A 57,671-nucleotide genomic window follows, 5' to 3' on the forward strand; every position below is an offset into this window, starting at 1 on the left:
ACTAATCCAATATCTGCACCATATTCACCAGCTATTACTGTTGGCCCTGGATGTGGGGGTAAGAAACTATGAGTTGCCAATAAGGCTGCAGCCATGGGAATACCTAGGTGCAAAATAGAAACTCTTAATTCTTTCGCAATTGAAAATACAATTGGAATTAATAAAACTAACCCTACTTCGAAAAATAGTGCTATCCCCACAATAAACGAAGCAACTACAACAGCCCACTGAATTCTTTTTTCTCCAAATTTATTAATTAAGGTCATTGCAATACGCTGGGCCCCCCCTGCATCAGCAATTAACCTACCAAGCATTGCACCAAGTCCAAATATTAAAGCTATATGACCAAGTGTACCTCCTAATCCACCTTCAATTGATGCAACAACATTTTCAAGCGGCATTCCTAGTGCTAAGGATACAATAAAAGATACAATAATTAGTGAAACAAATGTATTTAATTTGAATCCAGTAATCAAAATTAGCAACAGGATAATCCCAATCGCTACGATAAGTAATGGCATAATAAACCTCCAAAAAAATAATTAAAATATTACTATTTGCTCAACTTACAAAATACCGAACCTATATTTTAATTAGTAAGTAACTCTAGGATGCTTATGCTATTTTTTTACAAGTCATAAAGTGTAGTTATTTGAAAAAACGAAATATGGTAATCGCTTTCATTTTAAACTATTACAAAATTTAGCGTGCACTACTCTTTAATAAAATGGGAGAATAAACGATGAAGTTTAAACAGTAAAGTCTTAAATGTGCTTTAAAGCTGTGCAATTATAGGTTAATTTTGAACTAGTGTTTTTTCTTCACCCAATGCTTTTACTCCCGCATTTAGAACTTCAATAATTCGTTCTGTATCATAGATATTTCCGCGCCAAGTTCCTCCACTTACTGATTGAAGCGCAGCCCATAAACGAGTATCATCTGGAAGACCAGGATCCGGTTTGAGGTCTGGATGAAGGTCACGTTCTTTCAAGACTTTAGTTGCCTTTTCTAAAGAAAGTCTTTCATTCTCAGTTCCAACAAAATTAACGGAACCCACTAACTGATTGCGGTCAACAATGATTTCAATAACGTCTCCATCACGCAATTTCCCAATTGCACCCCCAGCCAATGCCTCAGGTCCAATATGTCCAATACACGCGCCAGTAGAAACACCCGAAAAACGCGCATCTGTAATCAGGGAGACATGTTTGCCAAAAGACAAATGTTTTAATGCCGATGTTAGTTGATATGTTTCCTCCATCCCGGTTCCTGAAGGGCCACCGCCCATAACAACCATTATATCTCCTGCTTCAATGCCTCCTGTTTTAATAGCTTTTATTGCTGTCTTTTCTGAAGTAAAGACTTTAGCTTTTCCTGTATGCCGATACACTCCGTCTTCTCCTACCACAGATGAATCAATGGAGGTTGATTTTATTACTGATCCTTCAGGAGCAATATTTCCTTTCGGGAATGTAACAGTAGAAGTTAGACCTTTTTCTTTTGCTTTGACTGGATCCATGATAATATCTTCAGGATTGATTCCATCAATTTCTAACAATTGTTTTTTCATCATTGCACGTCTTTCTGATTTTTCCCACCAATCAAGGTTTGCACCAAGGGTTTCTCCGGTAACGGTTAGTACATCTTCATGCAGGACACCCAATTTTCTTAGATGAAGCATAACCTCTGGAACCGCACCTGCTAGGAATACCTTAACAGTTGTGTGACCAACAGGACCATTTGGCAGTACATCGACTAAGCGAGGAACTTTCTTATTGATTCTAGTCCAATCTTCAACTGTGGGTATCTTACAATTAGCTGCATGAGCAATTGCTGGGATATGAAGTAATAAATTTGTTGAACCTCCGAAAGCTGCGTGAATCACCATAGCATTTTCTATTGCTTTATCCGTAACAATATCTTTGGTATATATCTTTTTCTTCTCCAATTCTAAAGCTGCACGCGCTGATTGCTTAGCCATCTCCATCCATATTGGCTGACCTGAAGGGGCTAGGGCCGAGTGAGGTATAGCCATTCCAATGGCCTCAGCAACTACTTGGGAGGTGCCTGCTGTACCAAGAAATTGACATCCCCCACCTGGTGTAGCACAAGCACGACATCCGAGATCAGCTGCTTCTTGTAAAGTAATTTCGTTGTTAGCGTATCTTGCCCCAATTGTTTGAATCTTTCCTGCGTCTTCTCCATTTGTAGGTGGAAGAGTAACACCTCCAGGGACAATGATGGTTGGCAAGTTGTGCATGGATGCTAGAGCTACCATCATGGCTGGAAGACCTTTATCACATGTAGCTACCCCAATAACTGCACGACGCGTAGGCAATGATCGAATTAATCTTCGATAAACTATAGCTGCATCGTTTCGAAAAGGAAGTGAATCAAACATACCGGTAGTTCCCTGAGAACGACCATCACATGGATCACTTACGAATCCTGCAAAAGGAACCCCTCCTTGTCTACTAATCTCTTCAGCTGACGCCTTCATTAATAAGCCTATTTCCCAATGGCCAGTATGATAGCCTAATGCAATGGGCGTACCATCATGATTCCTAATTCCACCTTGAGTACCGAGGATTAGAACTTGTTTTCCAAGGAGGTTTGAAGGTGCCCATCCCATTCCAACATTTTGAGATAATCCAAAAAGGTCACCACTTGGTGAATCTAGCAACATTTCTGATGTAAGTGGAAGTGAACCATCTGCCCCTTTTGAATGAGTTTGAACTTTGTAAAAAGATACATCCTCTTCGCCAAATATCGATTGCAATGACATATGTAATCCTCCGTTAATAAGATTTTTTCATTTCAAAAAAAGAAATATTTTTTATGTAGCTGACATAATAATCTGCAAATTTTCATCTTAATTTATAGCATCATGCTTGCATATTGCTATTTCGATTTTTATCATCTGGATTTGAATTTTCATAGGACTGTTATCTGTGAATACTCACTATCCCCCCCCTCCTTTAGTTTTATATTATAAAACTATGTTTATTAATATTAAACTTTGGTTGCCATTTAAAATAATCACATTTTTTCTGAAAAGTCAATCAACTTTCAGGAGCCGATTATAGAGTAAGATTTCATGTTATTTACAAAAAACGTTCTCATTTATACGTAAGGAATCTAATTGTTTTAAAAATAGAAGGTATAATTCTAAAAAAATACTTGTTTTTGTACAATATATTAACTCTTATAAATCTTACGTAGATAAATGTATGACTTAATGACTTCGCCTTATAGAATAATAAATGAATTCTTTAAAATTTTTCTTTTGAAAAAAGATATCCATATATTCATATGTTTCTTGACATTTTAAAAAAACTAGTATTATATTTGAATTGCAAGAATGTTTGTAATAGTAAAAACGAGTTTTATAATTTAAAACAAGTAGGTGAAATTCATGCCTGTTATTCAATCAGTAGATCGTGCTCTTCGTATTCTTGATTTGTTTGACGAACATACAGCAGAATTGAAAATAACAGATATAAGTAATCAGTTAGGACTTCATAAAAGCACGGTTCATTCTTTATTGAAAACGCTTTTAAATCATGGCTATATCAGTCAAAATCCTGAGAATGGGAAGTATGGATTGGGAATGAAGCTCTTTGAAAGAGGAAACTATGTCATTCAGTCTTTAGACGTTAGAGATTTTTCAAAAAAATACTTAATGGATTTATCGGTAAAAACTGGACAGACAGCCCACCTGGTTATACTAGACGGCAAAGAAGGAGTTTATATTGATAAAGTTGAAGGTCCTATGGCTGTTATTCTTTATTCAAAAATAGGGAAACGAATTCCACTTCACTGCTCCGCTGTTGGTAAAGCTTTAATAGCTTTTAAAGATCAGGAAGAAATTAAAAAAATTCTAAATGAATATGTCTATTATAAACAAACTGAATGTACCATTACAGGTGAATCTGAATTTTTGCGTGAGCTCCAACAAGTTCAATCTCAAGGGTACGCAGTTGATAATCAGGAAAACGAGCCAGGTGTTCGCTGTATTGCAGCACCTATTCGTAATCATGAGAATAAAGTTATTGCCGCTATTAGCCTTTCTACACTTATAGCTCGTATAGATGAGGCTCAGCTAGAAATTTTTATTGAACAACTGAAACAGGCAGCTTTCCAATTATCAGAACAAATGGGAAATGGGATACCAATTTCATAGAGGTGGTTCCCTTCTCTTTTGTCTATATATAAAAACTTAGTTTTATAATATAAAACATTAGGAGGCTATTTTTATGCGTATTATCCGATATTTAAATGAGCATTCAAAAGCAACTCTAGCAGCTGTTACAAATGAGGGAAAAGTATACCCTCTTCCTCAAGATGGATTGATTGAATTAATCCAACAGGCAAATGAACAAAATGTTTCTCCACTCTCTTATGTAGAATTTACCATTTCCAAGTCAAAGCCCATTCCATACTCTGTAGAAGATTTATCGTTACTTGTTCCTATCGTAGCTGAAGAAGTATGGGCTTCCGGTGTTACATATGAGCGTAGTCGCGATGCACGTAACTATGAAGCAACAGGTGGAAACCTTGATGCAACTACTTTCTATGACAAGATATATCAGGCTGAACGTCCAGAAATTTTCTTTAAGTCTACGGCTGCCCGTACGGTTGGTCCAGGGCAGGAAGTTTATATACGCAGTGATTCCAATTGGCAAATTCCTGAGCCAGAAGTGGGCATTGTGATTAATCGAGATGGTGAAATCCTTGGATATACGATTGGAAATGATATGAGTTGTCGTGACATTGAAGGAGAGAATCCTCTTTATCTACCACAAGCAAAAATGTGGAAAAATTCTTGTTCCATTGGACCGGCAATTCTCCTTGCAGATTCCGTGGAAGATCCCTACAATTTTGACATCACATGTCGAATCTATCGCAATGACGAGCTTAAAGTAGAGGGAAAAGCGAATACTAGCCAGTTAAAAAGAAAATTTGATGAATTAATATCTTTTCTCATACGCGATAATGAAATTTTTGACGGTACTGTATTATTGACTGGTACATGTATAATTCCACCAAATGACTTTACCTTATTAGATGGCGATGAAATTGAAATTGAAGTCTCTAATATAGGTGTCTTGAAAAATAGTGTAAAGTTACCAAAACACATATTAGTTTGAGTAAATCCGATAACAGACTAATCATGCAGAAAAATACTCATTGAATTCTTAGAATAACACTAGTTTAATGAGAGTTCTCCAAATACTCAATAAACTGAACTACAATAAAGACTTTGGCATTCAATGTTTCAGGATTAAGCAACTATTTCAAGGAATATGGGGGTTATATAAGATGAACGTAAAAACTGACGTAAAAACGTATTTAAACTATATCAATGGTAAATGGGTAACTGCTTCTATTCAAAAGGTTGATACTAGTATCAATCCAGCCAATCGTCATGAAATCATCGGTTATGTACAACAGTCTGAAAAAGAAGATTTAGATTACGCTGTTCTTGCTGCGAAGGAAGCACAAGTTTTCTGGAGGAAGCTATCTGGTGCTGCCCGTGGAGAGTATTTGTATAAGGTCGCGAATGCACTCGAGCAACGTATTGATGAAATTGCGGAAACGATGACTCGTGAAATGGGAAAAACATTTCTGGAAGCAAAAGGGGAAACAGCTAGAGGTGTCGCTATCCTTCGTTATTATGCAGGAGAAGGGATGAGAAAAATAGGTGATGTGATTCCTTCGTCGGATTCAGAAGCACTGATGTTCACTACTCGTACTCCCCTTGGAGTTGTAGGTGTTATCACACCTTGGAATTTCCCAGTGGCAATCCCCATCTGGAAAATAGCGCCGGCCCTCATATATGGAAATACTGTTATTCTTAAACCAGCCCAAGAAGCCGCAGTAACCGCAGCCAAAGTAATAGAATGCTTTGACGAGGCAGGGCTTCCAATGGGGGCTATTAATATGGTAACAGGCCCTGGGTCTGTCATTGGTCAAGCGATTACTAATCACCCGGATATTAATGGAATTACATTCACAGGATCTGATGCGGTTGGTAAATTAATTGGACTAGGAGCTCTAAAGCGTGGTGCTAAATATCAGTTAGAAATGGGTGGGAAGAATCCTGTCATTGTAGCCACTGATGCCGATTTAGAAGAGGCAGTAGAAGCAACTATTAGTGGAGGCCTCCGTTCTACGGGACAGAAATGTACCGCTACAAGTCGTGTAATCGTACAAAGTGAAGTTTACGAGCAGTTCAAAAATAAACTTATTGAAAAGATAAAGGAAATAAAAATTGGGAATGGTTTAAAAGAAGATGTATGGATGGGGCCATGTGCAAGTGAGAACCAGTTGAATACAGTACTTTCTTACGTAAAGAAAGGAATTGAAGAGGGCGCGTCATTGATTTATGGCGGTAAACGTATGGAGGAAGATGAACTAGTCAATGGATTCTTTATGGAACCTACTGTCTTTGAAAATGTAAGTAATAGCATGTCTATTGCCCAAGAGGAAATTTTCGGACCAGTGCTTGCCCTTATCAAAGTTGAGACTTTAGAAGAAGCATTACAAATTGCAAACGACGTGAAATTTGGACTAAGTGCTTCTATTTTCACTAAAAATATTGGTCACATGCTTTCTTTTATTAATGAGATGGATGCTGGTCTCGTACGTATTAATGCTGAATCTGCAGGAGTTGAACTGCAAGCCCCATTCGGGGGAATGAAACAATCCAGCTCCCACTCTCGTGAGCAAGGAGAAGCTGCAATTGAGTTTTTCACTTCTATTAAAACCGTATTTGTAAAGGCATAAATGATTTTTCAGAAGAATATATACCAGATATATTCTAGCTATTTAATATGTTCTCATGAAATAAACCTAATTAAAAAACGAACCCCAAACAACTTATAATTGATACTATAAAAGTGCATAAAAGCTATTTCTCTCTCTTATGCACTTTTTATAGTGGAGAACAGAACAAAGCTTGATAAATCATGGATGTATAATAACCTGCATAAATAAAAAAATAACGCGCATAAGCTTTCATAGACTCATCCTCATCGCACTCATCATCTTCCAATATTGTTGAATTATAGGATAAAAGGGTGGGATTTCAGAAAAAGAATATCCCTCTTCTTAGGAAGCGAGATTCGGGTATGCAGGATTTCATCTCGCTGAGGCAAGCTCTGGAAAGTGGAAAGGCCAAATTGTTCTTTCCAAACGTGGAAGATCATGAGTCTGGTGATGAATCACCCCGAGTTTAAAGCCTACACTCGAATAATTATAGTGAATAAGATTTAAAAAATGAAATCCATCATGAAACTTTGTGGAAAACTCGCCCGTGTCCTAGTAGCGATTGCTCGTAAAGGCTCTGCTCATAAACCGTAAATGGTCTTCCCCCTTTAACAACTAGCAGCGTAATTTACATTGTTATTTAACGGAAGTTTGCTTATTCGTGAGCATTATCAATTTAACTGAGGGAGTTCATTAAGAAAAGCGATACCTATTAAAGAATCGCGCCCTTATAAAAAAAACATCTGAGACTTACGAAATGGATGAAAGAGTAAATGGGATTAAGGTTTAATATGTAAAAATAATCACTATTTCATATGTAAAAGAGCATTGGTGTCGATGTCTTTTTTTTGCTGTAATATTTCGCGCTGAAAAATACACATGGAAACAGTGCGAAAGTATATGTTTTTCTCGCCAAACTCCCCATTGAAGGCATCCGTTATAAGTTCTCACCTAAGGGTTTTTCACTTATCACTTTTCGTTCATGTAAAATTTCTTGAATGATTTCAATATGAACAAAAGCCCATGATTTTTCATGAAAATGAAGAAATACACTTATGGCGAGAATGGAAATATAAGTTAAGACAAAGACAACCCAAAGCAAACTCCCATCTTTGAAAAGGAAATCTTGTAATTGTTTTGAAAACAGAAAAAAAAGCCAAGGTCCAGAGGATATTATAATAGGAATGATTCCCGATCCGTTCTTCTCTTTTATCATACAATAATAAATTTTTTTTAACGTATCGCTATCAATCGAACTATAAAAATTTTGAATTTCTTCCACTTCTTTAAGTTTCTTCATACATTTAAAAGATCGGTCTTTGTATGAGACCTTTTTTAATTGAAGATAAATTTTATGAGCATCTCCACGTAATGAAAACATATGTCTAATCTTTTTCCTCCTTCCAAAAACAACTCCTTACTAAAGGTTTTGTAATAATCCTCCTTTTTATTTTACAAATTATTGGTACTTTCCATGTAGCTAACGTTCCCGTTAGTTCATCAAGCCAAAAATGCCACCAAATGACAGCCCCTGACCTCACTAACGCACACATTCGTTAAAGAAAAAAATCTCCCTTTAATAGCTGCTCGAAATTCTTATTGAGACAAATGTTTGTAATCTAATATTTCTATCTTAAAACCATGATTACATTTCAGTTGATTAAGCTTTTCACTGTCACAGGATGGAAATATTCTTAATTTAACTTGGTCATCTACATAATTCAATGGTTCATTACGTTCGGAGGTGACTTGAATTTTTATATCGACATCGTAAGAATGATTTTCATTGTAATTTATGCCAACAATTCTTTGCCATTGCCAACCCAAATTACGTCCATACTCTTTTTCAATTTTCTTATCTAGAGTTGGAAACACAATATCTCCAAAAATATCCTCTGTTGTTCCATACCATCCTTCCACTTTTGAAACCGATTCTGCTTTAACTGCTTGCATAGGAGTATAGGCTAATAAAAAAAATCCTAATAAGATTAAATATCGCTTAGCCATCAAGATTCACCTCATATTTCTGTTTACTCCTTATTCTTTAACTAATTTCATTAGTTATGTCTTAGTAAACTACCCTCCCTCTATAAACATTGATGTATCAACGGTTTGCACAACTCGGTGAATTAAGAAAAATATTTTTAACCTCTCACTTTTAAACAGGGAATTGAAATTTTAGTGTTTATTACCAACTTAAGCGTACGCTTCGCTACCTCCAATGGAATTAATTGGATTCACCCTCACCCTCCACTATGTGACCACCATTGACTGCTTTCCGCGTAAAGGATTTTGTTGGCGCGTTGTATAGGATTCATGAAGCTGGTTAAACGCTTCGTTATGACGAATAAGTGGTACTATTACTTTGAAAAGAATATATCTAAGTCTCTTTCATCCTCGTTTGGAGATATGTTTTTGCCCCTTATGTTGACCAGAGGAGTTTTCACGTAATGTTAATCCCGCTAGTTTAATGAATTGGCGCGGATTCCTATAGTTAGAAAACTCCCCACTCTTGAAAGTAAATCAACTATTGTTACATCTCCTAAACCTGGAACCGAAGCTAGAAGTTTTAGTGTTCTTTGCAAATTGTGACCATAATAACAAAAAAATTAATCATCATCCTCAGGATAAGTATGTTTGCTATTAATTAGTGTCTGTAAATCTCCCCTATAGATTGTATCTTTCAATTCCTGTATCCTAAACGGAATCAAAGGAGAAAGATAGGGAACACCTAATGATTTAAGGTTTACCATGTAAATTATTTGAATTGTTGCAGCGATGATTAATCCGTTAAATCCAAAAAAATAAGCAGTAATCAAAAAAAGAGGTCTTAAAGTATTTTCAGCAGCAAGCATTCCTCTGTTAGCGAGTAGAAAACTAGAAATGGTTGTTATACCTACTATTATGAGACTAAGTGGATGAATTAGGTTTGCCGTGACAGCTGTTTCGCCTATTACGATTGTTCCGATTAAGGAAAGCAAAATCACTGAACTTTTCGGAATACGATATGAAGCATCTAATAATATTCTTATGATAAATAATAGAAGGGCAATTTCCCAAAAGGTTGGTAATAACTCACTTTTGGATATAAGGGCCTTTGAAATTTTGTTAGTTAAATCTTCTTTATGAAAATTTGCTATCGCAATATAAACACCAGGTAAGTATACAGCTAAGAAAAAGCAAATCATTCTTATTATTCGATTTGTAAACCTACCCGCTTTTACGTGATATTCATCTGGTGCCTGTAATAAATCCATAAAAAGTGTGGGTGCAATGATAGCATGAGGGAAACCATCTACTATTATTGCTACTCTTCCTTCATATAATGAAGATACAACTCCATCAATTCGTCCTGAAGTTCTTGCTAAATTGAAAATTGTTCTTGGTTTTCCTTCCAATACATCTTCCACAACGTTTGAATTTAGTACATACTTTATTTTCAGACTTTTTAGCCTCTTTCGTACTTCTATTAAAATGCCTTTATCAACAATACCTTCTATAAATACTATCGAAACTGCTGTTTTGGAGATTGACCCAAATTCCATTGCCTCCACACAGAAATCGGGAGTTTTTATTGTACCTCTTAACAAATTAATATTTGTTTTCATTTGTTCTGTTAGCCCAATAACTGGTCCCTTTGGTGACCGTTCTCCTAGTGATTCTTCAAGGCTTCTTTCCTTCCAATTGGCTGATGGTATGATAATTCCTTTTCTATACCCATTAATCAATATAATGGTATTTCCTTGTACGATAGCTTCTATTAAGTCTTTGTAATGATTTGTGGTTTTCACATCAGCTGCTTCAATCATTCTTTCGACAATTTGATCAATAAGTGCTTCATTAAACTTTACAGTCTTGAACGGCTCTAATAATGGTTTGACAACATATTCCTGTATTCGGTCTGTATCAATAATTCCATCCAAATAGACAATGTTGATTTCGAAAGAACTTTTGTAGCCCGCTTTTATTTTTCTAACGATAAGGTCAGATGTATGATGAAATGTATTCTTTATATTGCTAATATTTTCTTGAAAGCATTCTTGCAATTCATTTTTAATCATTCTATTTCCCCTTAAAGTGTTATTCACTTTAGTTTGTGGAAATATCTAAAATTTTATCCTTATTCAACTATCCTCCCTCTATAAACATTGATGTATCAACGGTTTGCACAACTCGGTGAATCAAGGGGAAAAATTTTAATCTCTCACTTTCAAACAGATAACTGAAATTATGGTGTTTATTACCAATCAAATGCACAATGGATCTCTGCGAACTTATGATGACGTATCCTCCCATGTCTCTTAGCGTCAGTTGCGCTTACAGTTGCGCTTACATTCCTTAGCAACTCTCATATTGAAGTAAAGCACCCTTTAGTCAAATGGAGTTAATAATTTTTATTTGCATACATTCTTGTCATTGTAGAGGGTGAAATTCAATTCTATATTTCCCTTCTAGTTCTTTCTTTATTTTAGATTTTAACGATATGGAAATACTACAGTGGTTTCTTCATCGGGGAGTGCATTTACAGCAGCAGCATGAAGTCCGCCCTACCGTACAAGCCTATGAGCGAGAACTTATCCAATTTATTGAACAATTACTTACTTATTCGATAGAAATACATTTCGGTGTGGAAAACATTATAGACGGTTCCCCCTTTAAATCTTTTTCTACACGGCACATTCGAAGGTATCAAGAATGGTTATCGGAGAAAAGACCTTATGTCTTGACAAAAGGAGCTTATTCGGTTGCTACGTTATCGAGAAAAACGACTATCATCAAGAGTTTTTTGACTTTCCTGTTCAAAACAGGTTATATCAATGAACCCAATCATGAGGGTCTCTTTAAAATCAATGTTCGCAAAGATGATCGACCCAAACGTGATTTGGAACGAAAGGAAGTGATTCAACTGCTCGATTACTTCCGCGAAACCCACCACTCCATTGCTTTTTCAATCATTCACATTCTAACGATGACAGGCATGCATAATGTGGAATTTACAAGACTCCGAGTCAAGGATCTTCAATATGATTCCATTAGCGGCACATATTCTTTAGATGTACTAGGTAAAGGAAATAAACGCAGTCAAATACCTCTGAAAGAAAAAGGAATGAATAGTTTTCGAATGTTCCGTTCAGCAAGAGGCGTTGACTATATTAAAACTGCAGACGGAGACGACCCTCTCTTTACGACCAATACCGGCCGTGCATACTCTCCCTCCCATTTATCCCAACACTTAACAAAAGTTATTAAAGAGAGTGGATTACCTTTTTTGAAGTTTCGTACTTCTTCCATTGATCCTCATACATTTAGACATGCTTTTGCAATTATTTATCACTTACATGGAGTAGATGTCTATCAAATTATGAAGAGTCTTGGGCATGAGCAGCTTTCCACTACAGAAATTTATTTGGAAAAGATTTTTGAAAAAGAACGCCATGCGATTCATTTGTGGAAATCAGATGTGTTTGGGGAATATATAATAGAAGAAAGTCGTCAAAAAACACACTAATTTTTCTACTTCATATGAATCGATAGTTCTGAGTATGAGAGGTATTTAATGAACCAGGAACTTGGAAAATAAAATTAAATTCGCCAGAGAAAGAATCTCAAGCAGGCTTTAGACTAGTGCAGCCATGATCATGATATAAAAATAATGCCAGGAGTATCTTGAAAAAATTATAATGACAGAGAGACTTTTCAGTTCGTTTAATTAGGAATTAGAGATAGTCTCTCTTTTGGGTTCTGGTGCAAAGATAAAGCAAAAGAGAATAAAGCGCATTTATTCCTAGCGGAATCGTATCTTATGCTGCAATCCCAAACATTTGATGGATGAATTCTTTCTGATTTTGGATAGACTGATCACGTCCTTTTTTTAGAGAAATAGTATCAGTACGTCCAAGCTTGAGAGTATACTTGCAGATATTTTGAAGTTTTTTGCACCAAAACCAAAATTTCTCCATCTTTCGGAATCGTCTCACTGGTCACTCAACTCGATCATAAAAAAAGCGACGATTCCGGGGGAACGCCGCTTGAAAACTATTAAACTGTTGGCAATGGTTTCTTGATCCACTCATTATAGAAAGTATCGATATCTGGTTCGAAATCGAGAATAATCGGATACCATGGAGGGACTGCTTCAACCTCCAGCTGTGTTGCACAACTTGGGCAATAATATTCGCGAATCACCTGCCACTCTGTATCTGGAGACATTAATTTAGGATAAATTTCATTCATTTTCTCCTCTGTGTCCCTCACAAAAATGCGCGCATATAGCTTCCAATTATCTTTATAATCACAGAATTCATGACCACAGTCGCATTTGACCATACGAGCTCCATTTGCTTTTTGCACAATATATAGATGCAATCCATATGGAAGCAGGATCGGATCATCCCAGCTCACACGATCTTGCAACACTTCCCTATAAATTTCAAAACGCTCAGGGTCTTTATGGCCTGTCATCATATCTTTCAACTGATAAAACTCTAATGTTCCATCAATTAACTCGCCAATTCTTTTCTTATCATATTTTGCCATTTTCTTCACCTCTTTGTCTCATCTTTTTATTTTTTCTTTTTTTTGAATCTGTTGATACGTGCCCCTAGCGTAGGTACACCTAAATCATCTTCATAGATCATCCATTCTTCAGGAATGCTCCAGAAACTTTTGAATTCATTTGTAAACTTTTCACTTAAAGCAAAGCTTTGTGCATACATATGTTTAACCTGTATCGCAGCATCCTCATTCAAAATCTTCGTTCTTTCGCCTTCCATCCACTCTTTTGTTGGCAAACTGCGATCTAAACGTTCCTTGCGAATTTGCTTGCGTTTTTGTTCAGTCGCTTGTAAATCAACCGTAAAATCTTCATTTTCTTCCGTAAAGATACACCCATATACTTGTTCAGCATAACGAAGAAGGATATACTTTTCATTCAAATCGTTTACAACAAGCTTAGGATCCCTTTCAAGCGGATCGCCAAATCCCGGACCCCCACGAAGGTAGTTCATAATCACATCGTAATCACCAAATTGTTCTTGTGTAGATACCGCCTGTCTGTCACGGTATACAACCTCAGCATCCATATTTTCCTCATAAGTTGGATTGTCTGGATCCACATCTCCGCCTAAAGGGATTGGGAGACCCTTCTCAATACGTTCCTTGATGTTTGTTTTATTCGCCTGGAATCGATACCCTGCAGATGCTGGATACCCTCCCATTAGTCCGCAGTCTGTCGCCATTACTCCAGAGCCAGCCACAAACATGGTCCATTCTTCTGCCCCCCATCCTAAACGGAGCGACTGCCAGCCATTCCCTCCGCGGTATTTGCCAGACCCTCCTGATCCAGGTAAAACTTGCCTTCCTAAAAAGATGAGCGGTTCAAGCAATTCCCAAATTTCCATGTCCCCCATGTCTCCCTCTGGATTCCAAAGAGCCGCAGAATGGCTAATTCCATCTTGAACAGCACTTGCTCCAACCCCACAAGCTGAGGTTTCAAAGCTATTCATGGCAGATAATTGACCGTATTGATCATATCCTCCGCCCATCAGCCAGTTAGATGTATGTGCATTTCCAGCGTTTACTTCCTCTAAATAACCGCGTCCAAAGTAAGAACGGCTCAATCCGCGCCAAAGCGGAGACCATGCTGCTACCAGCGCATGCCATGTATTGGAATGGGCTGAACGAATATCGTCTGGGTTAAACCAGGATCCATATGGAATTCCAAATTTACTTGCGTAATAGGCACCATCATTAATCCGGTCATTTGGTACAAGCGTTTGTGAAAGCATGACCCATATTCCGCTCGTGATCGAAACAGGTGTTGCATTGAATGGGTGCCAGCCCCAGCGATTTGCCCCTTCAAAGTCAATTTCAAACTTGGCATCTTTATGAACCGTGATTTCGGATGGTGTATGAATAATCGTATTAAGCTTGGCAAATGATGGGAGATCCAAATCTTTAAAAGGGACATCTACAAATGAAGCTTGACGGTATTTCCCCGGAATTAACATGGTTTTCACCTGATTTACAAAGCCTCTGCGTCCATCCTCAATAATTTCACGCATAAATTGTTTATAAGCGTCGACGCCCTCTTCCTTGATCACATCTAATACAAGGTCACGGATCATATGACATCCAGCGATACGCGTTTTTTCATCCAATGTCCAGTATTTAACCGCACGTACTGACCTTGTGCTTTCAAGCAGCCAGTCTTTCGATAACACGTCATTTTGCCCAATTTTCCGACAGGTTACTTGATATCCATCATCATATCGTTGGACCGGGCCCATTGGCATACTTCCTGGTGCAGATGCTCCCGTATCAATTACATGTGTTACACCGCCAGCCCAGCCTATCACTTCACCTTCCCAGAAAATCGGGACCAGTGTATGAACATCACATGTATGGACATTTCCTACATGGTTATCGTTATTACAGAAGATATCTTTATCGGCAATACCAGGATTATCCTCGTAATCGTTTTTAATCATAAATTTAATCGCAGCACCCATTGTGCCTACATGGATAATAATCCCGGTTGATGTCACAATCGAATCGGCTTCAGGTGTGTACAAACTAAAGCATAATTCGCCTTCCTGCTCAACAATTGGCGACGCAGCTACCTTTTTTGCCGTTTCCCTTGCATGAACGACTCCGCCGCGAAGCTTGGAATAGATTTTTTCAAAACGAATCGGTTCGCTTTCCTTAAATGGAAGCGTCGTTAAACCAGCATAATGACCTGTTTCTTTACTAATTTCATCTATTTCCTTTCGCATTTCCTTTAGCGTTTTCCCATCCCAGCCAATCGTATTTTTCTTTTGTTGAACGTCCGTAATTATTTTCACCAAATTCGGTACCCCCTTAAGTTTTTAAAATTCAACCCTTTACTTGATCTCCTTTAGATGGAAAATACGATTTTCATCGAGATATGCCTCAAACCCAATCGGAACGACCAATGTGGTGGCTGTTGATTCAATAATTGAAAAATCATGAATTCGGTTACCTGGTAACAATTTTTCCATTTCATAAATTTTTGCTTGAAGAGACTCCCCTTTCCAATAAATTTCACGAAGTCCTAGAAAGGCTTCGAAAGGTGGCGTTTCACCAGATAACGGTTCCTTAGGAATTTGGGGTTTTGCTACTTCAACAACACCCCGAACAATGGCACCTGTGATGGAATAGCCAAGCTCTGGAGAAAGAGCTGATTTTGCATAGACCCGTGCATAGGTCTCTTCGAAGGTCTTTACAAGATTCTCCCAATCATCAATAGATTTAAAAGAAGAAATGGGAGCCTCGATTTCGAGGTCATTTAATTGACCCTGATATTGCATCCGGTAAAGAAGACGGAAATCAACTTCTTCTGGTGCATAATCATTTTTCTTAAATTCCTCTGTCACCTTTTTCTTTAATTCATCCCATGCTGCCTGTAACACTCTACCCGCTAAGATGATATCGTTATCCTCTGGCCTGTCATCGACATTTAGATCCAATGTTTTGTCATAACGATATTCAAAATCAGCTGCCCCACAACCAAATGCTGAGAATCCAGCTGCCCAAGCAGGGATCAAAACGTCTTCAAATCCTAGCCCCTTCGTGTATCCCGCCGTGTGCAACGGACCTCCACCACCGTACGAGAAGCAAACATATTGTGAAGGTGAATATCCTTTTCCTAGAATCATAGATTCAAGGTAGTTTCGAAGCTGTGATTCTAATAGTTCGATTACCCCATATGCGGCATCCTCAACCGATAACCCAAGTGGATCGGCAATTTGTGTTTTAACAGCTTCATAAGCCTTTTCCTTTGAAAGCTTAATGATTCCGCCAATGAAATTATCTGGATTGATTAGACCAAGTACGACGTGACAATCAGAAACGGTAACCGTATCAAGACCACCATGAGGGTTACATACACCGACGCGGGATCCCGCACTGTCTGGTCCTAGAGTAATATTTCCATAGTTAGGATCAATTCGAACAAAGCTCCCAGTACCCGCACCGGTTGTATCCATAGAAACAAGCGGCAACGACAGGACAAGGCGAGCCATATCAGGACTTGCATTAATCGCTAATTCCCCTTGCGTAATCAGACCAATATCAAAGCTTGTTCCGCCAATATCGGAACATGCGACATTTTTCAATCCAAGCTGTTCTGCTAAGTATTTGGCTCCAACCATTCCCCCGATCGGACCCGAAACGCAGGTTCTTGCTAATTCATTTGCTTTTATACTGATTGTGCCACCGTGACTGGCCATAATCCGCAGGTCAAAATTGGTTCCTGCTTCCCTTAATGCTGTATCAATGTTTTCTAATGTTTTACGTGAAGGTTCTGCAGCATATGCCTCGACAATCGTTGTATTGGTTCGGTGGGATTCTTTTCGTACTGGATAATAATCTACGGTGGCAAAAATTTTAATGTCTTTATTTGCTTTTGCTACGATCTGTTCTGCAATATCGCGAATTTTCCTTTCATTAGCAGGGTATTTATAGGAGTGAAGTAGGCTGATGACAATCGCTTCTACATCCTCATCAATCAGTTTTTGGATAGCTGGTTCAATTTCGTGCTCGTAAAGAGGAATGACAACGCTTCCAAAAAGATCCACCCTTTCTGTTACTCCAACTGTCCACTTTCTTGGAACAAGAGGCGGATCAAAGTGATGTGTATTAATATGGATTTTGTCTGAATAGGAATAGCCGAGGAATGACTGAAGCCCACGGCCCATTCGATGGTTATCCTCCATCCCTTTATTAACCACTAATCCAACACGACGCCCTACCCGTGAAACAAGGCGGTTAAGCATCGCAGTTCCGGAATAAACACCTGCAAGTAAGTTAGGGAATTCCTCCTCCATTTTCACATCCCATTGGCTCAAAGCGTCTTTAGCAGAGTTTAATAGTCCAATATGTTCATCTAGTGGAGTAGTCTGTGCCTTTCCTACAACAAAATCCCCTTTTGAATCAATAATAAATGTGTCTGTCATTGTACCGCCGGCATCAATGGCAAGAATTTGAGATTTGGCCAAATAAAACTCTCCCTTCGTAAGTAAATGAATGAAACAGCGATTTATGTACAAATATGATAGTCATATTTTTGCTGTTATTGATAATATATTGCAAGTAGTGTGCCAACAACTCAAAATCGGCAAACTTTATATAAAAATAGCTCTATGATGAATTCTATTAAGTGAACCTTACATCCGTGGATCAAAGCAGAACTCATAAAACTGTAGTTTTTTGCAACATATGTAGCGATACAAATTTTTTTCTTAAAACAACTAATTAACTATTGATTTAGATAACAGGCTAGGTTAACATTTTGAATATACTAAATATTCAAATTATTAAATATTCCGTTGTTGTAATCGTTTTTAATAATCATTTCATTTCCATCCCCTTCATGAACCGATTTCAGGAAAAAATGTTACGTATATATGCTGAGGAGGTTTTAATAAGTTGGAAAACCCTTTTCTCTCTATTTTTTCCACACAGGACTTGCTCAATAAAGTAGGCGAAATCAAACATAAATGGGAAAACTTTATGACAAATCCTCCAAATAGTGAAGATCTGCAAAACGGCGTTCGGCGTGAAATACTAAATTCATGGAACCGTTGTCTATTAAGCGGATTAAATCCAAATCAAAAACAAGCTAGTGCGGCCCTTACCTCTTATGAACTGGAAAAACTTCTTTCTGAATCCGACCTTTATCGTGCAGCCATACCGATTATTAATCATATTTATAATACTATAATTGGTACTGGCTACTTAATTACACTTAATGATGAAAGTGGGAAAATGATCTATTTAAAAGGCGAACCGGATATTATGAGGAAAACGAAAAAAATGAATTTTTCACCTGGAATGGATTGGAGTGAACGCGCTGCCGGCACCAATGCCATCGGTACAAGCATTGTTTCTAAAAAGCCCATTCAAGTTTTATCTGCTGAACATTTCTGTGAAGGCTTCCATCCCCTGACCTGTTCATCATCGCCTATTTTTCATCCTTATACCAAAAATGTCATTGGAGCCATCGACTTTACTGGATTTTGGCCAAGCACACAACCACACACACTTGGGTTAGCCGTCTCCCTCGCACAGATGATTGAACAACAACTTCTAACCATTTATATAACAAAATTTACACAACTTGAAGAATATTATCATCAATGTACATTCAAATGGAGGGATCATTCTGTCTTTGTCATTAGTAACGAATCCGTTCTTGTTAATGGAGACCCCACGTTACTGAATGCCTTAAATTTGAAAAAAGAGAACACCTTTGATAACCATTTAATAATGAAAAGACTTCTTCAACATCCCAATCATTTCATGAATCAAGTAGAAGGATTTCAATTTATCGACTTGAAACCGATCATCATCAATAAAGAAGAAATTGGGTACTTAGCTATTTTCAAATCTAACAGTAATTCCACATCCAGTGCGCTAACCCATACAAAGGATCATCATTTGATCGTTGAGTCCGCAGAAATGAAGAATATTTTACATAAATGTCGGCAGCTTGCATCAATCAACACCCCGATCTTATTAACCGGAGAAACAGGCACGGGAAAAGAGGTTATTGCTAGGTATATTCATGAAGTAGGTTCGAGAAATGATAAACCTTTTATCGCCGTTAATTGCGGTGCCATACAAAAGGAACTAATTGGAAGTGAACTATTCGGTTATGAAAGCGGTACATTTACCGGAGGAAAAAAAGAAGGGAAAAAAGGAAAATTTGAAGAAGTAAACGGTGGTACGATCTTTTTAGACGAAATCGGAGAAATGCCGATTGATTTGCAGGTGCATTTACTAAGGGTACTTCAGGAAAATGAGTTTACAAGATTAGGTTCATCAAAGAACATAAAATTAGACGTAAAAGTAATTGCCGCAACAAACAGAAATCTAGAGGCCATGATTGAGGAAGGACACTTTAGAAAAGACTTGTTTTTCAGGCTAAATGTGATCTCTATTACGGTTCCCTCGTTATCGGAAAGGAAAGAAGACATCATCCCAATCAGCGATTACTATTTAACTCTATTTGCACAAAAGTATCATAAACCTTTGCCTTTTCGTTTAGCAGAGAAAACAAAAAGTTTCTTTTTAAGCTATAAATGGCCAGGCAATATAAGAGAATTAAGGAACGCACTTGAACATGCCGTCATCTTTAGCAGTTCTGCTGAAATTGAAAAAAGTCACCTACCCGATTATTTAGCTAACTTTCAAACCCAACAATCCCCTGACGAGGTAGAACATGCAAGCTTTTCCATAATGGAAAAAGAAGAAATGGAGCAAATAAGAAAACGTTTAGTTCAAAGTGGATGGAATATTTCGGCTGTTTCAAAAGAATTGAAAATGGCAAGATCCACCTTATATCGGAAACTTAAAAAATATAATTTAAAGGAATTGGATTTTGTGAAAACATGATAATACTACGTACCGACATCCTTCTAACAAGAAGATGCCAGGCATCTCCAATTCTGGATCATGCCTAACATTATATCTTTACTCTCCCCTTTCATCACTAGTATGGACGGCTTACTAACGAACAAGTGACAGCGTATAATGGCAAATAAATCAAGCGAAAATTTTAATCAAAAAAGACAGACCTTAAGTAAAGCCTTCAATTCCCATTTTTTGAAAGTCACCTATCAGAGAACGTATCATAGAACTCCTCTAGAACGTGAAAGGTTCTTGCGTTTTTCATCCTACAGAGGATACCGCTTAGTAAATATAAACTTTGATTTTAACGTATTATGCGTACTTGTATGACAAGAACCATAACGCTGTCACAAGAGGTATGAGCCTCAGCACGAAAAACAATGTGATCTAACGCCCTAGAGGATTCCCATTTTAAAAGAAACAACTTCATTTATCGAAGAATTTATACTTTCATTCAAAACCGTATATTACTAAAGACATCCGAAAACAAGAAAACCCCTTGATAAACAAGAGGTTTTGATATTTCTGTATTAATGACCTGATTCTTCCCCCGCCCCCTTCCCTGTCAAGGACGAGTCTTGTATTCTTTCTAGTTATTTAGGGCTACCGACTGTATCTAGAAATCCTTATATATAAAGATTTCTAGAGTTTTTTGCGTTTTTTAATATTTGCACCTCTCACAATTTCTGATCCCTTCATGGACGGTACGAATCTTGTTTGCATTGTGGAAAGCATGATTTTTGTTGTTACTGTGGATTTTCTGCACTATTGATTGAAGCCTTTTTCAGTGCCTAATCAATTTATTTTAGCCCATCCTTAAAGCTTCTTTAAAAAAATCAGAAAAACTGTCTTATTACTTTTGATAAGCCGAATTCCATTTTAGCAAATGCCATTCAAGAAGTTTCGCTAAAGAGTCTGCCAGTTTGCCAAGTAATGCATATAAAATAATTGCCAACACAACAATATCCAACTGCATAAATTCGCGGGCATTCATGGCCATATATCCGATACCAGAACTTGCTGCCACAGTTTCAGCTACAATAAGTGTCAACCACATAATGCCAAGAGCATATCGAAAGCCAACCAGAATCGTAGGGAGTGCCCCTGGGAAAATCACTTTGGAAAATAGCTTCCATCTGGACAAACCATAAACCTTGCCCATTTCGATTAATCCCTTATCAATCGAACGAATACCATGGTACGTGTTTATGTATATAGGAAAAAATACACCGATTAACACCAAAAATATCTTGGCTTCCTCTCCTACACCAAACCATAAAATAACGATTGGAATTAAGGCCAAATGTGGTATGTTTCTGAGCATTTGAATGGTTGTATCCAGGTGTCGTTCTGCAACTGGATAAATCCCATTTAATAGTCCGAGTATCAACCCGATTCCTCCACCTATCACAAATCCAATAAACGCACGGGTAAAACTGACCCATATATTCGTAACTAACTCTCCATTTCCCGTCAAAGAAATTCCTGCTTTTATCACATCAAGAGGAGACGGTAATACTTTCCCTGAAATCCAGCCGGTAACAGAAAATACCTGCCAAGAGATCAACAGCAAAATGGGGATAATCCATGGTGCAGCCTGGTGATAGGCCCTGGATCTCTTTTTTTTCATTATAATCCCCCTCTCATGAAAACGTTAATTAATTATCCTTTGGATTCCAAACATGATCATCGATGTTAACTGCTTTTTCGGTAAGACCGATTTTTAGTAGAATGTCTGCTTGTGCCTGCAAATCCTGTACAGCTTCTTCATTTATGAAATTTACGTCTGACATTTTCCTATTCAAGACCTTTTCCCATGTTTTTTTCGGGATACTTGTTTCTTTTTGAAGTAATGCAGCGGCTTTAGTAGGATTTTGATCAATTTCTTTGCCTGCATCTGCTAAATGTTCCACAAATTTTTCCACTATTTCAGGATGTTCATTTGCCAGTTTAGAACTGCTGAAATAAAAGGTTCTATATGGAACACTAGCTTTATTCTTTAGAATGTTATTGCCTTTACTTTCAGAAACTGTCATATAAGGATCCCATACAACCCATGCATCCACTTCCCCCTGTTCAAAAGCAACACTTGCATCAGGCGGATTGAGATACACAGGTTCCACATCACTCATGTCTAAACCAACTGAATCTAAGGATTGATTTAATAAATATTGAGAGATAGAGGCCTTATTAAAAGCTATTTTTTTTCCTTTTAAATCTTCAAGTGATTTTATTTGAGAGTCTATGCCAACTAATATTCCTTGTGACGATGGGGATGAGGGTTCACTTGCTATAAATTTGTAATCACTGCCTTTCGAAAGAGCAAAGATGGACGGTATGTCTCCTGCCCCTGCAAAATCAATACTTCCAGCATTTAAAGCTTCGAGGATCGAACTTCCTGTATTGAATTCAGACCAATTCACTTTATATCCTTCTTTTTCCAACTCCTTTTGAAGTGCCTGTTTGTTTTTCAATGTAAGCGAAGTGCCATTTTTTTGATAGCCTATATTAATTTCTTTATTATTTCCAACCGTTCCCGCTGCTTTCCCACACGCTGTAAGAAATAATGCCAGTATCAGAATGCTAAATAATGAGAGAAATGCCTTACCTTGATTAACGTGGTTCATTGAACATTCTCCAATCTAAACAATAGTTTTTTGTTCTTTATCAGCTGTTAAACAAGTTGACTTTGGGCCAGATTTTCCCGAACCTTCGGAATCACTGTCTGTCCTACTTGTTCGATAGTCTCCAAATGTGGAAATCCTCTAAGTAAAATCTTATCAAATCCCAGTTGCACATATTCAACTATACGCTCTGCCACTTGGTCAGATGTTCCCACAAGAGCAATGGAGTTACCTGATATTACCTGAGTCAGCCCTGCCCATAAATTTGCACCGATCTTAAAGTTTTTTTCTATCCCGCTTTCCATCAATTGATGTAGCCGTTTTGCTCCGACCGAATCCTCTTTAGAGGTCATTTCTCCTTTCTTCTGTAATACAGAGGGCGGCGCTTTGCTAAGCAGACGTTCGGCATTTTCCCAAGCAGCTTCTTCGGTTTCACCAAGTACGACTTGAAAGGAAATACTATAGCTTAATACTCGTTTTCGTTTAGTAGACAGTTGTTTCATTTCTTCGATTCTTTCCTTTGTATTTTCGATCGTTTCCCCCCACATCATATAAACATCCGATTCTTCGGCTGCGACCTCCTTCCCAATTTCAGAGGCTCCCCCAAAATAAATTTGTGGAGTATTCAGTGGTTTTGGGAATAGAGAAGCTTCCCTCAAGTTGAAAAACTCGCCCTGATAATCAAATCTATCCTTAGTAAATAACTTTTTCAGTACTTGAATATATTCACGAGTTCTACGATAACGGACATCATGTTCTAAAAAATCTCCTTCTCCTGCTAACTCTATTGGCGAACCGCCGGTAACGATATTGACTAACGCTCTTCCACCAGACCAATAATCCACAGTCGCAAATTGCTTAGCAAATGTTGTGGGTGCGATAAAACCAGGGCGGACCGCAAACAGAAATTTTAATTTACTTGTATAAGCAATTAAGTTTGCGGCAACTGCCAAGGAATCAAGGCAACCTGCACCAGTCGGCAAGAGTAAGGTCGAGAATCCTCCCTTTTCTGCTGCCTGTGCCACAGCCTTAATATATTCATGAGTAGGAGGACGATCAGAGCTTTCATCGGTTCCAGTCCAACTGTTCAATTTTTTCGTAGTTGAATTGTGAACTGCACCCACAAATTCTCCGTCTCCTGCTGTTGGTGCCATTGTAATAAATTCGACCATTTGAAATTCCCCCAATTTAGTAAGATTTATAGATTATTCATTTACAGCTCGTTTAAACCTACCTGTTTTCCCCAATACCCTCTCCAGAACTTTTTCCTCTAATTCAGCAAAATCTGGGTTGGATCGATTTCGCGGGCGCGGTAATGGAATTGGTAAATCCATTTTCACTGATCCTTTTTCTATTAAAACAACTCGATCCGCTAGAGTAATAGCTTCGGTTACATCATGAGTAACTAATAACGCCGTAAATTTCTGCTGTTGCCAAAGCTCCTCAATGAGTGTCTGCATCTCAATTCTCGTTAAAGCATCTAAAGCCCCTAACGGTTCATCCAGCAATAATAATTGCGGCTCAGCAGCAAGGGCCCTCGCCAAAGCTATCCTTTGCTTTTGCCCCCCTGATAATACCGAAGGCCAATCGTTAGCACGCTCTCCAAGTCCTACTTCCCTCAGCGCCCAAATTGCCCGTTTTTTCCATCCTGTTTTAAGGCCTAATCCTACTCCGACATTTTCAGCAACCGATTGCCATGGTAATAAGCGTGCTTCTTGGAACATGATTCTAGCTTGATGATTTAAACCATTAATGGCGGTTTGATTCTGTCTAATTTCTCCCTCTGTTTTTTCTTCCAGCCCTGCAATATGCCGGAGCAATGTGCTTTTTCCACAACCACTTTTACCCACAATCGCCACAAATTCTCCTGAAGCAATTTGTAAATCAACATTGCTGAGAACTTCTAAATGGCCATACGACTTTTTCAATTGATGGATGCTTAGCTCTACACCCTTTTTCTCAAACATGTTCCTCACACTCCTAGGATAAACTGATGATCAGATGTAAGTTATCTTCCTGAACAAAACTCTAATGGAGAAAATTTGGTATGTCGATATGATTAGGTGTATTATTCTGAAAATATCGTACTGTGGTTTCTGCATCTAATTTATAGAATCACAGGATATTCTGATTAATTTTCATAACGACAGTTAACGAAAATTCGAGGCCAAATATAAACTTAAGTAACTGCTTCTCTTTCTCCATTAAATCCATCATTTCTTTATGCACGCTCGCTTCTTTCAAACTATTTGGCTAAATAATCATGGAATCTTTTCTTAAAATCACCTTGAAGAACTGACTCACTCGTTAAATCATGAGAATCGTTTTGTTCTACACAGCATAGGCCCTTTATTTTTTGAGCTGTTTTTATCGGCACTTTCAGCAGTGTTTCTGCCCATTTAGATGAAATTTCAAGGGCATCTTTTACATCCACACAAATTTCATGGACCAGCCCATAGTTTTGGGCCGTACGTGCATCAAGCTTTGTGTTTGTCAGTGTTAGAAACCGGGTTTTTGAAACGCCAATTTCATTGATTAAACGCTGTGTGCCTAAGATCAGTCCAAATTGTGGACCAGGAAATCGAAAAAAACTTGTAGCAGTTGCGATTCTCAAATCGCACGAAATTGCCAAATCAGCTCCTGCTCCATATGCATATCCGTTCACTATAGCAATTGTCGGAATCGGAAAATGAGTTAGTTCATTCAACAAGATGGATAAATCATAAAAAAACTGACTTGCCTCTTGATTTGTTAATGTCTGTATGTATTTAACATTTACTCCCGTACTAAAGGCACGAGATACGTCACTACTTAAAATTAAGATACCTATATCATCCCTAGCAGTAATCATTTCCATGCCCATTTTTATTTCTTTGTATAGATCAATGTCAATTGCATTCAGATTGTGAGGTTTGTTTAAAGAAATACGAGCAACCTTTTTTGATGAGCCTAAGCAGTCAATGTTCAATTTTAACGTTTCCATGGCGGCTCCTTTCATGTTTTGTATCATACTTATTTGTTTACTTCAGGAACTAAATAAACTTGGCTCGATCTCATTTTTTGGGAGTTCAATAGACAGTTTTATAGAGTTACTCGAGATTAAAGCTTTCAATTCGGAGAAACCTGTATTATTTTGAACACGGTAGTAACGAAATTTTTCTTTTTGAGCAGTCTCATACGACAACTCACAAAGCATACTAGGAGGAGCACATAAAATATGTATTCCTCTTTCATTAAGCCATCTTATAACAGCTCCTCTTTTTCCAGCTTGCAGCTTAAGAGCAGGATTTTCAAAGTCCTTGACCTCTCCTGTTTCAACATCGAATAAGCGGATAACATCTCCCACCACAATCGGCACAATTATTTCTTTATCTCCTGATAAGACCATTGCAATAGTCATGTGAGCCTTCTCCTTTTTTTAACTGCAGAAACTAATCATGTACCTACAGATAATGTTTCTGTTGCAGTATTCTACATTAAATTAATCATATTATTCATATATTAACACTTGGTTTATTAATATTAATGTCCCGGTACCCTTTCTATCTTACTTCATTTCAAATCCAGTTGAATGCAGCCATTCTTCTATTACTTCTTCATTATGTTCCCCTATAATAGGGGGATTTCGATAAATCTCAAACTCGTACCCGGTCATTTTTACTGGAAATCCTATTGTCTGTGTTTGCTTACCATTAGGTAGTTCCATCTTTTTTACAATATCAAGTGATTCGGTAATAGGGCTGGCCAAAGCCTCTTGAAAATCATTAACTGGTGCTGAAGGGACACCTCGTTTATCAAATTCATCGAGCCATTCAGCTGCGCTTTTTGTAATAAATACTTTTTGTAGTATTGATTTTAGTGATTTTTGGTTTTTCGCCCGCAAAGTCTGTGTCACAAATCTTGGATTGGTAAATAAATCTTCTAGATTTGTTGCTTCACAAACTTCGTACCAAAGTTTATCATTTCCTGCAGCAATAACAAAAGGTTTGTCGTGGCCATTAAATACTTCATATGGAGCGTTCCGAGGATGGGCAGTACCTAAACGTTTAGGTACTTGCCCATTCCCAAAATATTCACTAGTTTGAAGCGCTGAAATCCCCATTACGCTTCCAAGCATTGAGCAGTCAATATATGCACCTTTCCCCTCTTGTTTTGATTTATGAATGGAGGCTGCTATCGTATAGGCAGCATATAGGCCTACGGAAAAATCGGCAATTGGAACACCACACTTTACAGCCGGGCCATCCTCTTCGCCGGTGACACTCATTAGGCCGCTAAATGCTTGTATTGACACATCAAAAGCTCCTTTTTTAGCGAAGGGGCCTAGTTGGCCATATCCTGAAATAGAGCAATAGACTAGTTTATGATTTAATTCAGAAAGACAATTATAGTCCAATCCAAATTTCTCTAACACTCCAGGCCTGAAATTTTCAACAATAACATCTGCTTTTAAACAAAGTTCTTTTAATAACTTCAATTCTTCTTTAATTTTAAAATCGATAACGACGCTTCGCTTATTACGGTTTAAAGATGAAAAATTAGAACTATAATCCCCTTTTTTATCACTTTCAAAAAAAGGAGGCCATGCTCTCATACCATCTCCACCATCTGGTCTCTCTATTTTTATGACATCTGCTCCTAGATCGGCTAATAACATGCCCGTATATGGACCAGCTGCAATTTGACCGAATTCAATAACCTTTATCCCAGATAATGGATGATCATTCACAGTTACCATTACTATTCTTTCCTCCCTTCTTAAAGAAACAGAACATTTTAAGAAAATCTGGTTTAATCAAATTTAACAAGTTTGCGACTCGGAATAATGTGTTTTCCAAATTATATATTAGCAAATTCAATTTGTATAATTGATAAATAAAAACGTATCGTTCAGAAATACTGATGTGACTTTTTTTGAATAACGCTATCTTTAATTGAATTTATTAATCTTTCAATTGCCGTACCATTTGTAATGGTGTTTGTCTTGCGTAATATTCCTGTAACTACACCTTCTTTTAAGTCCTCTATCTTTCTGACCATGGTACCTACTGGAGGGGATTCAACTATGACATCCGGGACTACGGCTATTCCTAGTCCAGCCTGTACATATTCCTTTAATGCGGTCATACTGTTTACCTCTAAACCAATATGGGGAATGACACCAGCTTCTACTAATGACTTTTCTAAATTAATTCGATAATTACATACTAAAGCACCTAATAAGAGTCTTTCCTCCTTTAAATCATATAGGTAGACTTCTTTTTTTTGGGCTATAGGGTGATTATCAGGAATTACTAGAGATACTTCTTCCGTTAACAATGGCTCAAATACTGTTGTATGATTTAATATTGGTGTATTGCAAAGCGCTATATCAAGTTCGCCGTCTAGTATCATTTGATTTAAATTTTGTGTATTGTTTATTTGAATGCTGATTTCCACTTTGGGATACTTTTTACAAAATGGCCCCAAAATTTTTGGCAGACGGTAAATGGCCATTGGTTCTATCGCTCCAATTCTAATCTTGCCAGCTTCACCATTCAGCCATTCAGCCATTGTATTTTGAATATACGCTAGATCTCTTAGTAAGATATCTGCTTTCTCATGAAAAACTCTTCCCGCTTCTGTTAAGTAAATTTTTTTCCCCCTTTCAATCAATTTTACACCAAGATCCGATTCCAGCTTTTGGATTTGCAATGTAACAGTTGATTGTACATACTTCAGTTCATCTGCTGCTTTTTGAAAACTTCCAAGACGCGCTATCGTCTGAAAGGTTCTTATGTTTCTTAAATCCACAAACTTCCACCCCACATATTTTTTAACTAAAAAAGCCTAGGAATCTTGGAATTAGATTCATAGGCTTTTTCTTTATAGATTATATTTATTCAATCTATGCCCATTAGTCCAAACACTGGTTATATAACCACTCGATGGCCTCTAGTTGTCTAGTGGGCTTATTAAATTTGTTTTTTTTACTATATATCCATTTTCCCGATAAATCAAGTTGGTTTTATTTTCAATTCATTTTTTTTGAACTATTTATTCCTCTTTTTCAATTATACAAGAGCATGCATTCAAGTTATTATAATTAGAGAGAGTTAATTCCAAGTTATTTTACCAAAAAAATGCATTTGCGATAAAGGAGGAAAAAATGACACATCTATCTATCCAAACCTTTGAGGAATCTATAAGAAAAGTGCTACATGTGGCAAAATCCGAAAAAGAGATTGTTAACCAAATGCAACCCTATTTTCAATCACTACTGGAAAACGAAGACTTATTGCCCGAATCATATAAACAGTCAAAGCCCGATAAGTACAGGCAATTTTTACTTTACAAACCGGAGGATGAAGCATTCTCTATCGTTGCCTTTGTGTGGGGACCTGGTCAAACAGCACCTATTCACGATCATTTAGTATGGGGTTTAGTCGGTATTTATGAAGGAACCATTGAAGAAACTAGATATCGTAAAATTCCCAATGATAAAAGTGAAGTTGGATTTAATCTAGAAGTTGTGGAAACTGTCATTGCAAAAACGAAAGATATTTCTTTTGTTTATCCACCTAATGCTGACATTCACAGTGTCCGTAATCCTTTTAATGATATAGCAATTACCATTCATATATACGGCACAGATATCGGCAAGCAAAAAAGAAATCGTTATGCAAGTGAAACATATGCAATGAATCCTATCGTTACATCACATGAAAATGATGTTCCTATTTATAGATAACATAAACATGTAAAAACAACAAATGACCTGACTCTTAAAGTCCATCAGGTCATTTTAATTTGGATTTTCACAAGCACATCAAACGCATACAGACTTTATGTGAGGGTTTACCGTTACTACATCAATTCCTTGTATAAATAGCCATTTTGAAAGATTAATCCAGTAATGGCCTGTAGGTTCCATTCCCACGAGGGCTGCCACCAGTTTATTTAATCTTTGAAGCTTGTCCATCCATTTTAATAAACTAGCAAATCCATCTTCATTATTTTCAAATGCAAGTGGATCTCCTAAGATTCAAAATCCATGATGTTCTGTATGACATTAAATCTTGATTACTACATAATATACTATTTAAATATTTTAGCGAGGTCTATGTTGTTATAAATACCTCATTTAAGGCAAGGGATTCACCCTGGCCTAAATGAGAGGCTGTCCGTGTGACGCCATGGATAATATATCAATTCACCCTCAAATCAAATAATCCCTTGAAAGCGTAGAACAATTTCAGCAATAATTGCAGAACCCAAAAAGGTCCCAAGTAATACACACATTCCTACAACAATCGTTTTCCAACCTAGTTTAGCAAAGTCTGCCCATGAACGGCCAATACCTATCCCCGCATAGGCTAGGATGGGTGTAGCTATTGCTAAAAGACTGACATCTGCCGTCCACTTTACAAGTTGATCTGATCCAGGCATGCTAGGGACAGTAAGTATAAAACCTAATATTCCAATGTAAGCTATACTTGGAATTTTAAGTGGGACTAGTTTGCCGATAATCAGGCCAGCTAAAGAAATAAGGATTAAAATAATCATTCCTGGTAAAGCAGTGATTGGGAGTATATCATAGCCGATCCAATTTCCGATTAACACCACAACTCCAATAATAACCAAAACTAATACCCATTCTTGGATGTTCTTTAACATTGGTTACACCCCTACATTCGATTTCATATTTTTAGTTTTTCTTTTTGTCATCCATTCATAAATTTTTTCTGTTAATGGCAAAGCAATAAAAATACTCACATATAAACCTGTTACAGATGTTGCAAGATTACTTGCACCTGAAAAAGCAATAATTTGATCTTTCATTTCTGGAAACGCTGTAACTAGAGGCCCTAATGCAGCAGCCGCCATACTTCCACTTCCTATTCCAGTTGCCATAGCAAAGGATAATGGATGAATGGGCGTAATAGTTGCTAACAATCCAGATATTAATCCCATAAAAATAGCGCCAAAAACGGTACCAAAGATGTATACAGCCATAACTCCGCGACCTTCTGGTGAGGAAAAACCGTATTTATCTGTAATTAAAGCGACATTGGGCTCACGTCCAATAGAGTGTGTCATTCCGATAGATTCTCGTTTCAATCCTAGTAAAACTGCCACTGGAAGGGCCAGAAAAATAGTGCCGAGATTTCCTATTTCTTGAAGGAGTAGTGCAGGGCCTGCTTCAATTAACAGAGGCAAGGCTGGACCTGCTTGTACACCAAACTTCGCAATAAGTAATGTAACCGATATAAAAACAAGTGATTCGGCACTTTTGGATTGCTTTTCCTTAACAAGTGGTGTAAAGAATAATAAAATTCCAATTATAACTGCATAAAGCATTGGCAATAATAAAATAACTCCTGGTCCTAAGGGAATTTGGTGCGTGCCAATCGTTTCAGACAGTAATACGATAGCAAAGACCGTGGCATGTACTCGCCAATCTTTCCAAAGTTTTTGTGTTTCAGTTGTCATCTTTATCATCCCTTTTCATTTTTGGTCTTGATTAAGGGGCCATATACAAAGAGGCCCCTTAATTTCACTATTTTTTATACTTGTTGTGATGATAAAGTCTTTGCACCATTCTTCATGTATTGTAATGTCGCTACCCCAAGAGTTTTTGCAGCGATTAATAACGAGCGTTCATCGATGTCAAACTTTGGATGATGGTGTGGATAGGCTTGTTTCCAATCAGGACTTTTTGCTCCTGTGAAAAAGAAAGTTCCTTTTACTTGTTCTAAATAATAGGAGAAGTCTTCACCAGCCATAATAGGTGGGGTTTCTTTAACAGATTCGACACCAGGTACTGAGTGAGCCAATTTCGCTACCAATTCAGTTTCTTCCTTGTGGTTAACTGTAGTCGGATATCCTCTCGTATATTTATAGTCATAGGTTGCATCGGATACAATACATGTTCCCTTAACGACTCTTTCAATTTCTTTTTCTATAAAATTACGAATCTCTTCTTTAAATGTTCGAACTGTACCAGTTAAAGTAGCTGTATCTGCAATAACATTGTAAGGATTTTTGGCTTCAAAAGCACAAACTGATACAACAGCAGATTCTAATGGATCTACTTTCCGGCTAACAATTTGTTGTAGATTACCTATAAGCTGTCCTCCAATTACAATACTATCCTTTGTTTCGTGCGGGGCAGCGCCATGTCCACCTTTACCCTGAATTGTTATATCAAAACGATCAGGTGCTGCTTGGAGAGGGCCTGTCCGATAACCAATTTCTCCTAATGGCATCTGTGCCTGTAAGTGCGTTCCAAAAATCACATCAACCCCATTTAAGCAACCATCTTCTATCATAGCGATGGCTCCACCTGGTGGTAGCTCTTCAGCATGTTGATGGAGAAAAACAACTGTCCCTTCAATTTCCGACTTCATGCCATTTAGAACTTTTGCAAGGCCCAATAATGTTGCTGTATGCCCATCATGGCCACATGCATGCATGACTCCTTCATTAACTGATTTAAACGGTACGTCTGTTTGTTCATGAATCGGAAGTGCATCAAAGTCTGCCCGTAAAGCAACCGTCGGCCCGGGTTTATCTCCTACCAGATAAGCTAAAACCCCATTTCCTCCCACACTTTTGCGTACTTTGTGCCCAAGTTTTTCATGATAGGCCGCAATATAATTTGCTGTATTCACTTCTTCAAAAGAAAGTTCAGGATGTTGATGAAGATGGCGTCGAATATCGACGATTTCGTTATAAATATCATCCAATCCTTTAAATAATTGATCCATTAATTCCACTCCTTTAATATAGTAGTATTTCATTTCAAATAAATGGTTAAATATCGATTTTAGCCCTTATCTCAGAGTATAATCATCATAATAGTACCAATAATATTTAGAAAATTCAATATACTCAATTATTAGCAACTAAACTTTTTTTCTGCTAATTACCCCCGTAACCGTTTCATCCTTCATCTAATCAGCCAGCACCAGATAAATTGAAATTATTTCCCTAAATCATTTTTTTCAATACCCTCTTCTATTTGCTAAATCTTTTAACACGTATCTTTTCTATACAAACATCTCATTATCTTTTTTATTTATCGCCTTTATTTTTTTTCCAGATCGTTCAAAATGCTTCCTTCTCCACCTAACCTGCCCCGTCAGTTGCATAAATAGAGTAGGGGGAAAATAAGTGTATTATTTTCCCCCCCTCTCACAACACCGTACATATGGTTCGCGTATACGACGTTTCAATTTATATACTTTTAGATAATGTTTAAAGCAGAGGGGACTCCCCTCTGCTTTAGTCTTTTGTTTGAGATTGCTCTTTGGACGACTTTGGATACTCCTATGAATCGGTAACCTTTTCGACAGTGGGTTAATCCTTTCGCTTCTTCCTCCGGAATTCCTAGTTGAATAAGCGATTTAATTTGTTTCTTCGCTACTTTCCATTGTTTCCATATGATGTCCCTAATTCTAGAGCGAAGCTTTGTGTCTATTCGTTCCATCTTTTTTTTCATGTTTGCCACTCTGAAGTAGTTTACCCATCCAACTATTACTTGGTCCAATTTCAATATTCGGTAGTCTAGTGGAACTTTCCAATTTCGCTTTGTCAGTTGTCGAAGTTTCCTTTGAAACTTCTGTACAGAACTTGGATGAGGTTTCACTTTGTAGTTGTTGTTATTCGTGTCGTAATAATACCCAAATCCTAAGAATTTCAACTCTTTTGGACGTGAGATTCTACTCTTCTCTACGTTGATTATCTCGCCTAATTTCTCTTCTATAAATCTCACGATTGTGCTCATTACTCGGTTCGCTGCCTTTTCACTTTTCACAAAGATAAGGGCATCATCAGCGTACCTCACGAACCTTAGTCCTCTTCTCCAGTTCCTTATCCAATACAATAAAAGACGAAAATGTCATCTCGTTAATCAGAAAATACTTAGTCAGTGGAGTCATGGTGAATGGAAAACATGAAGACACACCTGTCGGTACGCCGCAAGGAGGCAACCTCAGTCCACTATTAAGTAATATAATGTTAAACGAACTTGATTTCCTTAGTGGTTGGTCGATGTGTACCCCCATAGAGAACTATCACCACCTAGGTAGTTGCCATGCCTGGCACACAAGAAAAAACTGCCTTTAAGGCAGCCCCGACCTTCAGCTAGCGGGTACGTTAGCGCTCAATAGCAAATGAATGACAACTCGTTATTTTACTCCAGGAGGAGGGGGTGATCTATGCTGTCACTCTACTTTGGCAACAGCTTATATAATTGCTAACTACTATGAAGATAATGTAGGGACAATTCCGTTTCAAACGATGAATGGAGAGCTTGAAAAGTATGATTTTGTTTCTTGATGCTTTTATCCAAAGGTTATCGTGAATGAAGATCCCGTTTGTGGCTCTGCACATTGCAATTTCATTCCTAATTGATCGCAACGCCTGAGCTAAGATGAAATGATAGCAAGACAGCTTTTCGAAAGAGGTGGAATGTTATATTGTATATTAAAGGAGGCGGAGTAAAAATCAGGGGAACAGCTGTTTCATATTCAATTGCTGACCTTCAGGTTACTCACTAAAAAGAGTAAATCAATATGACGGTTGAAGAAATAAACAAGGAATTAGGTATTACGTTACCTGAGAGTTATTCCCCTCAAAGCTATGTATGTACCAAGAAGATATCAATTTAAAAATAAAAAGATGGATAACCTTTACCCATCTTTTTATTAACCCTATGAATTAAATCCCTTTAAAATTAATGAACTCAAAAAAGTTCTGAATCCTAAGTAATCTTAAATTACTCGATATAATAAACTATCCCTTTATTTACTGTTTTCTTCTTCAGCTATCCTTTCAATAAACTAAACACAATCTCAGGAATGAAACTACATTTGAGTTTAGTGAAGATCATGCAGTATTAGTATTTAGCCCCATTAAAATCAAATTTCTAGCTTCGGAATTTCAATTTTTCCCGAACAGAATTGTATTTTTGATATTTTACACTAGGCAATAATATATATTCTTACGGGATATTTGTTGTTAAACATATATACAAATGTAATTCTCCACTTTAAGCCACCAGATGGTCAGCTTATTGAAATAAGGCACCACCCTTAAACACAAAACCTTATTTTGGAGGAAGCTCTACCATAAATTTTAAAATCCAGAACAAAATTCTGAGAGATATGCTTCTGTTGTTTTGTCTCTAAGTAACAGATAGAAATATTAGATTATAAACATTTGTCTCGATAGAAATTCTCTCTAATTCCTCTTCCAATATCGGCCCAGCCGCCTACGCCAGATATTATGACAGCCACACATGCCATCCAATCCATTCTTTTCACAATAGAAAACGCTTACATTTCGAGGTTACTAGAAAACAATTGAACTCTTATTCTACGATTTTGTATTGCATGGTTGTTCCTCTTAGTAGTTTCTCATCTTCAATCATACAGGAACCTTTGTCATGTAAGTATTCAAGTGAGATCCCCTTTCTTAAAGCTGCTTGTTCCATTAATCTAATTTCATGATACATAGCATCAGACAAGATGCCTTTTTCAATGTTCTTACTTATTTCAAAATAAAACCCAGCCAATAATTCTAACGGTAATTTATCGTAAAGGGAACTTTCTTCTTTAACCATAAATGACCTCCTATTTAGATAATATAAAAAACTGGCATGTATTGAAAGAATTTTTAAAATTACTTAAAGAAAGCTTCCAAGGTCTTCTTGGAAATAACCTTCAATCGTAAAAGCCATTATATCACCATGATGAAAATACTTAAATACATTACTCTTATAATTGGATTTATTTTCGGGTATATTTGTTTGGTATATGATTTATACGGTTTATCAAAATTGACAAGGGGCTTACTTCCTAGGGATAATTGTCGGTCTAGTATTCATATTCAATGAAAACAAAAAATGAGCCGAGTTCGATGTATGATTTCTGGATTTGCAGTCCTTTCATCACGGTTCTTCCTGTTTTAGTGCTTGGTATAGCTATTATTATAGCAGCTATCTTTATACAATACATAATGTAAAAGTTTTTTTTATCGAAAAAGTAAAAAACACCTCTCGATTGAATGAACGTTAATTGAAAGAATCGTTCATTTAAAAAGCCGCCCATTACGCCTTTTCAATTGAGCAGGGTCTTTTTAAGTATGGGCATTTTTCCAATAAAGAAAAAGCTAACTAAATAAAGGATAGCTTTTTCTTTAAATATTATTCGTTCAATTATTTAAATAGATATTTTCAAGGTTGTTTAATTGGGAATGAATTTTTTTTCTGTCCAGGTTTTCTCCAATAACAACTAAATGATTTGTAAAAGCAATATCTTGTGGGTAATAAGAAGGCATTCCGTATGTATATTGAAATAGATTGACTTTTCCCCTTTCTTCCACGAATCGAACAAAGCCCTTTATTCGATGAATCGTATCAGGAAGTTTCATTAACCACTTCTCAAAATCGTTTTTTTTAATTTCATTAGTAAAGGTATAGGTTATTGCCTGGATATGTAAGTGTTGTTGAACATTCACCTTCTCAAATTCACAAATGGAAGTGCGATTAGAATAAGGAATATCAGATAATGGTACTTGAGAAAAATTAGTCATAAAAAGAGTTGCATCTGGATTGAAAGACTTTAATTCTGTTGTAATTTGCTGTAATTCATTTTTACTTAACTGATTGGTTTTATTGATGATTAAGGTATCTCCATGTTTTACTTGCTCTTCATATAAGCGCTTCAACTGAGGACTTTGACTGTTCCTTTGTAACCATCGATATGCATCAACTGTTGAAATGATTGAGCGTATGGATATGCGGTCAGCAATGACCGGCGACAGACAGGCATCCAGGATTTCAATCGGATGGGCAACACCAGACGCCTCTATATATATTACATCTGGTTGATGCATATGGAATAAGGTTAATAAAGAGATTTCCAAATCATCTTTCGCCGTGCAGCATATGCATCCATTCAACAATTCCTGTAGAGGAACCTTATCACCTATTATTTCTGTATCAATGGACTTCTCCCCCAATTCATTCATTAAAACGGCCACTTTTCTTCCGCTAGCTTTTTCATCTGTTAATAAATTTTGCAACAACGTAGTCTTTCCACTGCCAAGAAATCCGCTTATGATAACTACCTCTACTTGTGTCATTTTAACTACTCCTTAAAAATTCAAGCTACTAATCGTAGGGCGTGTGTCCTTTCTTCTTATATATTCCAAGTGAACGGGTCCGGAAGGTATTCCCAGTTGCTTTCTAGCTCTCTTTCCGTTAACAAACATGCATCCAATTCTTTTGTGAGTTGCCTTGTGTTGATATCTATCCCGATAAAGACTAGCTTAGTATGACGATCTCCATACTCAATATCCCATTCTTTAAGGATTTGTGTTTCATTTTTAAATATTTCCTCTTGTTGTAATTCCGGTAGAGACGCGACCCAATAAGACAATGGCTCAAGTGTCACGGATGGTCCTGCTTGTGATAAAAGCAATGCTACATTATTCCTCGTCGCACACCATGCAATCCCTTTAGCACGGACGATTTCTTTAGGCATCGAATGTATCCAATTGGAAAATTTCTCTGAATTAAAAGGCAATCTTCTTGCATAAACGAAGGATGATATTCCATATTCTTCGGTCTCGGGTGTATGAAGGGCCGGTCCTTCATTTAATTCTTGAAGCCACCCTGCGGAGGCGCTTGCTTTATCAAAATCAAATCGGTTTGTATCCATGATGTACTTTGGATCCACCCTGCAATTTTCTGTACGGATCAGCTTAGCATCAGGTTGTAATTTACGTAATACACTCTCTAATTGATCCAAGTTTTCATCTTCAACCATGTCACATTTATTAAGAATGAGGACATCGCAAAACTCAATTTGATCTATTAATAAATCGGCAATATTTCTATCATCACTTTCACCTACAGCTTCCTTTCTATCCAATAAAGAATCCCCTGATTGAAAATCATGCCAAAATCGATTCGCATCAACAACTGTAACCATCGTATCCAATCGGCAATATTTAGTTAGATCGATACCCATACTTTCATCTATATATGAAAAGGTTTGTGCCACTGGTATAGGCTCGCTAATCCCCGTTGATTCTATCAGAATATAGTCGATATCTCCTGCTTTAGCCAACTTCTCTACTTCTTGAAGTAAGTCCTCACGTAAAGTACAGCAAATGCAACCATTGGATAATTCTACAAGCCTCTCATCCACCCGAGAAACATGACCACCTTGTTTGACCAGTTCGCTATCAATATTTATTTCACTCATGTCATTTACGATAACCGCAACTTTTAAGCCTAGCCTATTTTTTAAAATATAATTCAGTAAAGTTGTCTTACCTGCACCTAGGTATCCACTTAACACAGTCACCGGAATTTTTTTCATATTATTTCACTCACCTCATTTAAATAGTAATCATTTCGATTTATACGAAATTTTTTATCATAAAGATCTAACGATTATACTTACCGCTCGATGGGCTCCAGAAATGTTACGTGCTTAGGGACCATTTCAAGTTCTGCTAATGGAGCTGTCACATATAAGTTTTTTAATTGGTTCTCTTCGTATTCGGTATTTCGTTATTTAATGTATCCCGTCTGATTCTTTGGCCCAAGCCACGCTGGAACGCTTTCAAAGATACGGATTCTAAAGGGGGGGGGGCAGCTTTTAAAAAGAATGTGGCTAAAGTCGTCCCCTATATTCCGTCTCCAATAATAATCCACTTAAACATAGTTAATTCCTTTATAAGGATTACCTATAATTTCTTACTGTTATCATAGTGCCTGAATACTGATTATTAGAATGGTCCAACCTTCTTTTGCGCAGAAGGTTATTAGGTTAAGATAAGAACATGAATACTCTCTGTTTGGTTTTATCCGATTTATCGGTGTAATCAATCCATTTTATTCGTTTACACCGTTCATCAATGGATGTATCTATTTCTAATTGTGCCTCATCCATTATTTTCTTTATTGTAGAGATAGGAAGAGAGAAGTGGTCTGCTGCCGCTTTAAATGGAGAATTTGCAATCATTAATTGAAGAAATTGTTTTTCATCCACGGCAGTATCCTCTAATCGATATTCCATACTCTCAATATACTGGTAAACTTCTCTCTGTATATCAGGTAATTTTTTGATCGCACTTCGAAGTAAAAATTCCATTAAGATGGGATTAAATTGCTCCATATTTTCACCTCTTAACTATTACTATAAAAACACCAACTACCAGATTTTCACATCTGGTAGTTGATGTTTAAATATATTTACCAACTAGCTTTTTTCACACCCGGTATCTGCCCTTTGTGAGCATACTCTCTAAAAGCAATCCTAGACATTTTGAACTTTCTTAAATATCCCCTTGGCCTTCCAGTTACTTCACATCTGTTTTTAAGCCGAGTAGGCGAAGAATCTCTAGGGAGTTTTCTTAGTGCTTCAAAATCACCTTTTTCTTTTAAATCTGCACGAATGGCTGCATATTTCATCACCATTTCCTGCCTTTTTTGCTCTTTAACAACTTTTGATTTTTTCGCCATATTAATTCTCCTTTTTACAAATCGGAAGGATTACGTTTTATCATACGTATTCTTTCATATTGATTTTAAGTTCTTAATGCCTATTTGGTTTCCCTGTGTAATGTACGTCTTTTCAATCGTGGACAGTATTTCATTAGTTCAATCCGATCTGGATTATTTCGTTTATTCTTTGTCGTAATATAATTGCGATCTCCAGTTTCCGTACATGCTAACGTAATATTAATTCTCATCTTTTTCCCTCCACATTATTTCATATTATTCATATCTGTTAAAAAAGAAGGTAGTGGGTCTTTAAATGCAGACCAAACTTGCTTCATTTCTGTTTCAGTAAGTATGCATTCGTCTAAAGCTTTTTCAATTTCCTTTTGATTCATATCAATTCCAATCATAACCAATTCAGTTATGCGATCACCATATGTTTCGTCCCAATTAATTAATAGTTCTGGTTCATCTTCTAGAATTTGTACTTGTTCTTTTTCCGGATAACTTGCTATCCAATTACCTGCTGCCTGAATCGTCAGGGAAGGACCTGCTTGGGAGAGAAGTCCGGAAATATCGTGCCGGGAAGCTAACCAAAGAAATCCTTTTGATCGTATCACCTCGACTGGCCAATTTTCTATCCAATTCATCAGCCTTTCTGGATGGAATGGCTTTTTGCGACGATATAAAAATGATTTTATGCCATACTCTTCGGTTTCTGGAACATGCTCTTCATTTAATTCTTTAAGCCAACCTACTCCCTGACTCGATGTCTCAAAATCAAAAAGTCCAGTGTTCAGAACCTGAGTAAGAGGTACACGTGAATATTCACTTTCTATAATTCGTGCCTCAGGACTGAATTTTTGTAGAACTGATTTTAGTTTTTGAACATTATTTGACGAGACTAAATCGACTTTGTTCAGTACAATCACATTAGTAAATTCTATTTGATCAATTAAAAGATCGGCTATTTCCCTCTCATCGGTTTCATCCACTGCCTGCTTCCGATCCAATAGAGTTTCTCCAGAAGCGTAATCATGCCAAAATCGATTAGCATCCAAAACGGTAACCATTGTATCCAGCCTACATAATTTAGACAAATCGATACCCATACTTTCATCAACATAGGTAAAGGTTTGAGCTACTGGTATTGGTTCACTTATTCCACTTGATTCTATAACGATATAATCAATATCTTCTAGCTGTGCAAGCTTTTCCACTTCAATGAGTAAATCTTCTCTAAGGGTGAAGCAAATACAGCCATTTTGCATTTCTACCAGTTTCTCGTCGGTTTTAGCAACCCCCCCTTTTTTAACCAAGGCAGCATCAATATTCACTTCACTCATATCATTGACAATAACGGCTACTTTAAGATTATCCCGATTAGTTAAAATGTGATTAAGCAGAGTTGTCTTTCCTGAACCAAGATAACCACTAAGCACCGTAACCGGTATTTTTTCAAAATTCACCTTTTCACTCCTTTCACAATGCACCCTTAAGTCATAAAGTGTTTTCGCTCTCGTGCAAATCGAAACTATTACGATTTACAAAGTAAGAATAACCAGTTATGCTTTATTATAAAGGCCTGTTTTTTTCTCTCCCGCCATTATTAATAGCTATACCATTATAAATCGTAACCGTTACTATTTACAAGTGTTTTTATAAATAAATTTTCAGCTCTCTTTCCTTAGCATTCTAAATCCCTATAAATTTTACTTGATGTCGCATTTTTTTGACCAAGGTATTTGCCATTATATAATTCTGCTTGTTGATCAACTTCAGAAAAGACAAGTTGACAAATTCTGCGACCAATAGTTAACTGTACCGGTATTCTATTGGCATTAAAAAGCTCAAGTGTTATGTTCCCTTCAAAACCTGGGTCAACCCACCCGGCATTTTGAATAAATAGTCCCAACCTCCCTACTGAACTTCTCCCTTCTACGAACGCGGTAATATTACCCGGAAGTTTAATCCTTTCTTTAGTAGTGGCTAAAAGGAATGAGAGTGGCGGTATATGAATGGACTGCCCATCGTCCATAACAATTTCACGGTATTTTGCTGACGTTTCCGTGGATAATTGAGTGCATTTATATTCATCAATTAATAAAAAGTGTCCTCCCAAACGAAGGTCTAAGGAAGCCGGTTGGAATTGGAATGGTTCTACAGGGTAAATCAAAATTTCCTTACTTTGTATTTTCCTTTTAATCGATTTTCCTGAGAGTATCATGGCCCCACCTTTTCTTTATTATAAGATAATGAAGCGTATGCATCCTGTAAATGAATGGATTCCTCATTTCGGCATTCAATATGAAAGGACTGAACCCAGCTTAATTCATATAAATCCGCTGCAACCAGCCTAATAAGGTCTTCCACAAACCTTGGATTTTCAAACGCTTGTTCCGTCACCTTCTTTTCATCAGGCCTTTTTAGAATGGAATAAAGTTTTGCACTTGCATTCGATTCAATTACTTCTAACATGATTTCCTTGAAATTCCCAGGGGCGCCCCTGTCTGAATAAGTTTCAATTTCAATAGATACAATCCCTCTCTGATTATGGGCACTATATTCACTGATTTCTTTAGAGCAAGGGCACAGTGTAGTAACTGTTGCTGTCATCCGTATCTTTTCAATCCACTTAGCTGGCTCTTGGTAGTTTACTTCTATATGTAAAACTGCATTCATCAGACCTGATTTACCCATTACAGGACTTTTTCTTTCAAAAAACCATGGAAATGACACTTGGACAGCTGAAGCTTTCTGCTCCATCCTTTCCGCCATACTCTTGGCCAAATGACGTAATGACTGTGGGTTCATTTCTATTCCCTTTGAATAGGCTTCTTGAAGAGTTTCTGGGAGCCTACTCATATTTATCCCTTTCTTACTACTGCACAACTCAGTAGTTAGTGTAAAATCACCAATGGCTTGTTGAATTACCGGTTCAGATTCTGCTTTAACAATGACTGGATACTTAATTTTTTTAATTCCTACACGGTCGATTTTAAAGAACTCATTTTTTTCAATATTTTGCAAGTTCGACATATGTTGTTTTTGTGTTGGTTTATCTCCAATAATAGGATAGCTTGATCCAAAATATTGAAGCCGATTTGATTTTTTAGGTAGTTCCAGAATTGGCATCTTTTCATACTCCCATTCATTATTCATTATTGATTCTTAACCGTTTATCCAGAAATGAATGAGCATATTTTATCTTCGCCTAAACAATAAGTGACTATAGGTAATTCCTAAACATGTCACTAATCAATTTTATTTTGGGATTACTTGGATAGATTGGAATATAATAAATCGTAATCATTACGTTTTGCAATTTAACCATATAATATTTACTTTCATAAATCAATTATTTATTTAGAGGTTAAGAAAAAAATCCACTAAATTTGCTAGCAAGTACACTATTAACAATTTCAAATCCCCCTTTTTGTGCTTCTTTATTTAATCAGCTCAGTCTACTTCATGAAAAAGGATTCATGTTTTTCAATTTTTTGACTATTTAATGACAAATATGGAAGATAGCGAAGGAAGGAAAACGTAAATTCCAGATATTGTATAACGAGAGAATCAGTTACCGAAAAATCAAATTGCGATTGTTCGCCTTTCCATGACCTGTTGTATCGTTGATGCTAACTTATATGGTTACCAGGTTAACGGACATATACAAAAAATGGAAAACAATAATTGGTACATATTCAAGGGAAATTAACAAAAGGAAGCTATAATGGTGAGACCGTTCAGTGATCCAAATAATATATAGTCCTCTTTATAAAGTGATTGAATAATAAACAATAATGCAATCCTTCTCATTTCATTATTTTGTTTTCCTATTTATAGTCGTCCTTGATAAAATTAGTTATACAACGATAAAATTATGGAAAACAAAATAACGCTTAAAATACTTGTTATCATTTGTTTACCTGCTAATAAGAGAGCCTCTTTAAAAGAAAGTTCTCTCATAATTTTCACTAAGGTTACTAAGCAGGCAGTAAATGTACTACAAAGGAAAACGGCAATAAATAATTCACCTACTGCTAATTGATCCGCCATTATTCCGTTACCTTCATTCAATAATAATATTCCATCCTTACGGAATAAACTTGCAACGAAAGCGGGTGCTATATCAGCAGATAAACCAATAACAACCAATAATGGTGCGACAAGCCTTTTTAAAATGTCCATCCATCCCAGAAAATCAAATAATGAAGCAACCAGGCAGATAATTAAAAATATAGGCATAGCCTGGACGAGAAATTGAATTATAATAGGTTTTAGTCTATAGGACAAGGTTTGTCCTGAAGGCCATTGTAAGAAAGTTTCTCTTTTTTTAAATAGTGGGACTATTGTTTTTTCATTCCATATCTCCCCATGGATTAGTGATATTATTATCAAGATGAATATATACGGGAAAATAAGGCGGATGTGGCCTGAAGCACCAAAGACAGATAGGGATGCTCCTAATTGATAGCTACAGGCAGAGCCGAAGGAAATAACTGAAATACAATTCTTCCTAGTACAAATGTTGCAACTCCGACTAGATTGTATGGCAACAACATTGCATCCAAAACCATTAATGATAGGAACTAGATCCTGTCCAGTTAAACCAAATTTTCTCATGAGCGGATCAAGCACATCTGTAATGTGATCCTTTAATCCACTTTCTTCTGTAATTGCTAGAGCTAAACCGAATAAAATCACTACCGGAAAAGCCCAAATGAAAGAGTAAATACCCAATGTTAGTAGGCCAAAATCTCCAAAAAGCACAGTTTGCAAGGTTTCAGGAGCCCCCCTGCTCCATCTAACGAGAGAATTCAGAATAGTTGATTCAATAATGCTCTCAACTCTTTTAGAAAATTGGTAGGCTAAGAAAATAGGGAGGGAATAGATAACGAGTAAAGTTAAAAGGGCCACATATGGCCCTAAGCCCTTCATTTGATACAGGGTCTTAAATTCCTTTATTCCTTTTATACGCAAATTATTGAGTTCAATACTTTCAGCTAAAGTAACGGGCCTTGCTAACTCACGTATTTTATCCCCGTCCCTTGAATCCACTCTTCGTGTGTCCACTATAAATAAAGGGAATTTATTTTTTTCTCTAAAATCCCGCAATTGAATCAGTGATTCTTGATCCATTTTATCTTCAAAGCTAACGATGACCGCAATTGGCTTATCTCCGAAATGGAAAACTTCTGATAAAGCTTCCATCTCCTCTTTAAAATGGGTTCCTCTAACTACAAACCAATATTGATTAGCAGATTTAATCTTTTTTCTTGTATATTCACTTGAGACTAATTCACTTCCTATACGGATACCTGGTGTATCCATATATCGGGTCTGGTTTTCATTTACTTCTAGTATTGTTGAGGTAGATCCTTTAACATTAGATCCCTGAGCAGGAAATTTTTCTTGTAGTAACCCTTTAAGTAGTGTAGTTTTTCCTGATGATTCTAACCCTAATAATACAATTTTCATATGGATCTCCTAACAGGCACAATCTTTCTCACAACAAGACAAGTCATCAAGGTACATGGCAGATTTCTTATACATGTCAAAAACCTCTTGATTGCGAGAAAGATTATGATGGAAAAAAATGTCCTCTGCTATAATTGCAAACCTTTGACGAAATTTATATATAAAACAAAAAATTGTATTACTTTGTCTTACATTTGGTCCAATCAAATATACTGAAGGAGCTAGCGTGGACTCATCTTTTTCAGTTAAGATTGGTAGACCTTTTTCATTCCATTCAAACAACTCCTTGAATTGCTTCGCTCCACTCCCAAAGCCAGTACAGATAATCGGTTCCCAAATAGTTTCTACAACATCTCCATTCTCGAGTTGAATGAGAAACATGTCTTTTTCATTGTCCTTTTCGATTGAAACGACTCTACTCATAGGATGTTCAAAAATTCGATCTTGCAATTTTAAGGAATTAAGCCTTTCTCTCGTAAATGGTGATAAGGTCCTACTAGGATCCACCTCAATATTAAACCACTTCTTCGCAGGGTAATATACATCCACTTTATTCCCGTCTTTAATTAGGTGATAGGCCGCATCCGCTGCGCTCTCACCACCACCAATAATGATTCTATCCCCTTCAATTTCTTTCCATGAGGTAACATCGCCGTAATGTATACCGTATTTAAAAGGGCGTTTTGGAAATTGGAATTCCCCACAAGCAATAATAACTGAATCCGAGAAGAAGCCATCACCATTCTCGCTTGTTTGTACCCAATACTTTTCTTCCCTTTTTTCTACTTTATGTACTTGTGTATTTTCACTGACTGGCAACTTATAGTGTTCAGCAATCATACCTAAATAATCTCCATATTCCTCCCCTGATAAGTGTTCCTTTCCAAAAGTATATGCAGGTGACGTTTCAGGTAATATTGCATTTAAATCTAAGTGACTAAAACCATGAGCAGTAAAAGATGGTGTAATAAACCTTGTTTCTTCTGGCCATTGAAAAAATGTTGAACCAATTTCGTCCTTCTCCAATATAATAAAATCATCTATTTCATTCTGCTTTAATAGAACACCCATACCAATCCCTGCTGGGCCTCCACCTATAATTGTAATCATTTTTTTCCTCCCTTTATCAAAAGCTTATTGCTTTATAAAACCTATTTTACTTATTTTCACCACATACAAATCGTAACGATTACGATTTGTATCATATAGTTAACGACAAGATTTAGACATAACTACGATGACTGTTTGAAGCTTTATTTGTGTATATTCTGCGGGGCCTTAGTCACTCGTTATATCGGGATATACTATCTATTTCGCTAAACAATCGTAACAGTACCCATAAAACTCAAACCTTTGCAGTTTAAATTGATTATTAAAGGCAACCTTTGAGAAGTCTACGGGACATTTATCTCTATCCAGGGATTCACTTTTCCCGCAATTCAAACATTTTAACATACTCCTTGTATTTTCAGTTACTAGTTGATATTTACACTCTCTTTCCCACATACCTTTCTTCTCAATGAACCCCTTTTTTTCTAGCAAAAACAAAGTTCTGTAAACCGTATCTAAACTGATACCGGGGATTTTTTTTTTAGCCTCTTTATGCAGAATTCTCGCGGAAATAAATTCACTCTTTTTGTTACTTATCAATGTAATTAATAGTTTTCTTTTATTCGTCATCCTATAACCCGTTCTAATTAAAACAGAATTTATTTCATACTGTAGGTTCATCATTATTAACTCCTTCCTTTAAATAAAGTTAAATCATCCATCCAAACTATATGACTTAAATGAGCCAACATTTCACCATTCGTAAATTCGTAATGATTTCGATTTACATTAAAAATTAAATCATATTTTCACAAGAAAATCAAAGAAGTATAGTTCTTTATTTTATATACATACTCATATTTATTCTTAAAATAGTAATATAGATATACACCATATTGCAGCACAATAGCTAATTTAATTTACTGAAAATATTGCAGTTATCCTTTTTGCAGTGCGAAGGTACGCATTTTACCAATGTAGGGTGATTATCCGCACTCCTTCCCTTACAAATATTTGCGATATCCCAAGTAACATTTTAAAGCATATCAATGCCCTTTTCTTTTTAATAGATAAAGCTTTTGAAAAAAAAATCCCAGTAATAAGATGACAACAAGAAGCAACGTAATAGTTGCACCAGGAGGAGTTCCCAAATAATAAGAAGTACTTAAACCGGTAATGATTCCAAAAAATGCAGTAATTACCGCAATAATAATTACCCATTTGAAACCTTTTGCTATCCTAATTGAAAATGCAGCGGGTAAGACAAGCAGGGCTGATACTAACAGAACACCAATTGTGGGGATGATGACAGCTATGACTAATCCAGTTAAAATACTGAAAGAGAGTGATAGAATATGTGAATTAATCCCACTAGTAAATGCAGTGTCTTCATCAAATGTTAACAAAAATAGTGGCCTTTTTAATATCCAGAAATATAAGAGTACTATCAAGGTTATAATGAGCATCGTATATACTTGCCGATCACTGATAGTTATAATGGAACCAAATAAATATTGCTCCACATTAGTTGTCATTCCACCAGCACTAATACTCATTAAAAAGAGCGCAAGAGATAAACCAGCAGCCATTAATATAGCAATGGAAACTTCTGAATATGAATGGTAAGCTCTGCGCATATACTCTACTGCAATGGAGCCCATAATAACGACAAGAAAGCTTGAAAGCGTTAGATCAGTATGAATGAAATATCCGACCGCAACTCCAGCTAGGGAAATGTGTGATAGGGTATCTGCCATTAACGATTGTCTTCTTAATACAAGGAAGACTCCCAATATTGGTGCAATGATCGCAATTAATCCTCCTGCATAAAATGCCCTTCGCATGAATTCAAGGTCAAACATTTCCATGTATCCCGTTCCCCCTTCTCAAGATGAATGATCTTATCAAGAAATGGTTTAACATCTTCTTGGTCATGTGTCACCATTAAAACCGTGCAGTTATGCTCCTTGACTTGGTGTTTCATAAATTCATAAAATTTTATTCTGCTTTCAAAATCCATTCCTGTTGTTGGTTCATCTAGTACAAGAAAATCCGTTTCAGCTGCTAATGCACGTGCAATACAGATTTTTTGTTTTTGACCACCAGATAATGCACCAATTTTATGGTTCCTAAATTCCCACATCCCCACCATATCCAAAACATTTTTTACAACCTTTTCATCATGAACAGTCAATCTAGTAAACCATTTCCCTTTCCGAAACCTCCCCGAACGGACCAACTCTAAAACAGTACTTGGAAAACCAACATTGAATGAAGCTATTTGTTGAGGTACATAGCCGATTTTTAATGGTTGTCCTTTTTCATTAATCTCGCTTATCATTATCTCTCCGCTCCAAGGCTTTAATAAGCCTAGTAACAATCGCAGCAGAGTCGATTTAGAAGCACCGTTAGGTCCTGTAACACCAATGAATTCACTACTATTTACTTGAAATGAAATATCAGCAAGAGCCGGTGTATGGCCATACCCGAATTTAATCGATTTTACTTCTATAAGATTCAAACATGACACTCCTTTCCAGTTTTTTCAAAAGATAAAAGCGTGACTATGTCCTGATTCACGCTTTTATCCTTTGAAACTATTCGGTTAATGCCAGCTTAATTTTATCTAAATTATCTTGCATTACTTGAATGTAATCCGCGCCTTTTTTCTGATTTTCTTTACTTAACCCTTCCAAGGTATTTAGCACTTGGGTTTCGGCACCTATTTCAGTAGCTAAAGTTTGTGCTACTTTTGGGGATGCTACTTCTTCAAAGAAAATGGTTTTAATACTATGGTCTAATGCAAACTCCTTCAATTCTGCAAGTTTTGCAGGACTTGGTTCGTTTTCAGGCGACAAGCCGGCAATGGCGACTTGTGTAAGCCCGTATTCTCTTGCTAAGTAACCGAAAGCTGCATGTTGTGTAATAATATCTTTACTTTTAACATCTTCTAGTGTTGATTTAAAATCTTTATCCAAAGCCTTTAGTTTTTCAATATAAGCATCACTGTTCTTTTCGTAATCATTCTTATGGTCTGGATCCACTTTAATTAAAGCGTCCTTAATATTCTCCACTTCTTTTTGAGCAAGTACAGGGCTTAACCAAACATGAGGATCTTTTTCATGACTATGTTCATGCTGTTCGCCTTCAGCCTGTTCATCTTCTTCACCTTCTTCTTGCCCATGGTCATGTTCATCTTCTTCACCTTCCATTAATGTGATTCCTTCGCTCGCCTTAACAAAAGTGGATTCTTTAGTATCTAAACTTTTTTCAATATCAGGAACCCATGTCTCCATATATTCACTATCATAGATAAATAAATCTGCATTTTGTATTTGCCCTACATCCTTAGGTGAAGGTTCCCAATCATGAGGCTCTATAGAAGAAGGTATCAATAACTTTACTTCAGCAAGATCGCCAACAACATTTTTTGTAAACTCATACATTGGATAAAAAGTGGTGACTATTTGAATCTTTTCAGTATCCTTCTTTATTTGTTTTTCCGCCCACTCATTACTCACTCCTTGTTGACATCCTGCCAGCATAAGTGGGATAGCAATTAAAAGAGCTACCACTCTTTTAAACTTTTTCATGAAATTACCCTCCGATATATTCGCTCATATTTTAGCATTTGTAGTATATCGTAATTATTACGATTTGTAAATAGTAATAATTACGATTTACACTCTAGCTGGATTTTATTTCAAATGCTTCTCACTCTAAAAGGCCAGCTGACGTTGGTTTTAATCTGACCTCTCCCTAAATTTATCTGGTGGAAAAGGCTTCTTTCCATGGTTTTCACGATCTTGATTTATTTCATCTTGAAGACGTCCTTGATACGCTCGTGTTTCTTTGCGAACGATTTTCTTTTCAAATTTGCGCTTATTCGCACTGGCTTTCACATGTGTGGAATCGACGAATACGTGTTCAGCACTTATTAACTTTCTATCAGCAGCTGTCATTAAGATGCGATAGAAAATCTGTTCAAACAGGTCTGTATCTTTAAAGCGTCGCTCATAATTTTTCCCGAACGTAGAGAAATGAGGTACTTTATCATGGAAACCATAGCCTAAGAACCAACGGTAAGCCATATTTGTTTCAACTTCTTCCATCGTTTTACGCATGGAACGAATACCGACCCGCGGAATGCGAGTGCCTGGAATGGAAATCAACGTCCAAATGGTACAAGCCATAAAAAATGTAGACGAACTCGATATTCATCGAGTTTGTCTACATTCTGAGAACACGTTTAAATCAAACGTGTTCTTTCAATTATTTAGTTTACTGTTCAAATATCTTTCTTCGATCATAGGCGAAAACAATCATAGCGGCACCCAAGATAGCACAAACCATATACATCAATGAGTATGATGATAAATCCGCTATAGGGCCCATAATGACTCCACCTAACGAAACACCTAAATCAGCCATAGCAATAAATAAACCAATTAACACATTACGATTCATTTTTGGTAAAACAAAGGTCAAATAAGTGGTTAGCGTTGGATAGATGAGTGCCTGAGAGATTCCCAGTAAAATTGCTCCAACATATAAAAAAACAACTCCTCCCGTTATGGAAAAACTTACACATTGTGCTGCTGCCGCTACTAGGAGCATATTCCCCATGATAAATGTTGAATGCCACTTACCGTCTGATGGGATTTTTTTTCTTAATGTAAAACGCGCAAAGACAACAGTACCTGCTTGAAGCATTAGGTATATTCCAGCATTACCGTTCTCTACTTGCTTAGCATACAAGGGGATGAAGGTCGTAATAGCACCAAATACAATGGAAGCTACCAACATCAATACACTGCATTTAAATAAATACGGATTCTTTACCAACTGACCAAATGCCTTAAATATGTTTACGCTTTGTTCAGTATTATTGGGAACAGGTTCAACCTTTTCTTCTTTTATTTTCACACTATAACCAAACACCCCAGTAAAGATGGCAATTGTAATCATCACCACTGTAAAGTAATTCATATCACCTGCTTGCCAAATGCCTAACGCCAGTAGGGGCCCTAAAACACCTGGCATATAAGAAAATAAAGAATAAAGTGATATACCTTGTGAACGATCTTTTTCTGGAAGTGCATCAATAATGCCTATCTGCAAGGCCATTGAAAAAAATGCTGTCGATACTCCTTGTAGAATACGAGCAACTAAATAGCCCCCTAGCCCAGTAAATGTGTATAATATCAAAGCAAAACCATTGATAATAAGGATAATGCGTAACACTTTTATCGACCCATGCTTTTGTATAATATGACCTGCCCACGGTCGAAAAAACATGGTCGTAAATAAATAGGCTCCCATGATTAAACCGATAGTTGTATTGCTAGCACCTAATGTATCACCCCGCAAAGGAATAATAACATTTAGTATAGAATTGGCACTAAAATAAAGAAGAGCCAACATATATAAACGCATAAAGGGCCAAGACATTGCTCCACTCACAATTTTTTCTCCTCCTAATCTTTTAATGATATTCGTAACTTATTATGTATTTAGGCAAATCCTTTCTAATGACATTTCACTATTTATAAAGACTGTGCATTTCTTAAACATTTACTTCACATGGCAATAGAAGCACAGTTAGAAAAAGACAATTAACTTATCAAATCATTCTAATCGTCATAAATCTATCTTTTAAATGGTTATTAACATCTTCAATAATTTCCTTGAATATTCTGTCTGTACATTCTTTAATTGTTCAATATCTACCATTTCCTCGATTTGACCCTTTCTAAAAATAATGACTCTATCACAAATATACGCAGCGGCCTGTATGTCATGTGTTATAAATAAATAACTCATATTGTAGACTTTTTTTAAGTCTATCAATAATTCAAGTACTTGTATTTGCACGGATACATCTAAGGAACTGATTGCTTCATCCAATAAAATACACTTCGGCTCTGTTGAAATTGCCCTAGCAATGCATACTCTCTGAACCTCTCCACCCGATAATTCATGTGGGTACTTTTTTTTATAAGTTGGGTTTAAACCAACCTGATTTAATAGGTGTTCAATCTTTTTTTGATTATCCTTCAGGGCTTTTTTCTTTATTTTTAAAGGTTCCATAATGGCTTCTTCAACTGTAAAAAATGGATTAAGTGAGGAAATATAATCTTGAAATACTGCACTAATATTACCCAACCTCACTCGTCGATCGCTTACATTCTTTCCTTCAAATAAAATGTTACCACTATCAGGGTTTTCAATTCCTAATATCAAACGTCCCAGTGTTGATTTCCCACTTCCACTTTCTCCAATAATACCTAGACATTCACCATACCCACATTCAAAACTAATATTTTTCAAGACCTTATTCCTTTTTTTAGAAAAGATTTCACCCTTTTCATAAGATTTCTCGACACTATCAACTTTCAGCAATATAACTCCTCCCCATGATTTTCTTGAAATTATTATTAAGCCGCAGTTTAGTCGATACTAAATATTTTGTATATTCATGTTGGGCATTTGTGAAAATGGATCCAATACTCCCTCTTTCGATAATCTCACCATTCCTCATTACTAAAACCTCATCCGCAATTTTCCTTACAACACCTAAATCATGAGAAATATAAATCATCGAGCAACCAATTCTTTCTCGTAATTTAATAAATTGTTCTATCACTTCAAATTGCGAGATTGTATCTAACGCAGTTGTAGGTTCATCCGCAATAATAATATCAGGCTCTAATACTAATGCCAAAGCAATCATAATTCGCTGTAACATTCCACCTGAAAGCTGATGGGGATACTTATTCAGGATTTCTATGGGGTTTTCCAGCATTACACTTTGCATGGCATTCTTCATTTTTCCTTCCACCTCTTTATTTCCCCGGCCAAAATGTTCAACAAGTGTCTCTTTTAAATGAACCCCAATCACACAGGAAGGGTCAAATGCACTCATCCCATTTTGTAGAATCATACATATATTTTTCCCCCTTTTCTTTCGCATTTCTTTTTCAGGAAGATTGTTTAAGTTTTCTCCTTTAAATAGAATGTCTCCTGATTGGTGAATCGAAGCTTTGTTTAATTTCATGATTGACCTGCAAGTTACAGACTTTCCACTTCCGCTTTCTCCTACAATGGCCAGGCAGCTCCCTTGTTTCAAATTAAAGGAACTATTATGAATAATCATATTACCGGTACTGCTATCCCATATCCTTAAATTTTTCACTTCTAATATATTCATGAATTTATTTTGCCACCTCATTTTCTTGAAGCTTATTTTTAGAGGTCATTAATATAGGGTTTAGAGCGACTTGCAGCCCATCAGATAAAAAATTAAAGGCTGACACTACGATAATAATGGCTAAGCCAGGTGCTAACATTAACTCTGGTCTTGAAAACATAACTTCCCTCGCCTCGTTTAACATCATTCCCCATTCAGGATTTGGAGCTTGAATTCCTAAACCAAGGAATGAAAACCCTGATATTTGCAAGATCATCGAACTAATAGAACTACTTGAAATGACTGCTATATCAGAAAAGGTCACAGGAATAATATGCTTAAATATAATGTGCATGGCACTATTACCGGAGGCTATTGAAAATTTCACATATTCCAATTCGGTATACTGCATAACAGATGTTCTAATTACTCGTGCAAACCATGCCCATTTCATCAAAATAAAAGCAATCAATATATTCTCAAGCCCTACGCCTAAAATGCCGATAATCGCCAATGTCATAACGTACCCAGGGAAAGAAAGCATAATGTCACAAATTCTCATAATAAAGGCATCTATCTTTCCTCTAAAGTAGCCGGCCATAAAGCCCATAACAGCTCCTATCAAGATAGATATTGATAATGCTGCTAAAACCCATAAAACGCTAGGTCGAATTCCATAAACCAATCTGGATAAAATACATCTTCCCAAGTGATCGTTACCTAATAGGTATTCCCAAGATGGGTTGGCATACCGGAGGCTCATGTTTACTTCCTCAGGGTCATGTGGCGCAAATATAGAAGCAAATATACCAACGACAATCGTCACAATAATGACCAGTAAAGAGATAATAGCTAGCTTATCTTGAGTTAAGTTCTTTAATATCCTCATTTAAAGATCATTCCTTAATTTAGGATTCATCGCGGCATTTACAATGTCAGAGATTGTATTGAAAATGACAAAAGACACTGCCAATATCAGAACATACGCCTGAATTACGGGAAAATCCCTATTGAGAATGGATTTAACACTTAGGCTGCCTAATCCCGGCCATGCAAAAACATTTTCTATCACGACCGTACTTCCCAATATAATAGGGATAGCCATACAAAATATTGAAATGGCAACTTGCAATGAATTTCTTAAAATATGGATGATGATTTTCTTTTCCGGTAAGCCACATGCCCTTCCATACAGTACATAGTCTTCATTTAAATGGCTTAACATTGAACTTCTAACAGTTCTAAAATAAATGCCTGCATAACTTATCGCTATTACAGTGACGGGTAATATATAACTTTTAAACGATTCCATCCCACTTGTTGGCAACATATCCAACTTTACCGAAAAATACCAAATCATAATAGACGCAAGCAGATATGATGGCATAGCGGTTAAGAAAAATGAAATACCTCTTATGGATTTATCAATGATTTCCCCTTCTTTCATTGCACAGATGACACCCAATATTATTGACAAAACAATAATGATGACCGATGAAACTAATGTTAGCTTTAACGTGTTTAGAAAAGCTGGACCTATTAAAGACCAAATTGGTTTTCCTGTAACGTATGAATTCCCAAAGTCCAACTGTAAGCAGTCAATGATCCATTTTAAATACCGTATTATAAATGGTTTATCCAGTCCTAACTCTTCTTTTGTTTGAGCAATTAATTCATCTGTAATATTTGGAATATCTTGTGCCTGCAAAACCACCTCAGCTGGTTCTAAGGGAGAAAGATTAATTAAGCCAAACGTTAAAAACGAAATAATCAGCAATAAAGGGATTGAAATTAATAGTCTTTTAGTTACGTAAATTCCCATGGAAAATCTCCTTTTTATAGAAAAACTCTTTAGAACATACTTTCCATCCTCATTGATTATTAATCCATGTTTAATTGACCATAAGAATGATTACCTATTATATACGGAACCCCCCATCTTGTGCTGGGTCTCTGTATAAAAATGGCGGAATTTTGTATGTGTGCAATCAACTAGGGATTTTTCATTATTTATATAGTTTACCTTTGATGATTTACACTCTCTTATAAATAAAAAGGGGAAAATCCCCTTTTTATATTTCTATTCAAAGTCCATTAACTCAAACGGTAACTCAAATTGGGTCTGCTTAAATGCAATGCCTTTTAAATTTTTCGGAGCAACTACAGTGACCCTTCCATTTGAAATGGGAATAAAGACTGCTTCATCATGAACAGTTTCCATAATATCAGCGTATAACGTTTTTCGTTTTTCTTCATCCGCAGACACCATAACCTCATCAATTTCCTTATAAAGTTCAGCTGCTTTTGCAATGCCGCTTGTAGTATATAAATAAGCAGACTTAGATGTAAAAGCAGAAATAGTACTTTGCGGGTCATATGCAAGTCCCCATGTTTGATTGAATAATAAATCATACTCCCCTGTTGATCTTCTATTGGCGATTGAAGTTGATTCCTCACCTATAATCTCCACTTGCATACCTATCTCTTTTAATGAACTTTGAATAAATTCTGCTTCTATTTTTTGGGAAGATGAACTGTTATCATAATAAAATTTCATAGTTAATTTTTTACCGTCTCTCATTCTAACTACAGAATCATCCTTCGATATCCAGCCTGCTTTTTCTAAAATCTCTTTCGCCTTTTCTAAATCGTAGTCTCGTTTCTTCAAATCGACATCTGCATAATTGACGTTTGGTGAAAATAACGAGTTGGCTACTGCTTCTGTACCATTTAAAATATCCTTACTAATTGTTTCTCTATCAATAGCGTGCCAAATTGCTTCACGAACGGCTGTTTCACTCACTGCATTATCATTTTTACTACTATTGGCCACTATCATTTTCGTATTCATTGCTTCACTTCTAATAAGTTGATACTCACCTGAATCAACCAATTGATTCATTGCTTCGACGTCGAGGCTATCTGAACCCCGATCATCTGTAAATACAAAATCCACTTCTCCCTTTTTTAAAGCTAAAAATGTCGTTTCCCCTGCCGGAAGAACTTTAGAAGTAATTTTCTTAATTTTAGGTGCACCACCCCAATAGTCTTCATTCGCTCCAAAAGTGGCATACTCATCGGTTTTATGTTTAGTAAGAATATATGGGCCCGTACCATTGTAACCATTTACCCCATCTTTTGTTCCCCCGTTCATGAAATTTCCGGGTGATATAAACACATATGGTCTAGTCATCGACAGCTCGACCAAAGTAGGGTAATATGCCTCTGATAGCTCTAACTCAACTGTATATTCATCAACTACCTTACAGCTCACTATTTTTGTTGATAGCTTAATCCACGCATGCTTTTCAGCATTTTTTTGTACTGCATCTATATTTTGCTTCACTGCTTCTGCGTTAAAGGGTTCTCCATCATGGAATTTCACATCTTCTCTTAAATGAAATGTGTATACTTTTCCACCTTTTGAAATTTCCCATGATTTTGCAAGTAGCGGCTTAATTCCTTCCTCCGTATTTTCAACTAATGATTCATATATCATCCCCTGAGCCGGCATTGAACCCGTGTACAAATGGGGATTCATATCATTAATATCTTTCGATGAGGCATAAACTAATTCTGTTTTCTTTTTAATATTCGTTGTAACCGTATCACTTCCATCACTGCAGCCAACCAGCATTATAATTGAATACATAATAATAGATAAAAACACAAACATACTTCCTTTTTTCACAATATTTCCTCCTGATAAAAATAAAAAATTTTTAATAATTCTTTCCAAGTGCATATGCAAGAGAAAGTGGCTCTTCTCGTTTCCGATAGATGAAGTATTATTTCAACGTTTTAGCTTCTATACTTTTATCGATTTCACTGCATATCATATTCAAATCTTCATCAAAGCTTTGAACAACAAATGCTTTAGATAACAATTCACCTTTATAAGATTGAGCAACTATTTTAATTTTATTTTCATATGTTTTAATGATCTTATCTATCGTAGGACATTTAGAGTTTAAATATTTTGCAATTCCTTGTATTATTTTTATCCGGTAATAGTCTTCCTTAGGCATTCTAGGGATATCCAAATGTCCTTCTCTGTTGACAAACATACTTCTAATTGGCACTGCTGAAAAATCAAAATACTTCCCTTCCTCATCTGGTTCTGAAAAGGGATCAATCAAGAGCGAGGTATATCGTATGTACAATAAATACTCTTGATGAATAGTCTCTAAATGATTGAAATCCTCAATGTCCCGACGGGATAAGCTTTCCGTTCTCACCTGATAATTATCATCTGTCATGAATTTAAGTAAATTAATGCCTTTTATATTCATTTTTCCTATAATATCCATAATTTCTTTCCACTGAGCCAGCATATCTCGAATTAAATATTGTGTTATGGGCCCTTCAGGATAAATTTTATAAACATATTTCTTGGTATCTATATCTCCGAATATTGCACTTAATGATAAATCATTCATAAATAGCGGCGGGTGGACATATAAAGAAATATTTCTTGTTTCCGCCTCAATTGGAGAATTCATGACTTCTAGTGCAATTCCTAATTCTTCATATGCCTCTTCAAGTTTATGGACGTTTTCAGAAGGATAGTGTGTAGAGCCTATAAAAATTTTCTTCTTTACAGCTGTGGTTAACACGTGATTAG

The 57,671-nt window shown here is 36.6% G+C and carries 48 protein-coding genes and 6 pseudogenes (2 of these 54 cut by a window edge); 9 read left to right on the forward strand and 45 right to left on the reverse strand.

The window, feature by feature from the left end; translation table 11 throughout:
- Together IOC57_RS06800 and IOC57_RS06805 are read right to left on the reverse strand one after the other, a co-directional pair.
- On the reverse strand, window positions 1-521 hold the beginning of the coding sequence (locus IOC57_RS06800) for a GntP family permease (RefSeq protein WP_207438002.1). It extends 928 nt beyond the left edge of the window; 521 of the gene's 1,449 nt are visible here — the first part of the coding sequence; its start codon is at window positions 519-521; the stop codon falls past the left edge of the window.
- Window positions 522-796: 275 nt separating this feature from the next.
- Window positions 797-2,785, reverse strand: a complete 1,989-nt coding sequence (locus tag IOC57_RS06805; RefSeq protein ID WP_207438003.1) for a YjhG/YagF family D-xylonate dehydratase — start codon at window positions 2,783-2,785, stop codon at window positions 797-799.
- A 630-nt stretch (window positions 2,786-3,415) separates the two neighbouring features.
- On the opposite strand from IOC57_RS06805, the gene IOC57_RS06810 reads away from it, so the two are divergent.
- From IOC57_RS06810 to IOC57_RS25760, 4 genes and pseudogenes are all read left to right on the forward strand, one after another.
- A complete protein-coding gene (locus IOC57_RS06810; RefSeq protein WP_207438004.1) occupies window positions 3,416-4,183 on the forward strand; it encodes an IclR family transcriptional regulator in 768 nt (255 codons plus the stop codon).
- Window positions 4,184-4,256: 73 nt separating this feature from the next.
- Entirely contained in the window at window positions 4,257-5,150 is an 894-nt protein-coding gene (locus IOC57_RS06815) for a fumarylacetoacetate hydrolase family protein (protein WP_207438005.1), read from the forward strand.
- Window positions 5,151-5,322: 172 nt separating this feature from the next.
- On the forward strand, window positions 5,323-6,789 hold the full coding sequence (gene gucD / locus IOC57_RS06820) for an alpha-ketoglutaric semialdehyde dehydrogenase GucD (protein ID WP_207438006.1): 1,467 nt from the start codon (window positions 5,323-5,325) through the stop codon (window positions 6,787-6,789).
- 343 nt (window positions 6,790-7,132) lie between these two features.
- Window positions 7,133-7,365, forward strand: a pseudogene (locus tag IOC57_RS25760) (IS110 family RNA-guided transposase); the annotation flags it as partial.
- A 343-nt stretch (window positions 7,366-7,708) separates the two neighbouring features.
- Here the strand turns inward: IOC57_RS25760 and IOC57_RS06825 are convergent.
- The 4 genes and pseudogenes from IOC57_RS06825 to IOC57_RS06840 form a co-directional block, all read right to left on the reverse strand.
- Window positions 7,709-8,152 (reverse strand): hypothetical protein, encoded by a 444-nt coding sequence (locus IOC57_RS06825; RefSeq protein WP_207438007.1) that lies wholly within the window; start codon window positions 8,150-8,152, stop codon window positions 7,709-7,711.
- Between the two features lie 215 nt (window positions 8,153-8,367).
- A complete protein-coding gene (locus IOC57_RS06830) occupies window positions 8,368-8,778 on the reverse strand; it encodes a DUF3888 domain-containing protein (protein ID WP_207438008.1) in 411 nt (136 codons plus the stop codon).
- Between the two features lie 246 nt (window positions 8,779-9,024).
- Window positions 9,025-9,335, reverse strand: a pseudogene (locus IOC57_RS06835) (transposase); the annotation flags it as partial.
- A gap of 45 nt (window positions 9,336-9,380) precedes the next feature.
- The gene (locus IOC57_RS06840) at window positions 9,381-10,832 is read right to left on the reverse strand and encodes a spore germination protein (protein ID WP_207438009.1); all 1,452 of its coding nucleotides are present in this window, start codon (window positions 10,830-10,832) and stop codon (window positions 9,381-9,383) included.
- A gap of 422 nt (window positions 10,833-11,254) precedes the next feature.
- Between IOC57_RS06840 and IOC57_RS06845 the strand changes: the two genes are divergently transcribed.
- On the forward strand, window positions 11,255-12,280 hold the full coding sequence (locus IOC57_RS06845) for a tyrosine-type recombinase/integrase (protein ID WP_207438010.1): 1,026 nt from the start codon (window positions 11,255-11,257) through the stop codon (window positions 12,278-12,280).
- Between the two features lie 530 nt (window positions 12,281-12,810).
- Here IOC57_RS06845 and IOC57_RS06850 read toward each other — a convergent pair.
- Genes IOC57_RS06850 through IOC57_RS06860 form a run of 3 tightly spaced genes read right to left on the reverse strand, consistent with a single transcriptional unit; the run spans window position 12,811 to window position 17,789 of the window.
- Window positions 12,811-13,308: an acetone carboxylase subunit gamma gene (locus tag IOC57_RS06850; RefSeq protein WP_207438011.1), complete on the reverse strand. Its 498-nt coding sequence runs from the start codon at window positions 13,306-13,308 to the stop codon at window positions 12,811-12,813.
- Between the two features lie 26 nt (window positions 13,309-13,334).
- Window positions 13,335-15,617, reverse strand: coding sequence for a hydantoinase B/oxoprolinase family protein (locus IOC57_RS06855; RefSeq protein WP_286184587.1), 2,283 nt, complete (start codon window positions 15,615-15,617; stop codon window positions 13,335-13,337).
- Between the two features lie 36 nt (window positions 15,618-15,653).
- On the reverse strand, window positions 15,654-17,789 hold the full coding sequence (locus IOC57_RS06860) for a hydantoinase/oxoprolinase family protein (protein WP_207438012.1): 2,136 nt from the start codon (window positions 17,787-17,789) through the stop codon (window positions 15,654-15,656).
- Between the two features lie 430 nt (window positions 17,790-18,219).
- Here IOC57_RS06860 and IOC57_RS06865 point away from each other — a divergent pair, with 430 nt between their 5' ends.
- Entirely contained in the window at window positions 18,220-20,187 is a 1,968-nt protein-coding gene (locus IOC57_RS06865) for a sigma-54-dependent Fis family transcriptional regulator (protein WP_286184588.1), read from the forward strand.
- 868 nt (window positions 20,188-21,055) lie between these two features.
- Here IOC57_RS06865 and ssuC read toward each other — a convergent pair.
- The 8 genes from ssuC to IOC57_RS06905 form a co-directional block, all read right to left on the reverse strand.
- Window positions 21,056-21,832, reverse strand: a complete 777-nt coding sequence (ssuC, locus tag IOC57_RS06870; RefSeq protein WP_207438013.1) for an aliphatic sulfonate ABC transporter permease SsuC — start codon at window positions 21,830-21,832, stop codon at window positions 21,056-21,058.
- Window positions 21,833-21,860: 28 nt separating this feature from the next.
- A complete protein-coding gene (locus IOC57_RS06875) occupies window positions 21,861-22,829 on the reverse strand; it encodes an aliphatic sulfonate ABC transporter substrate-binding protein (protein WP_207438014.1) in 969 nt (322 codons plus the stop codon).
- 47 nt (window positions 22,830-22,876) lie between these two features.
- On the reverse strand, window positions 22,877-23,998 hold the full coding sequence (locus IOC57_RS06880; protein ID WP_207438015.1) for an LLM class flavin-dependent oxidoreductase: 1,122 nt from the start codon (window positions 23,996-23,998) through the stop codon (window positions 22,877-22,879).
- Between the two features lie 33 nt (window positions 23,999-24,031).
- Complete coding sequence (locus IOC57_RS06885; protein ID WP_207438016.1) at window positions 24,032-24,793, reverse strand: ATP-binding cassette domain-containing protein; 762 nt, start codon at window positions 24,791-24,793, stop codon at window positions 24,032-24,034.
- Window positions 24,794-25,071: 278 nt separating this feature from the next.
- Window positions 25,072-25,809, reverse strand: a complete 738-nt coding sequence (locus IOC57_RS06890; RefSeq protein WP_207438017.1) for an enoyl-CoA hydratase/isomerase family protein — start codon at window positions 25,807-25,809, stop codon at window positions 25,072-25,074.
- Window positions 25,810-25,851: 42 nt separating this feature from the next.
- Entirely contained in the window at window positions 25,852-26,226 is a 375-nt protein-coding gene (locus tag IOC57_RS06895; protein ID WP_207438018.1) for a hypothetical protein, read from the reverse strand.
- Window positions 26,227-26,373: 147 nt separating this feature from the next.
- Complete coding sequence (locus IOC57_RS06900; RefSeq protein WP_207438019.1) at window positions 26,374-27,564, reverse strand: CaiB/BaiF CoA transferase family protein; 1,191 nt, start codon at window positions 27,562-27,564, stop codon at window positions 26,374-26,376.
- A gap of 152 nt (window positions 27,565-27,716) precedes the next feature.
- Window positions 27,717-28,619: a LysR family transcriptional regulator gene (locus IOC57_RS06905; protein WP_207438020.1), complete on the reverse strand. Its 903-nt coding sequence runs from the start codon at window positions 28,617-28,619 to the stop codon at window positions 27,717-27,719.
- A 355-nt stretch (window positions 28,620-28,974) separates the two neighbouring features.
- On the opposite strand from IOC57_RS06905, the gene IOC57_RS06910 reads away from it, so the two are divergent.
- Window positions 28,975-29,556 carry a cysteine dioxygenase family protein gene (locus IOC57_RS06910; protein ID WP_207438021.1) on the forward strand — a complete coding sequence of 194 codons (582 nt, stop codon included), beginning with the start codon at window positions 28,975-28,977 and terminating at the stop codon, window positions 29,554-29,556.
- Between the two features lie 96 nt (window positions 29,557-29,652).
- Here the strand turns inward: IOC57_RS06910 and IOC57_RS06915 are convergent.
- The 5 genes and pseudogenes from IOC57_RS06915 to IOC57_RS06935 all read right to left on the reverse strand — a co-directional run.
- Window positions 29,653-29,850, reverse strand: a pseudogene (locus IOC57_RS06915) (IS110 family transposase); the annotation flags it as partial.
- 179 nt (window positions 29,851-30,029) lie between these two features.
- Window positions 30,030-30,482: a hypothetical protein gene (locus tag IOC57_RS06920; protein WP_207438022.1), complete on the reverse strand. Its 453-nt coding sequence runs from the start codon at window positions 30,480-30,482 to the stop codon at window positions 30,030-30,032.
- Window positions 30,483-30,485: 3 nt separating this feature from the next.
- On the reverse strand, window positions 30,486-31,298 hold the full coding sequence (locus IOC57_RS06925) for a DUF3100 domain-containing protein (protein ID WP_207438023.1): 813 nt from the start codon (window positions 31,296-31,298) through the stop codon (window positions 30,486-30,488).
- A gap of 74 nt (window positions 31,299-31,372) precedes the next feature.
- A complete protein-coding gene (locus IOC57_RS06930) occupies window positions 31,373-32,575 on the reverse strand; it encodes a M20 family metallopeptidase (protein ID WP_207438024.1) in 1,203 nt (400 codons plus the stop codon).
- Window positions 32,576-33,054: 479 nt separating this feature from the next.
- Window positions 33,055-33,654: a group II intron maturase-specific domain-containing protein gene (locus tag IOC57_RS06935; protein WP_309487680.1), complete on the reverse strand. Its 600-nt coding sequence runs from the start codon at window positions 33,652-33,654 to the stop codon at window positions 33,055-33,057.
- A gap of 26 nt (window positions 33,655-33,680) precedes the next feature.
- On the opposite strand from IOC57_RS06935, the pseudogene IOC57_RS25770 reads away from it, so the two are divergent.
- Window positions 33,681-33,842: pseudogene (locus IOC57_RS25770) on the forward strand (group II intron reverse transcriptase/maturase); the annotation flags it as partial.
- A 1,339-nt stretch (window positions 33,843-35,181) separates the two neighbouring features.
- Here the strand turns inward: IOC57_RS25770 and IOC57_RS06945 are convergent.
- The 9 genes from IOC57_RS06945 to folE2 form a co-directional block, all read right to left on the reverse strand.
- Window positions 35,182-35,433: a hypothetical protein gene (locus tag IOC57_RS06945; protein ID WP_207438025.1), complete on the reverse strand. Its 252-nt coding sequence runs from the start codon at window positions 35,431-35,433 to the stop codon at window positions 35,182-35,184.
- A 590-nt stretch (window positions 35,434-36,023) separates the two neighbouring features.
- The gene (locus IOC57_RS06950; protein ID WP_207438026.1) at window positions 36,024-36,956 is read right to left on the reverse strand and encodes a CobW family GTP-binding protein; all 933 of its coding nucleotides are present in this window, start codon (window positions 36,954-36,956) and stop codon (window positions 36,024-36,026) included.
- A 56-nt stretch (window positions 36,957-37,012) separates the two neighbouring features.
- Window positions 37,013-38,200 (reverse strand): GTP-binding protein, encoded by a 1,188-nt coding sequence (locus IOC57_RS06955; RefSeq protein WP_207438027.1) that lies wholly within the window; start codon window positions 38,198-38,200, stop codon window positions 37,013-37,015.
- Window positions 38,201-38,653: 453 nt separating this feature from the next.
- Window positions 38,654-39,001 (reverse strand): hypothetical protein, encoded by a 348-nt coding sequence (locus IOC57_RS06960; protein ID WP_207438028.1) that lies wholly within the window; start codon window positions 38,999-39,001, stop codon window positions 38,654-38,656.
- A 77-nt stretch (window positions 39,002-39,078) separates the two neighbouring features.
- Window positions 39,079-39,348 (reverse strand): 30S ribosomal protein S14, encoded by a 270-nt coding sequence (gene rpsN / locus IOC57_RS06965; protein ID WP_207438029.1) that lies wholly within the window; start codon window positions 39,346-39,348, stop codon window positions 39,079-39,081.
- Between the two features lie 80 nt (window positions 39,349-39,428).
- Window positions 39,429-39,578 carry a 50S ribosomal protein L33 gene (gene rpmG, locus IOC57_RS06970; protein WP_098373698.1) on the reverse strand — a complete coding sequence of 50 codons (150 nt, stop codon included), beginning with the start codon at window positions 39,576-39,578 and terminating at the stop codon, window positions 39,429-39,431.
- A gap of 15 nt (window positions 39,579-39,593) precedes the next feature.
- Window positions 39,594-40,796: a CobW family GTP-binding protein gene (locus tag IOC57_RS06975; RefSeq protein WP_207438030.1), complete on the reverse strand. Its 1,203-nt coding sequence runs from the start codon at window positions 40,794-40,796 to the stop codon at window positions 39,594-39,596.
- Between the two features lie 218 nt (window positions 40,797-41,014).
- Window positions 41,015-41,554 (reverse strand): dCTP deaminase, encoded by a 540-nt coding sequence (gene dcd / locus IOC57_RS06980; RefSeq protein ID WP_207438031.1) that lies wholly within the window; start codon window positions 41,552-41,554, stop codon window positions 41,015-41,017.
- Window positions 41,551-42,462 (reverse strand): GTP cyclohydrolase FolE2, encoded by a 912-nt coding sequence (folE2, locus tag IOC57_RS06985; RefSeq protein WP_207438032.1) that lies wholly within the window; start codon window positions 42,460-42,462, stop codon window positions 41,551-41,553. Before folE2 ends, dcd begins: the two co-directional genes overlap by 4 nt.
- 445 nt (window positions 42,463-42,907) lie before the next feature.
- Between folE2 and IOC57_RS26485 the strand changes: the two are divergent.
- A pseudogene (locus IOC57_RS26485) lies at window positions 42,908-43,045 on the forward strand (TIGR03943 family putative permease subunit); the annotation flags it as partial.
- Window positions 43,046-43,188: 143 nt separating this feature from the next.
- Here IOC57_RS26485 and IOC57_RS06990 read toward each other — a convergent pair.
- The 14 genes and pseudogenes from IOC57_RS06990 to IOC57_RS07055 all read right to left on the reverse strand — a co-directional run.
- A complete protein-coding gene (locus IOC57_RS06990; protein ID WP_207438033.1) occupies window positions 43,189-44,808 on the reverse strand; it encodes a nucleoside recognition domain-containing protein in 1,620 nt (539 codons plus the stop codon).
- Between the two features lie 9 nt (window positions 44,809-44,817).
- Window positions 44,818-45,918: an NAD(P)/FAD-dependent oxidoreductase gene (locus IOC57_RS06995; RefSeq protein ID WP_207438034.1), complete on the reverse strand. Its 1,101-nt coding sequence runs from the start codon at window positions 45,916-45,918 to the stop codon at window positions 44,818-44,820.
- 198 nt (window positions 45,919-46,116) lie between these two features.
- Window positions 46,117-46,542 carry a Fur family transcriptional regulator gene (locus tag IOC57_RS07000; RefSeq protein ID WP_207438035.1) on the reverse strand — a complete coding sequence of 142 codons (426 nt, stop codon included), beginning with the start codon at window positions 46,540-46,542 and terminating at the stop codon, window positions 46,117-46,119.
- 362 nt (window positions 46,543-46,904) lie between these two features.
- The gene (locus tag IOC57_RS07005; protein ID WP_207438036.1) at window positions 46,905-47,726 is read right to left on the reverse strand and encodes a metal ABC transporter permease; all 822 of its coding nucleotides are present in this window, start codon (window positions 47,724-47,726) and stop codon (window positions 46,905-46,907) included.
- Window positions 47,672-48,379, reverse strand: a complete 708-nt coding sequence (locus IOC57_RS07010) for a metal ABC transporter ATP-binding protein (protein ID WP_207438037.1) — start codon at window positions 48,377-48,379, stop codon at window positions 47,672-47,674. Before IOC57_RS07010 ends, IOC57_RS07005 begins: the two co-directional genes overlap by 55 nt.
- A gap of 76 nt (window positions 48,380-48,455) precedes the next feature.
- Entirely contained in the window at window positions 48,456-49,451 is a 996-nt protein-coding gene (locus tag IOC57_RS07015; protein WP_207438038.1) for a metal ABC transporter substrate-binding protein, read from the reverse strand.
- Between the two features lie 180 nt (window positions 49,452-49,631).
- A pseudogene (locus tag IOC57_RS07020) lies at window positions 49,632-49,994 on the reverse strand (transposase); the annotation flags it as partial.
- Between the two features lie 145 nt (window positions 49,995-50,139).
- Window positions 50,140-51,321: a staphylopine family metallophore export MFS transporter CntE gene (cntE, locus tag IOC57_RS07025; RefSeq protein ID WP_207438039.1), complete on the reverse strand. Its 1,182-nt coding sequence runs from the start codon at window positions 51,319-51,321 to the stop codon at window positions 50,140-50,142.
- Window positions 51,322-51,513: 192 nt separating this feature from the next.
- The gene (locus IOC57_RS07030) at window positions 51,514-52,260 is read right to left on the reverse strand and encodes an ABC transporter ATP-binding protein (RefSeq protein ID WP_207438040.1); all 747 of its coding nucleotides are present in this window, start codon (window positions 52,258-52,260) and stop codon (window positions 51,514-51,516) included.
- The gene (gene cntD / locus IOC57_RS07035; protein WP_207438041.1) at window positions 52,247-53,068 is read right to left on the reverse strand and encodes a staphylopine uptake ABC transporter ATP-binding protein CntD; all 822 of its coding nucleotides are present in this window, start codon (window positions 53,066-53,068) and stop codon (window positions 52,247-52,249) included. The genes IOC57_RS07030 and cntD overlap by 14 nt, the downstream gene beginning before the upstream one ends.
- 4 nt (window positions 53,069-53,072) lie before the next feature.
- Complete coding sequence (gene cntC, locus IOC57_RS07040; RefSeq protein WP_207438042.1) at window positions 53,073-53,936, reverse strand: staphylopine uptake ABC transporter permease subunit CntC; 864 nt, start codon at window positions 53,934-53,936, stop codon at window positions 53,073-53,075.
- On the reverse strand, window positions 53,937-54,869 hold the full coding sequence (gene opp1B / locus IOC57_RS07045; protein ID WP_207438043.1) for a nickel/cobalt ABC transporter permease: 933 nt from the start codon (window positions 54,867-54,869) through the stop codon (window positions 53,937-53,939).
- Between the two features lie 258 nt (window positions 54,870-55,127).
- A complete protein-coding gene (gene cntA / locus IOC57_RS07050) occupies window positions 55,128-56,723 on the reverse strand; it encodes a staphylopine-dependent metal ABC transporter substrate-binding lipoprotein (protein WP_207438099.1) in 1,596 nt (531 codons plus the stop codon).
- A 112-nt stretch (window positions 56,724-56,835) separates the two neighbouring features.
- Window positions 56,836-57,671, reverse strand: the 3' portion of a protein-coding gene (locus tag IOC57_RS07055; protein ID WP_207438044.1) for an opine metallophore biosynthesis dehydrogenase. It continues 481 nt past the right edge of the window; the window shows 836 of its 1,317 coding nt (coding positions 482-1,317); its start codon lies beyond the right edge, outside the window; it ends in the stop codon at window positions 56,836-56,838.

Source organism: Bacillus sp. SD075, assembly GCF_017355165.1.
Lineage (GTDB): Bacteria > Bacillota > Bacilli > Bacillales > DSM-1321 > Peribacillus.

Coding starts and splice junctions, on each gene's coding strand:
- cntA (WP_207438099.1), bottom strand. CDS start 56,723: ATGTTTGTGTTTTTATCTATTATTATGTATTCAATTATAATGCTGGTT.
- IOC57_RS06920 (WP_207438022.1), bottom strand. CDS start 30,482: ATGTTAAAGAACATCCAAGAATGGGTATTAGTTTTGGTTATTATTGGA.
- IOC57_RS06810 (WP_207438004.1), top strand. CDS start 3,416: ATGCCTGTTATTCAATCAGTAGATCGTGCTCTTCGTATTCTTGATTTG.
- IOC57_RS06895 (WP_207438018.1), bottom strand. CDS start 26,226: ATGACTATTGCAATGGTCTTATCAGGAGATAAAGAAATAATTGTGCCG.
- opp1B (WP_207438043.1), bottom strand. CDS start 54,869: ATGGGAATTTACGTAACTAAAAGACTATTAATTTCAATCCCTTTATTG.
- IOC57_RS06880 (WP_207438015.1), bottom strand. CDS start 23,998: ATGGTCGAATTTATTACAATGGCACCAACAGCAGGAGACGGAGAATTT.
- IOC57_RS06875 (WP_207438014.1), bottom strand. CDS start 22,829: ATGAACCACGTTAATCAAGGTAAGGCATTTCTCTCATTATTTAGCATT.
- IOC57_RS06960 (WP_207438028.1), bottom strand. CDS start 39,001: ATGGAGCAATTTAATCCCATCTTAATGGAATTTTTACTTCGAAGTGCG.
- IOC57_RS06990 (WP_207438033.1), bottom strand. CDS start 44,808: ATGAAAATTGTATTATTAGGGTTAGAATCATCAGGAAAAACTACACTA.
- IOC57_RS06945 (WP_207438025.1), bottom strand. CDS start 35,433: ATGGTTAAAGAAGAAAGTTCCCTTTACGATAAATTACCGTTAGAATTA.
- rpsN (WP_207438029.1), bottom strand. CDS start 39,348: ATGGCGAAAAAATCAAAAGTTGTTAAAGAGCAAAAAAGGCAGGAAATG.
- IOC57_RS06900 (WP_207438019.1), bottom strand. CDS start 27,564: ATGGTAACTGTGAATGATCATCCATTATCTGGGATAAAGGTTATTGAA.
- IOC57_RS06805 (WP_207438003.1), bottom strand. CDS start 2,785: ATGTCATTGCAATCGATATTTGGCGAAGAGGATGTATCTTTTTACAAA.
- IOC57_RS06995 (WP_207438034.1), bottom strand. CDS start 45,918: ATGATTACAATTATAGGTGGAGGCCCAGCAGGGATTGGTATGGGTGTT.
- IOC57_RS06825 (WP_207438007.1), bottom strand. CDS start 8,152: ATGTTTTCATTACGTGGAGATGCTCATAAAATTTATCTTCAATTAAAA.
- IOC57_RS06845 (WP_207438010.1), top strand. CDS start 11,255: ATGGAAATACTACAGTGGTTTCTTCATCGGGGAGTGCATTTACAGCAG.
- folE2 (WP_207438032.1), bottom strand. CDS start 42,462: ATGCCAATTCTGGAACTACCTAAAAAATCAAATCGGCTTCAATATTTT.
- IOC57_RS07005 (WP_207438036.1), bottom strand. CDS start 47,726: ATGGAAATGTTTGACCTTGAATTCATGCGAAGGGCATTTTATGCAGGA.
- IOC57_RS06930 (WP_207438024.1), bottom strand. CDS start 32,575: ATGGATCAATTATTTAAAGGATTGGATGATATTTATAACGAAATCGTC.
- rpmG (WP_098373698.1), bottom strand. CDS start 39,578: ATGAGAATTAATATTACGTTAGCATGTACGGAAACTGGAGATCGCAAT.
- IOC57_RS06950 (WP_207438026.1), bottom strand. CDS start 36,956: ATGACACAAGTAGAGGTAGTTATCATAAGCGGATTTCTTGGCAGTGGA.
- dcd (WP_207438031.1), bottom strand. CDS start 41,554: ATGATACTCTCAGGAAAATCGATTAAAAGGAAAATACAAAGTAAGGAA.
- IOC57_RS06815 (WP_207438005.1), top strand. CDS start 4,257: ATGCGTATTATCCGATATTTAAATGAGCATTCAAAAGCAACTCTAGCA.
- IOC57_RS06925 (WP_207438023.1), bottom strand. CDS start 31,298: ATGACAACTGAAACACAAAAACTTTGGAAAGATTGGCGAGTACATGCC.
- ssuC (WP_207438013.1), bottom strand. CDS start 21,832: ATGAAAAAAAAGAGATCCAGGGCCTATCACCAGGCTGCACCATGGATT.
- IOC57_RS06910 (WP_207438021.1), top strand. CDS start 28,975: ATGACACATCTATCTATCCAAACCTTTGAGGAATCTATAAGAAAAGTG.
- IOC57_RS07000 (WP_207438035.1), bottom strand. CDS start 46,542: ATGATGAACCTACAGTATGAAATAAATTCTGTTTTAATTAGAACGGGT.
- cntD (WP_207438041.1), bottom strand. CDS start 53,068: ATGAATATATTAGAAGTGAAAAATTTAAGGATATGGGATAGCAGTACC.
- cntC (WP_207438042.1), bottom strand. CDS start 53,936: ATGAGGATATTAAAGAACTTAACTCAAGATAAGCTAGCTATTATCTCT.
- IOC57_RS06955 (WP_207438027.1), bottom strand. CDS start 38,200: ATGAAAAAAATTCCGGTGACTGTGTTAAGTGGATACCTAGGTGCAGGT.
- IOC57_RS06885 (WP_207438016.1), bottom strand. CDS start 24,793: ATGTTTGAGAAAAAGGGTGTAGAGCTAAGCATCCATCAATTGAAAAAG.
- IOC57_RS06850 (WP_207438011.1), bottom strand. CDS start 13,308: ATGGCAAAATATGATAAGAAAAGAATTGGCGAGTTAATTGATGGAACA.
- IOC57_RS06830 (WP_207438008.1), bottom strand. CDS start 8,778: ATGGCTAAGCGATATTTAATCTTATTAGGATTTTTTTTATTAGCCTAT.
- IOC57_RS06890 (WP_207438017.1), bottom strand. CDS start 25,809: ATGGAAACGTTAAAATTGAACATTGACTGCTTAGGCTCATCAAAAAAG.
- IOC57_RS06840 (WP_207438009.1), bottom strand. CDS start 10,832: ATGATTAAAAATGAATTGCAAGAATGCTTTCAAGAAAATATTAGCAAT.
- gucD (WP_207438006.1), top strand. CDS start 5,323: ATGAACGTAAAAACTGACGTAAAAACGTATTTAAACTATATCAATGGT.
- IOC57_RS07015 (WP_207438038.1), bottom strand. CDS start 49,451: ATGAAAAAGTTTAAAAGAGTGGTAGCTCTTTTAATTGCTATCCCACTT.